Genomic DNA, 54918 nt, shown 5'->3' with positions numbered 1-54918 from the left:
GCAGAGGTAGGCGACGAGGTGCCAGCTTTCCGGCACGTCGAGCAGCGTCCCGATCCGGGCCGGCTCCAGGATCGAGACCCAGCCGGTGCCGAGGCCGCGGGCGCGCGCCGCGAGCCAGAAGGTCTGCACGGCGCCGACCACGGAGTAGCGCAGCATCTCCGGCATGGTCGCCCGGCCGAGGCCGTGGCCGGCCTCCGTCGCGTCGTCGCAGAAGACGGCGAGGTGCACCGGGGCCTCGCGCAGGCCCGCGAGCTTCAGGGCGCGGTAGCGCGCCTGGGTCTCGTCGTCGTAGCGCAGGGCCGCGTCGGCGTTGCAGCGCTCGAAGCTCGCGACCACGCCGGCGCGGCGGGCGGGGTCGGCGACGCGCACGAAGCGCCACGGCTGGCTGTTGCCGACCGACGGGCTGCGATGGGCCGCCGCCAGGCTCTCGCGCAGCAGGGCCTCGTCCACCGGGTCGGCGCGGAAGCGGCGCACGTCGCGGCGCCACGCGAACAGGTCGTCGAGCGCCTGCCGGAAGTCGTCGTCGAAGCGGGGCGGGCGGGCGTCGGTCATGGTCGGCCCGCCTCATAGCGGGTTTCGGCAGGGTTTGCGCGTTCCTGCTCAGCGCGCCGGGCGCGAACAAAAAAGGCCGCCCTTGCGGGCGGCCTGAAGTCCTTGGGTCTCGAAACCTCTGGGATGTCGCGTCGTGCGGTCCGGTGACGCCCGCGGGCTGGGGAGCTCGGGATGCGGACGACCGTCGGGGCACGACCCGACGAGGGTTCGGCCTTCGTTGTCGAGTCGCAACACGGCCCGGGAAAGGCGTGATCGGGGCGAAACCGCGGCATTTGTTTCTTGGGCGTGGCCTGTCCGCAACGAACGAATCGGTGAACGCGGCCTTGTCCGGGACCCTTGCGGGCCGGCCGCCCGAGGCCCATCCTCAACGATCGGTAGCAGGACCCACGGCGGAGGGACGATGAGCGAGCGCGCAAGCGGCGAGATCCGGACAGACGAGTCGACGGCCCGCGTGGTGCCCTTCCCCAGCCCGTCCACCGCCCCGCAGATCGCGTTCGACCGGCACGAGCTGCGCACGATCTTCAACCTCTACGGCCGCCGGGTCGCGGAGGGCGAATGGCGCGACTACGCTCTCGATTTCTGCCGGGACAAGGCGGTGTTCTCGATCTACCGCCGCACCTCCGAGATGCCGCTCTACCGGATCGAGAAGGACCCCAAGCTCGCCCGCCGCCAGGGCGCCTACGCCGTGGTCGCCGCCACCGGCGTGGTGCTCAAGCGCGGCGCCGACCTCGCCCGCGTGCTCGCGGTGCTGGAGAAGCCCCTGCGCGCGGTGTGAGCCCCAGCCCGATCCCTTTCCTTTTCGGGAGAGGAAGCCACCGCGCGCATGAAAAAGGCCCCGGCATTCCCGCCGGGGCCTTTTTCGTTCGTCCGGTTCGGAATTCGCTTAGCGGCGGTCGCCGAGGAGCGAGAGCAGGAACTGGAACATGTTGATGAAGTCGAGGTACAGCGTCAGCGCACCGTTCACCGACATCTTGGCGGCCGCCTCGCCGTCGAAGCCGCTGGAGAGATACATCTCCTTCAGCTTCTGGGTGTCGTAGGCGGTCAGCCCCGCGAAGATCAGCACGCCGAGCACCGAGACGGCGAACTGCAGCGCCGACGAGGCCAGGAAGATGTTGACGATCGAGGCGATCATGATGCCGATCAGGCCCATGATCAGGAACGAGCCCATGCCCGAGAGGCTGCGCTTCGTGGTGTAGCCGTAGAGGCTCAACGCGCCGAAGGTCGCCGAGGTGATGAAGAAGACCCGCACCACGCTGGCGCCGGTGAACACCAGCAGCAGCGTCGACATCGAGGCGCCCATCACCGCCGCGAAGGCGAAGAACATCGTCCGCGCCGACGAGGCCGACATCCGGTCCATCCGCATCGAGAAGACGAGGATGAAGGCGAGCGGCGCGAACATCAGGACCCACTTGAGCGGGCTGTTGTAGAGCGTCTGGCCGAACGGCGTCAGGGCGAGACGCCCGGTCGCGGTCGCGGTGGTGGCGGCCATGTTGAGGCCGAGCGCGACGAGGCCCGAGATGCCCAGGCCCACGACCATGTTGTTGTAGACGCCGAGCATGAAGGTCCGCAGGCCCTGATCGAACGCGACCTGGGTGCCGGCCTGCGACGGCGCCTGGGCGCCGTAGCGGAAGGGAGAGTTGTCGAATGCCATGGGAGTGACCTCGGAAGGCTCGCTCGTGCGTGGTGTTTGAGACGAGGCCCACGCAGGGGACCTCTGGCGCCGTCGAGCGCCTCGGGTTGGAATATGTTGCTTTCGGCCGCCCCGCACAAGAGCCCGGTAGAGCTTGGAAAAGCGCTTTTGGTGAATCCGCGGCTGTTAATTTTGTTCACGAAGTCTGGGATTAAAGTTCGGTCATACTTCGTCGCGCATCAGGATTGCCGCATCTTACGATTGTCGCAAGTACGGCGCCGGCTTCTGGCTGAGGATGCGCCAGGTGCCGGCGAGCCCCAGCACCACGGCGAGCACCACGGCGGCTGCCGCCGCCACCAGCGCCCCCGACAGGTCGAGGACGAAGTCGAGGCGCATCACCTTGGTGACGATCACCCAGCCGGCCAGCGTCCCGGCCAGCAGCCCGAACAACGCGGTGACGAGGCCGAGCGCGCCGTATTCGAGGCCGTAGGCGGTGAGCAGCCGTCCGCGGGTGGCGCCGAGCACCTTCAGCACCACGGCGTCGTAGAGCCGCGCCCGGTGCCCCGCGGCGATGGCGCCGGCCAGCACGAACAGGCTCGCCAGCACCGCCACCGCGCTCGCCCCGCGGATCGCCAGCACCAGCCGGCCGACGAGGTCGCCGACGGCGTCGAGGGCGTCCTTCACCCGCACGCTGGTGACGGAGGGGAACGTCTTGGCGACGTCGCGCAGGATGCGGTTCTCGATCGGTCCGTTCGTGCCGCCGGGCAGGGTCAGCGTCGCGAGGTCCGAGTGCGGCGCCCCGCGGAACGTGCCGGGGGAGAACACCATGACGAAGTTGATGCCGAGGTTGCGCCACTCGACCTTGCGCAGGTTGGCGATGGTGGCGGTGAGGTTCCGCCCGAGCACGTTGACGGTGACGCGGCTGCCGACCTTCAGGCCGAGGTTCCTGGCCAGCTCCGCCTCGAACGAGACCAGCGGGGTCTTGGCCTCCTCGGCCGTCCACCACTTGCCGGCGACGATGTTCGAGCCCTCGGGCACGTCCTCGGCGTAGGTGATGCCCCGGTCGCCGTCGAGCACCCAGGCGGCGTCCTCCGGCGGGCGGATCTTCTCGGCCGGCACGTCGTCCAGCGCCACGATGCGCCCGCGCATCATCGGCACCCGCTCGATCTTGGCGGCGGGCGCCTGGCGCGCGAGGAAGTCGCGGAAGGCGTTCGAGTCGGCCGCCGGGATGTCGAGGAAGAACAGGTTCGGCGCGCGTGCGGGCAGGGTCGCCGAGATCGTGCGGCGCACGTTCACGTCGATCAGGCTCAAGGTCACGAGGAGCGTCACGCCCAAGCCCAGCGACAGGACGATGGCCGGCGTCAGGGCGCCCGGGCGGTGGAGGTTGGCCAGCGCCATCCGCGGCGCGGTGCGCTTGGGATGCGGCAGCCGGCGGGCGAGCGCCATCACGCCGACCGCGACGAGGCGCAGCAGGCCGAAGGCGATGCCGGCGGCGGCGATGAAGATCAGGGCCACGCGCCGGTCGAAGGCGGTGCCGACGGCGAGACCGACCAGGGCGGCGAGCGCCAGCGCCAGGATCAGTCGGTAGCGCGGGCGGATGCGGGAGGCGGCCGGGTCGACGGTGTCGCGAAACAGCCCCGAGACCGGGACGTCGTGGGCGCGCCCGAGCGGCGTGATCGCGAAGGCCAGGGCGGTCAGGAGCCCATAGGCCGCCGCCTGAAGCAGTTCCAGCGGCGCCAGCGTCGGGTTCAGCGGCAGCGGCAGGCTGTCCCGGAACAGCGCGTCGAGGACGAACGGCAAGGCGGCGCCGACGACGAGGCCGATCGCCGTGCCGAGGCCGGCGATCAGCATCACCTGCGTCAGGTACAAGGCGACGACCTTCGAGCCCGGCGCGCCGACGCTCTTCAGGGTGGCGATCGAGGGGCGCTTGCGCTCGACGAAGGCGTTGACGGCGTTGGCGACGCCGACCCCGCCGACGATCAGCGCGGTGAGGCCGACCAGCGTCAGGAACTGGGTGAAGCGCTCGATGCTCTTGGAGAAGCGCGGGTCGGCGTTGGTGCGCGCCCGCATCTCCCAGCCGGCCTGTGGCGCCGCGGCGGCGATTCGCGCGGCGGCGGCGTCGAGGCCCGCGTCGTCGGCGCCCGGCAGGATCAGCCGGTAGCTCCAGCGGTTGAGGCTGCCCGGCTGGACGAGGCCGGTCCGCCGCAACGCGTCTTGCGTCACGATGAGCCGCGGCCCGAAGCCGATCCCCCCGGCGATCTTGTCCGGCTCGGAGACGATGGTCGCGCGGATGGCGAAGGGCCGGCCCGCGACGGTGAGCCTGTCGCCGACCTTGAGGTCGAGGCGGGTCAGGAGGGCGGGGTCGGCGAGCGCTCCGTCGATCCCGTCCCGCTCGGCGAGCAGGCCGGCGAGCGGCGCCTGCGGCTCGGTGACGAGCTCTCCAGCCGACGGGTAGCCGGAATCGACCGCCTTCAGCTCGACGAGCGCCGCGCCCTCCCCCGCCACCGCCATGGCGCGGAGCGAGGCGACCACGTCCACCCGCCCCTGCGCGTCGAGGGCCGCCCGCTCGGGTTCCGTCGCCTCGCGGTTGATCAGGCTGTAGCTCAGGTCGCCGCCGAGGATGCGCTTGCCCTCGCGCCCGAGGCCGTCCGACAGCGAGCGCGAGATCGAGGCGACGCCTGCGATCGCCGCGACGCCGAGCGCGATGCAGGCGAGGAACACCGCGAACCCGCCCAAGCCCCCGCGGAGCTCGCGGAGCGCGAGCCGTAGGGTGAGGGGAAGGCGCGAGGAGGGCGTCCGGTCCTGTCGGGAAAGGGTGCCGTGCATCAGGCCGCCACCGGCTCCTCGATCCGTCCCGAGCGCAGGCGCACGGTGCGGTCGCAGAGGCGGGCGAGCCCCGGATCGTGGGTGACGAGCACGAGCGTCGCGCCGCGGTCGCGCTTGAGCGCGAACAGCAACTCGACGATCTGGCGCCCGGTCGCCTCGTCGAGGTTGCCGGTGGGCTCGTCGGCCACCAGGATCGCCGGGTCGGGGGCGACGGCGCGGGCGATGGCGACGCGCTGCTGCTCGCCGCCCGAGAGCTGGGCCGGGTAGTGGTGCAGCCGGTGGCCGAGGCCGACGGCCTCGAGCTCCCGCTTGGCGCGGGCCTGCGCCTCGGGCTTGTCGGCCAGCTCCAGCGGCAGGGCGACGTTCTCCAGCGCCGTCATCGTCGGGACGAGGTGGAAGGCCTGGAACACGATGCCGATGCGCCGGCCGCGGAAGCGCGCGAGCGCGTCCTCGTCGAGGCGCCCGAGGTCGGTGTCCTCGATTCGGATCGCGCCGGAATCGGGCCGCTCCAGCCCCGCCATCACCATCAGCAGGGTCGACTTGCCCGAGCCCGACGGCCCGACGAGGCCGACCGCCTCGCCGCGGGCGACGTCGAGGGAGATCCCGCGCAGCACGTGGACGCGGGCGGCGCCCCGGCCGAGGCTGAGGTCGATGCCGGAAAGGGCGATGGCCGGCGTTCCGGATGCGGGCATTTCCGGCGAAGGCTTTTCGAGAGAAGGCTTGTCGTCGGTCACGGCTGAGCCGATCTGTGCGGGATGGCGAACATGCGGGACGGAGATCACGGTTGGCGGACGAACGTTCGGTGCGCTTCGGCACGACCCGTGCCGACCGAGGCTCGTGGAGCCGATATGGCGACCGCGACGGAACTACGCCATGACGGCCGGCGCAGGCCGATCCTGATGGCCCTCTTTGCCGCAGCGGGGCTGGTCCTGTCGATGGCCGGCGTCGCGCCCGCGAAAGCCGACCCGCCGCCCGGGCCGAAGCCGATCCGCCTGGTGGCGTTGGGCGACAGCCTCACCGCGGGCTACCGCCTGCCGGCGAGTTCCGCCTTCCCGGCGGTGCTGGAGCGGGCGCTCGCAGCGAAAGGCCGGACGGTGACGGTCGCCAACGCCGGCGTCTCGGGCGAGACCGCCACCAACGGCCTCGACCGGGTCGACTGGTCGGTCCCCGACGGCACCGACGGGGTGATCCTGGAACTCGGCGCCAACGACATGCTGCGCGGCACCGACCCGGCCGTGACGCGGAAGGCGCTGGAGGCGATCGTCGCGCGGCTGAAGGATCGCGGCATCCCGGTGCTGCTCGCCGGCATGCGCGCCTCGACCAACCTCGGACCCGACTACGTCGCGCGCTTCGACGCGATCTACCCCGACCTGGCCCAGAAATACGACCTCGTGCTGTACCCGTTCTTCATGGCCGGCATGGTCGGCGACCGGGCCTACACCCTCGACGACGGGCTCCACCCGAACGCCAAGGGCGTCGACGTGATCGTGGCCGGCATCCTGCCCTCGGTCGAGGCCTTCCTCGGGCGCCTCCCAGCCAAGGCGCCCTGAGATGCCGCGCCTATTCACGGCGCTCGCCCTCCCGCCGGAGATCGCCGCCGGGCTGGCGCCGTTCCGCGGCGGCCTGCCCGGCGCCCGCTGGATCGAGCCGGCGGATTACCACGTCACCCTGCGCTTCCTCGGCGACGTGCCGGTCGCCCTGGCCGAGGACGCGGTGGAGGCGCTCTCCGAGATGCGGGCGCGCCCGGCGATCGCGGTGGTGCTGGACGGCCTCTCGGTGTTCGGCGGCGACAAGCCGCGCGCGCTGCTGGCCAGCGTCGCGGCCAACCCCGACCTGATGGACCTCCAGGCCGAGCAGGAGCGCCTGATCCGAAGGGCCGGCGCCGAGCCGGAGCGGCGCAAGTTCGTGCCGCACGTGACGCTGGCGCGCCTGCGCCGCGAGGCCACGCCCGAGGCGGTGGCGATGGCCCTGTCGCAGGCGCCGATCTTCACGCCCCTGCGCTTTTCCGCGACGGAGGTGGTGCTGTACTCGGCGCGCGACTCGACCGGCGGCGGGCCGTACGTCGCGGAAGCCGCGTTTCCGTTCGCCTGAAGGGGCCTACAACCGCCGCAGCGCCACGCTCTCGATGCGGTGGCTCGCGCCCTTGGCCAGGATCAGGCTGGCGCGCTGGCGGGTCGGCAGGATGTTGTCGCGCAGATTCGGCAGGTTGATCGTCGACCACAGCCGGTCGGCGATGGCGAGCGCCTCGGCCTCCGGCACCTCGGCGTATTTGCGGAAGTACGAGCGGGGGTCGCGGAACGCGGTCTGGCGCAGGCGCATGAAGCGCATCACGTACCAGCGGTGCAGGTCGTCCTCGTGCCCGTCGAGGTAGATCGAGAAGTCGAAGAAGTCGGAGACGAACGGGATCGCGGTGCCGTCGCGCGGCAGGCGCGCGGGCTGCAACACGTTCAGGCCCTCGACGATCAGGATGTCGGGGCTCTCCACCACCCGCTCCTCGCCGGCCACCCGGTCGTAGACGAGGTGGGAGTAGAGCGGCGCGGTCACGCGCTTCCGGCCCGATTTCACGTCGTGCAGGAACTGCAGCAGGGCGGCGGTGTCGTAGCTTTCCGGGAAGCCCTTCCGGTCCATGATGCCCTGCGCGGCGAGCTCGGCGTTCGGCAGAAGGAACCCGTCGGTTGTGACGAGGTCGACCTTCGGGGTGTTCGGCCAGCGCGCGAGCAGCGCGGTGAGCACGCGGGCCGTGGTCGACTTGCCCACCGCCACGGAGCCGGCGAGCCCGATAATGTAGGGCGCCTTGGTCTCGCGCTCGGCCATCAGGAAGCGCTGGGTCGCCTTGAACAGCCCCTGGCTCGCCGCGACGTAGAGCGAGAGCAGCCGCGACAGCGGCAGGTAGATCGCGACCACCTCCTCCAGCGAGATCGGGTCGTTCAGCGATTGCAGGCGCTCCACGTCCTCCTGCGTCAGGGTGAGCGGCGTGTCGGCGCGCAGCTGCGCCCAGGATTCGCGGCTGAACAGGCGATAGGGCGAGATCCGCTCGGGCCCGTCGCCCGTGACCGGGTTCTGCCCCGTCACCGGATTCTGGCCGGGGGCGAGCGCGGCCGCCTTCATGCCGGCGGCCTCGACGCCTTCTCGGCGATGCCGCTCTGTGCGGTGCGGCGTTCCAGCTCCGCCATCACCGCCGACAACTCGACGCCCCCGGCGCGCAGCAGCACGACGAGGTGGTAGAGCACGTCCGCCGCCTCGTTGGTCAGGCCGGCCTTGTCCCCCTGCACCGCGGCGATGGCGGCCTCCACCGCCTCCTCGCCGAGCTTCTTGGCGGCCTTGGCCGGGCCGCCGGCGAGCAGCTTGGCCGTGTAGGACTGGTCGGGCGCGGTGCCGGCGCGGCTCGCCACGAGGCGTGCGAGGTCGTCGAGGGTGTAGGCGGACATACAAGACCCGTGCGGCAGGGTTCGAAGGCGACGATGCCGTCGCCGGAACCTGCGTCAACGGCGGGCGCCGGGCAAGCCGGGAGCCGACGCAGGAGCGCGTCGCCACCCGCATTTCCGCGACGGCCGGCCGGAATTGTCGGAAAAATGGTTCCGGATCGTGCCATGCCCAGGCCCTGCTATGGGAATGGGTTCACCGCATGGGACCGGGTCAGGCGTCCAGCCGCATGGCGAGGCCGGCCGCCGCCATGTGCGCCTTGGCCTCGGCGACGCTGTGCTGCCCGAAATGGAAGATCGAGGCCGCCAGCACCGCGCTGGCATGGCCCTCGGCGACGCCGGCCACGAGGTCGTCGAGCCCGCCGACGCCGCCCGAGGCGATCACCGGCACGGTCACCGCGTCGGCGATGGCGCGGATCAGCGCGAGGTCGTAGCCCGAGCGCGTCCCGTCCCGGTCCATCGAGGTGACGAGCAGCTCGCCCGCCCCCTTGGCCGCCACCGTGCGGGCGAAGGCGATCGCGTCGAGGCCGGTGGGGGTGCGGCCGCCATGGGTGAAGATCTGCCACGCGTCCGGCTCGCCCGGCGCCGAGGTGCGCTTGGCGTCGATCGCCACCACGACGCATTGCGCGCCGAACTTCTCCGCGGCCCGCGCCACGAGGTCGGGGTCGTTCACGGCCGCCGTGTTGATCGCGACCTTGTCGGCGCCGGCGAGCAGCAGCGCGCGCACGTCCGCCACCGCCCGCACGCCGCCGCCGACGGTGAGCGGCATGAAGCAGGCCTCCGCCGTGCGGCTCACCACGTCGAGCAGGGTGCCGCGCGCCTCGTGGCTCGCGGTGATGTCGAGGAAGCAGAGCTCGTCGGCGCCGGCCGCGTCGTAGGCCTTGGCCGCCTCCACCGGATCGCCCGCGTCGCGCAGCTCGAGGAACTTCACGCCCTTGACGACGCGGCCGTCCTTGACGTCGAGGCAGGGGATGATGCGGGTCTTGAGCACGGGGGCGGCCCTTCAGGCGGTCGTGTCGTCGGGGTCGATCGCGAAGGGGCGCGTCAGCATCTCGTCGCGGGTGTAGGGGCAGGTCTCGGGGAAGGTCGCGAGGGGCAGCCGGGTCTCCCGCGCCGCCTTCAACCGGGCCGTGTCGTAGGCGCGTTCGAGCGCCTCGTCCAACCGGCTCTTGAGGCCGGGGTTGTCCTTCAGCACGAAGGATGCCTCCTTGCGCTGCTCCTTGATCGACAGCGTCCAGGACCGCGTTCGGCGCGCCGGCTGATGATCGAACTTCATCATGTGCAGGAGGAGGACGCGCCACGCGCTGACGAGGCTGTTGAACTCGCTCTTGCCCAAGCTCTCGATCTCCTCGGCGAGGTTTTCCAGATCGAGGGCGGTCAGGTCGCCGGCCCGGAGGCGCGCGCTCTGCTCCTGCGTCCAGGTGTAGAAGTCGTCCGCGTAGGCCGTTCCGGCCTCCGCCGGTCGCGCCGCCTTCGCCAAAGCCGTCATCGCAGCCTCCCGGCAAATCCTTGACCGGGCGAGACTATCACGAGGCGGCGTTGCCGCGCGCGGCCTTGATCGCGAACAGCGCCGCCCGCGGGTCGATGCGGCCGTCGTAGAGGGCGCGGCCGGTGATGGCGCCGGCCAGCATCGCGCAATCGGGCTCGAGCAGGCGGTGCACGTCCTCGATCGAGGCGAGGCCGCCCGACGCGATCACCGGGATGCTCACGGCTTCGGCGAGCGCCACCGTCATCTCGATGTTGAGGCCCTTCAGGATGCCGTCGCGGGCGATGTCGGTGTAGATGATCGCCGAGACGCCGGCATCCTCGAACCGGCGGCCGAGGTCTTCCGCCGTCATGCTGGAGGTCTCGGCCCAGCCCGCCACCGCGACGCGCCCGTCCTTGGCGTCGATGCCCACCGCGATCTTGCCCGGATGGCGCCGCGCCGCCTCGTGGACGAAGGCCGGGTCGCGCACGGCCGCCGTGCCGATGATCACCCGGGCGACGCCCTTCTCGAGCCAGCCCTCCAGCGTCCGCATCTCGCGGATGCCGCCGCCGAGCTGCACCGGGATGTCGATCTCGGCCAGGATCGCGTCGACCGCGGCCGCGTTCATCGGCGCGCCGGCGAAGGCGCCGTCGAGGTCGACCACGTGCAGCCAGGAGAAGCCCTGGTCGGCGAAGGCCCGGGCCTGCGCGGCCGGGTCGTCGTTGAACACCACGGCCTGCGCCATGTCGCCCTGCACGAGCCGGACGCAATGTCCTTCCTTGAGATCGATGGCCGGATACAGGATCACGCGGACGCTCGTTTCTTCTGGTCGGTCGATGGAGGACGCGGCATCTACGGACGCCAGCGCAGAAAGTTCGCGAGCAGGGCCAGCCCGAGATGCTGGCTCTTCTCCGGGTGGAATTGCGTGCCGGCGAGGTTGTCGCGCGCCACCATCGCGGTGACGGGACCGCCGTATTCCGCCTCGGCGACGACCTCGTCCGGGCGATCGGCCTTGAGGGCGAAGCTGTGCACGAAGTAGGCGTGCAGCCCGTCCGGCCCGGTGCGGATGCCGTCGAGCAGGGGATGGTCGCGTGCCGGCGCCAGGGTGTTCCAGCCCATGTGCGGGATCTTCAAGGCGGGATCCGACGGCCGGATCGGCCCGACGTCGCCCGAGATCCAGCCGAGGCCGTCCGTGGTCTCGTATTCGAGGCCGCGGGTGGCCATGAGCTGCATGCCGACGCAGATGCCGAGGAACGGGCGCCCCGATCCGATCGCCGCCTCGCCCATCGCCTCCACGAGGCCGGGGACGGCGTCGAGCCCGCGGCGGCAGTCGGCGTAGGCGCCGACGCCGGGGAGTACGATCCGGTCGGCGCGCGCGACCGCATCCGGATCGCCGGTGACGACGATGCGGGTCTCAGGCAGGCCGGCCTCGCGGGCCGCCCGCTCGAAGGCCTTGGCCGCCGAGTGCAGGTTGCCCGACCCGTAATCGATGATCGCGACGGTCTCGGCGCTCACGGTCTCTGTCCCTTGAAGACGCTCACCGGCCGCCCTGCGCCGGGAACAGGCCGATCACCGGCTCGGCCGCGCGGGCGCCGGCGAACCCGGTCGAGGTTCGCACACTCGGCGTGCGGGCGGGGTCGAGCCAGCGCGTCATCGCCTTGGCCTCGGCCTCGTCGGCGTTGAAGGCCACCACCGCGTCGCGCGCAGGCTGGCCGTTGCGGGCGAGCGTCCAGCGCCGGAGCGAGGACGCCTCGAGCCCGATCAGGACCAGGACCAGCAGCGTGATGACGGTGCCGGCCGCCGGCGACAGGCCGAGGCCGTAGCCGACGAGTGCCGTGGCGCCGAGCCCGGCGAGGACGAGCAGGGCGGCGAGCCAGAGGCGGTGATACAGGAACCACAGGACCGAGAAGGCGAAGGCCGTGCCCGAGAACCCGTCCGGCACCAGCTGCGCCCGGTCGAGGTCGTGCGCCTCGCCGGGGCGGGCCTCGTGCGGCAGATGGAGCGTGTAGCTGCGCATCCTCATGGCGACCCTCTTCCTCCCCCGTCACGCCTTCGAACTGGCGCAACCTTCGCGAACGCGCCGGTAACCCTAGAGCGAACCCTGGCCCAGAGCGAACCCCGACCTAAAGCGAACCTTTGGTCGAGGGCACCCGCCCCTCCTCCCGAGGATCGACCGCGACGGCCTTCCGCAAGGCGCGGGCCAGCCCCTTGAAGCAGCTCTCGGCGATGTGGTGGGCGTTGTCGCCGTAGAGCGTCTCGACGTGGAGCGTGATGCCGGCGTTCATGGCGAAGGCCTGGAACCACTCGCGCACCAGTTCGGTGTCGAAGGCGCCGATCTTCTCGACGCGGAACGCGGTGCGGAACACCAGGAACGGCCGGCCCGAGATGTCGATCGCGACGCGGCTCAGCGTCTCGTCCATCGGCATGTGGATGTCGGCGTAGCGCGCGATGCCGCGCTTGTCGCCGAGCGCTTTCGCGAAGGCCTGGCCCAGCGCGATGCCGCAATCCTCCACCGTGTGGTGCTGGTCGACGTGCAGGTCGCCGGTCACCCGGGCCTCGACGTCGAACAGCCCGTGCCGGGCGAAGAGCTCCAGCATGTGGTCGAGGAAGCCGACGCCGGTGGCGATCCCGATCTTGCCGGTGCCGTCGAGGTCGATCGAGACCGAGACGTCGGTCTCCGCCGTCTTCCGGCTGATGCTGGCGCTGCGCATGGGCTTCGTGATTTTTCGTTGGCCGGGCCGACGCGGCCAGCTTTGGTGCCTTCTAGTGCGGAAGCCGTCGCCGGGGAAAGGGGCTGCTCAACCGTTGAGCACGCGCCCCGCCACCGCGTCGAGCTTGGCCAGCAGCTCCGGGTCGCGGTGGGATGGCGCCGTCATGATCGCGCCGTCGAGCGCCCGGTGCGAACCCGCTGGGCAATCCTCGCGGGTCGCCGGCAGGTCGCGGGCGAGCCGCGCCACGAGGCGGGCGGCCTTGTCGGCGTTGGCCCGCGCCACCGCGACGACGGCGGCCACGTCGACCGCGTCGTGACCCGGATGCCAGCAGTCGAAATCGGTGACCATCGCGATGGTGGCGTAGGTGATCTCGGCCTCGCGGGCGAGCTTGGCCTCGGGCATGTTGGTCATGCCGATCACGTCGAACCCTTGCGCCTTGTAGCTCTTCGATTCGGCGAGCGAGGAGAATTGCGGCCCCTCCATGCAGACGTAGGTGCCGCCGCGATGGACGGCGATTCCCTCGGCCTCGGCTGCGTTCGCGATCCGCTTCTGCAGGTTCGGGCCGACCGGGTGGGCGAGCGAGACGTGGGCGACGCAGCCGTTGCCGAAGAACGAGGACGGGCGCCCCACCGTCCGGTCGACGAACTGATCGACGAGCACGAACAGGCCCGGATGCAGCTCGTTGCGGAACGAGCCGCAGGCCGACAGCGAGACGAGGTCGGTGACGCCGGCCCGCTTCATCGCGTCGATGTTGGCGCGGTAGTCGATGCCGGTGGGCGAGAGACGGTGCCCGCGCCCGTGCCGGGCCAGGAACACCACTTTGGTGTCGCCGACGCGCCCGATCCGCAGGGCGTCGGACGGCTCGCCCCAGGGCGAGGCGACCCGCTCCTCGCGCACGCCCTCGAGCCCCGGCAGGTCGTAGACCCCGGACCCGCCCATCACACCGAGCACCGCTGCCGTCATGTCGTTCGTCCGTTGAGACTGGTGGGGTAAGGGATCCGCGACGGAGCTCTCTCTCCCAAGGAGAGAGGGTTGGGGTGAGGGGCGTGATCTCTCCGGAAAGCTCACGCCCCTCATCCTGTCCTTCTCCCCCTGGGAGAAGGGACCCGCGGAGATGTCGGCGAGGTCGAGATCTCCGCGACCCGCTATCACGATCCGCGTGCGGCGCAAAAACGCGAACGGGCCCCGCGAGGGGCCCGTTCGGTCGTCCGTGGATCGATCGCGCGATCAGCCCGCCTTGTGCAGCTCGGGCTGGAGGCCGTGGACCTCGCCGCCGACATCGGCCCAGACGCGCTTCTTGACGTAGTAGAGCAGGCCCGAGAGCAGGATCAGGAACAGGATCACCCGCAGGCCGAGCGCCTTGCGCGCCATCATGTGCGGCTCGGCGGCCCAGGCCATGAAGGCCGCCACGTCGCGGGTGTACTGGTCGACCGTCTCCGGCACGACCGGCTGGCCGGCCTCGTTCTTGGCGTAGGTGACCTGCCCGTCGCTGATCGGGTTCGGCATCGCGATCAGGTGGCCGGGATAGTACTTGTTGTAGTGCACCCCGTCCGGCACCTCGGTGCCCTTCGGGGGCTCCTCATAGCCGTTCAGCACCGCGTGGATGTAGTCCACGCCCTGCTCGGAATAGCCCACGAAGGGGAGCGCATCGGTGATGAACCACGGGAAGCCGCGCTCGAAGGTGCGGGCCTTGGCGAGCACCGAGAAGTCCGGCGGCGCCTTGCCGCCGTTGGCCGCGGCCGCCGCCTGGTCGTTCGGGAAGGGCGGCGGGAACTTGTCGGCCGGCCGACCGGGCCGCTCGAACATCTCGCCCGCGTCGTTGGGGCCGTCCTTGACCTGGTAGGTCGCGGCCAGGGCCTTGACCTGGCTCTCCGAGAAGTCGGGGCCGCCCTCCTCCGCGAGGTTGCGGAAGTCTACGAGCTTCATCGAGTGACAGGCGGAGCAGACCTCCTTGTAGACCTGGAACCCGCGTTGGAGTTGGGCCTGGTCGAACCGGCCGAAGACGCCGGCGTAGCTCCACTTCAGGCGGGGCGGCTGGTTGCCGCCGTGGGCGTCCTCGGCGGAGGCCGCCGAGGAGCCCAGCGGGGCGCCGAGGGAGAGCGCCAGCAGGGAGGTGGCGAGAAGGCTCGAGAGTTTCATCGTCGGTTCCGGTCCTGCCCTCAGCCCTTGGTGGTCGGCGCCGCGGCGGCGCCCGCCGGCATCCCCGACCCGCTCACCTGCTTGCCCGGCCCGGTGACGCTCTCCAGGATCGATCCGGGCAGCGCCTTCGGGGTCTCGATCAGGCCGACGATCGGCATGACGAGAAGGAAGTGGGCGAAGTAGTAGAAGGTGCAGATCTGCGAGGCGATGACGTAGCCGCCCTCCGGCGGCTTGGCGCCGAGCCAGCCGAGGATGACCGTGACCGCGAGGAACAGCCAGAAGAACTGGCGATAGATCGGGCGGTAGTTGCACGAGCGCACCCGCGACGTGTCGAGCCAGGGCGCGAGCGCCAGGATCAGCACCGCTGAGAACATCAGGATGACGCCGCCGAGCTTCGAGGGCACCGCGCGCAGGATCGCGTAGAACGGCAGGAAGTACCATTCAGGCACGATGTGGGCCGGGGTCACGGCGGGGTTGGCCGGGACGTAGTTGTCGGCGTGGCCGAGGTAGTTCGGCTGGTAGAAGATGAACCACGCGAACAGGATCATGAACACCACCACGGCGAACACGTCCTTGATCGTGGCGTAGGGGGTGAAGGGCACCGCGTCCTTCGAGGACTTGATCGGGATGCCGGTCGGGTTGTTCTGGCCGGTGACGTGCAGCGCCCAGACGTGGAGCACCACGACGCCGACGATCATCCACGGCAGCAGGTAGTGCAGCGAGAAGAAGCGGTTGATCGTCGGGTTGCCGACCGAATAGCCGCCCCAGAGCAGGCTCTGGATGGTGTCGCCGACCACGGGGATCGCGGCGAGGATGTTGGTGATGACGGTGGCGCCCCAGAAGCTCATCTGGCCCCACGGCAGGGTGTAGCCGAGGAAGGCGGTGGCCATCATCAGGAGATAGATGATCACGCCGAGGATGTAGAGCACCTCGCGCGGGGCCTTGTACGACCCGTAATACAGCGCCCGGAAGATGTGCACGTAGACGGCGACGAAGAACATCGAAGCGCCGTTGGCGTGGGCGTAGCGCAGCAGCCAGCCATAGTTCACATCGCGCATGATGTGCTCGACGGAGTTGAACGCCTGGGTCGCCGAGGGCTCGTAATGCATGGCGAGCCAGACGCCGGTGACGATCTGGATGCCGAGGAACGCCATCAGGATGGCGCCGAAGGTCCAGAAGTAGTTCAGGTTGCGCGGCACCGGGAAGGCGACGAACGAGGAATGCACCAGCCCGACGATGGGCAGGCGCGCCTCGAACCACTTCGCGACGCGGCTCTTGGGGACGTAGGCGTTGGCGTGAGCGCTCATGGGATGTCCCTCGTGTCTCAGGCCGCGGCCTTGGCTTCCTCGCCGATGCGGATCTTCGCGTCGGTCTGGAAGGAGTAGGGCGGGATCGGAAGGTTGATCGGGGCGGGGCCGCGGCGGACACGGCCGACGGCGTCGAACTGCGAGCCGTGGCAGGGGCAGGCCCAGCCCTCGAAGTTGCCCTGGTGGCCGATCGGCACGCAGCCGAGGTGGGTGCAGTTGCCGTAGACCACGAGCCACTGGTCGTGGCCCTTCTTGACCCGCGCGCCGAAGGGGGCCGGATCGGAAAGCTGGCTCTCTGGAATCGCCTTCATGTCCGTCACCTCTTTCTCGGTGAGCTTGCGGACGAAGATCAGCTTGCCGCGCCAGAACACGTTGACGATCTGGCCGTCGGTGATCGGGGTCAGGTCCACGTCGATCGGCGCGCCGGCGGCGATGGTCGCGGCGTCCGGTGCCATCGAGGCGACGAAGGGCCATGCGACGGCGCCGACGCCGACCGCGAGGCCTGCGCCCGTGGCTAGGAACATGAAGTCGCGGCGGGTTCCGTCCGGGGCGGCTGTGCCGGTGGACGCGGCGGCGGAGGTGTTCGCCAAGGTCGTCAATCTCCCAGTGTGCCGTCGCCCGGTGTCGTGGCGTCGGGCGGGTCGGTGGGGCGCTCCCGAGCGGATGGAATTCCGGGCACACCCGACGCGTCGGGCCGCCCGCGCAGGGTGGACCAGAGCATCATCGTTCTAATCTGTGCAATGCGACCGCACGTCGCCCGAAGTCAAGCCAAGCTGTGCGGTAGGGCGACACGGAGCGGCGTTCCTCGCAACACGGATCGGCGTCCCTATCGTGTCGTCCTACCACGCCGGCGGTAGGGCGGTCAGCCGGCGCCAGCGCGCGGTGAGCAGAACCGCCACCACGAACAGGCCGGCGCAGAAGCCGAGCCAGATCCCGTAGCCCTGCAGCCCCGCGCCCCAGGCCAGCGCCGCGCCGGCGGGCACGCCGACGCCCCAATACCCGCCGACGGCGATCCACATCGGCACCTTCGTGTCCTGCAGGCCGCGCAGCATGCCGAGGGCGACCGACTGCACCCCGTCGGCTACGGCGAACATGGCCGCGAAGCCGAGGAAGCCCACCGCGTAAAGCATCACCGACGCGTTGGCGGGCGCGTCGACGTCGAGGAACAGCCCGATCAGCAGGCGCGGCGCGCCGAGCTGGAGGCTGGCGCAGACCAGCATGAAGCCGAAGCCGAGGCCCAGCGCGACGCAGCCGGCGAGCCGCACTCCGGCGCGGTCGTGCGCACCGTGCCGCAGGCCGATGCGCACGGTGGCGCCCTGCGCGACCCCGTTCGGCACCATGAAGCAGAGCGCCGCGATCTGGATCGCCACCGCGTGCGCGGCGAGCTGCGCCGCGCCGAACAGGCCCATGCCGAGCACCGCCGCCTCGAACAGCCCGGCCTCGGCCAGGCCTGTTCCCGCCATCGGCAGGCCGAGGCGGAACAGGGCGGAGAGCCGCGCCGCATCGAAGCGCCAGACCCTATGGAGCAGCCGGTACTGTCGCAGGCCGCGGTCGCGCAGGATCACCGCGACGAGCACGAGGAGCGTGAAGGACGCCGCGCAGGTGGTGGCGATGCCGACCCCGACCAAGCCCATGCCGAGGCGCCCGGGCCCCTCGAAGGCGAGCCAGATCCCGAGGCCGACGTTGACCGGTAACGCCAACAGGCTGGCGGCCAGCGGCCAGTTCGGGCGTTCCAGCGCCGCGAAGGCGCCGCGCATGACCATGAACAGCAGAGCCGGCCACATCGCCCATTGCAGCGCCCGCATGTAGCGGCCGGCGGCCTCGGCCAGCGCCGGCGGCTCGCCGATCGCTTCGAGCAACGCCTGCGTGTGCCACAGGCCGAGCATCAGCGGGATCGCGACGAGGGTCGCGGCCCAGAAGCCGGCGCGCACGATGCGGCGCACGGCGTCCGAATCGGTGCGGTCGCGCCCGAGCGCCTCCGCGATCAGAGGCGCCACCGCCGAGGTCAGGCCGATGCCGCAGATGAACAGGATGAAGTACAGGCTGGTGGCGAGCGTCGCCGCAGCGAGCTCGGAGGCTCCGAGTCGCCCGAGCATCACCGTGTCGGCGGTGATCAGCCCGTGTTGGGCAAGATTGGTAAAGACGAGGGGGGCGGCGAGCGCGAGCGTCGCGCGCAACTCCGTGATCCAGGGCCGGCGAAACGGGGGCCGTCCCTCAACGGCGGACGCCGCGAGGCCGAATGCCGGCATGTCTTGGTCTCTCGATTTGGACGTTGCTCAGAGCCGACCTTCCCTCCCCCCTTTGCGGGGGAGGGTGGCCCGCGAAGCGGGTCAGGAGAGAGGAGCGCCGTATCCGGAGAGGTTGTTCCCCTCTCCCGACCCTCGCTGACGCGAGGCCCACCCTCCCTCCGCAGCGGGGGAGGAAAGCGCGCGTGATCGACGAGACCTACCCCGGCAACGCGTCGGAAATCTGACGGGCCTCGGGTTTGGGCGCCCGGTCGGGCAGGAAGCCGCCCGATTGCCGCTCCCACAGGCGGGCGTAGAGACCGCCCTGGCCGATCAGCTCGGCATGCGTCCCTTCCTCCACGATGCGGCCCTCGTCGATGACCACGAGGCGGTCGAGCGCCGCGATGGTCGAGAGCCGGTGGGCGATGGCGAGGACGGTCTTGCCCTGCATCAGGGTGTCGAGGCTCTCCTGGATCGCCGCCTCGACCTCGGAGTCCAGCGCCGACGTCGCCTCGTCGAGGATCAGCACCGGGGCGTCCTTGAGGATCACCCGGGCGATGGCGATGCGCTGGCGCTGGCCGCCCGAAAGCTTCACCCCGCGCTCGCCGACCTGGGCGTCGTAGCCGCGCCGGCCTTTGTGATCGACGAGGTCGTGGATGAAGGCGTCGGCATGCGCCAGCTCGGCGGCGCGGGCGACCGCGTCCATGGTCGCGTCGGGGCGGCCGTAGGCGATGTTGTCGCGGATCGAGCGGTGCAGCAACGAGGTGTCCTGGCTGACCATGGCGATGGCGCCGCGCAGCGAATCCTGCGTGACGCGGGCGATGTCCTGGCCGTCGACGGTGATGCGGCCGCTCTCGACGTCGTGCAGGCGCAGCAAGAGCGAGGTAATCGTGGTCTTGCCCGCGCCGCTGACGCCGACGAGGCCGACCTTCTCGCCGGCCCGGATGTGGAGCGACAGGTTCTCGATCACGTTGGCGTCGCCACGCCCGTAATGGAAGCCGACGTTCTCGAAGCGGATGTCGCCGCCCGCGACCTTCAGCACGGCGGCGTCGGGCGCATCGACGAGCCCGTGCGGACGGCTGATCGTTTGCATGCTCTCCTGGATCACGCCGACGTTCTCGAACACGCCGCGCACGGTTTGCATGACCCAGCCCGACATCGCGAGCAGGCGCAGCACCAGGGCGAGGCCGGCGGCGGCCTCCCCCGTCGTCATGCCGCCGCGCTGCCACAGCACGAGGCACAGGCTGCCGGTGGCCAGCAGCAGGGCGCTGTTGAGGATGCCGAGCAGAGTCGTCGTCAGCGTCACCAGCCGGAACTGGTGCAGGTAGGTCCGGGTGTTGCTGTCGATCGCCTCGCGCACGGCGGCGCGCTCCTCGCGGTCGCGGGCGAAGAGCTTGACGGTGAGGATGTTGGTGTAGCTGTCGACCACGCGGCCGACCAGCGCCGAGCGGGTCTCGGCGGTGCGGTGCGACCGTTCGCGGGCGCGGGGCACGAACCACGCCGTCAGCGCGGCGTAGGCCGCGATCCAGACGACGACCGGTAGAGCCAGCCACACCGAGATCGACGAGAACAGCCCGACCGCGGTGATCGCGTAGATCGCCACGTAGAGCAGGGTGTCGATGAACACGACCGCGATCTCGCGCACCGCCGGGCCGACCTGCACGATGCGGTTGGCAAGGCGGCCGGCGAAGTCGCCCTGGAAGTACGAGAGCGAGTGGCCGAGGGTATAAAGGTGGGTGCGCCAGCGGACCTGGTTGGTGGTCTGCGGCACGATGAGCTGGTTCGAGGCGACCTCGTGCAGCCAGATCGTGATTGGCCGCACGACCACGAGGAACAAGGCGGCGAGCGCCAGCCCGAGCCCGTGCTCCTGCAGCAGGGTCGTGCGGTCGGCGCCGTTCATCAGGTCGATGAACCAGCGCATCAGCAGGTAGAGCGAGGCCTCGACCGTGCCCGCCACCACGGCGATGACGAACAGGGCGGCGAGGGCGGCCCGCATCGGCCGCAGGTAGAACGCGGCGAAGCCCAGCACGGTGCTGGGCGGCATCCGCTCCGCGTCGAAGGGCGCGAACGGGTCGATGCGGCGCTCGAGCCAGTCGAGGAACATGGTTTTGCAGGTGCTTTGCGTCGGGGCGGCGTGATCCTCATGTAAGCCCGCCGCGGTCCCGGCCAAGCGGGAGGCGATGCCGCAGCGCGTCGGGGCTGCCATGCGTGGGCGCCGGTCGGCCAGCCTCGCCGAGGCGGATTGGTCGGCGGGGCCGGAGCGGATATCCCCTTCGGCCATGCTCCGCCTCGCGCTCTACCAGCCCGACATCCCACAGAACACCGGCACGCTGCTGCGCATGGCGGCCTGCCTCGGGCTCGCCGTCGAGATCATCGAGCCGGCGGGCTTCGACGTGTCCGACCGGCACCTGCGCCGCTCGGGGCTGGACTACCTCGACCACGTCGCGATCACCCGGCACCGCTCCTGGGCGGCGTTCTCGGCGTGGCGCGTGCAGGAGGGCATCCGCCTGGTGCTCGCCACCACCGCGGGCGCCCTGCCCTACACGGACTTCGCCTTCCGCGACGGCGACTGCGTCCTGATGGGGCGCGAATCGGCCGGCGTCCCCGGGGCGGTCCACGCGGCGGCCGACGCGCGGGTGGTGGTGCCGATCCGAGAGGGCATGCGCTCGCTCAACGTCGCCGTCGCCGCGGCGATGATCTGCGGCGAGGCGATCCGGCAAGGAGCCGGGCAAGGGACCGCGCAAGGGGTCGTCCTAAGGGCTGGTCTCACGCCCTGAACCGCACGCGATGCCCGCCGCACCTCCAGAGGGCGAACGGTCTCCTGCGGCCCGCGCAGGCAGGTGAAGCAGGCGAGAGACGCGGGGCGGCGGAGGATATTTCTGCCGTGACGGCGTGAACCGATCCAGAAAACCAAGGTTTCAGGGGGCAAGACGAGCGAGATTCGCGTCGAGAGGCGCGGGATCATCTTTGCTTGTCGTTCGCTCACCTTTCCACGAAGGAAATAACATATGTTCTATGTCGACAAGCGGCTCCAGTATCCTGTCAAGGTCGAGAGCCCGGACCCGGTCTACGCGCGCATGCTGCAGCAGGCCATCGGCGGCATCGAGGGCGAGATCCGCGTCTGCATGCAGTACTTCTTCCAGGCGTGGGGCTCCCGCGGGCCGACGACGAAGTATCGGGACATGCTCCTCAACACGGCGACCGAGGAGATGGGCCATATCGAGATGCTGGCGACCGCCGTCGCGATGAACCTCGAGAACGCGCCGACCAAGCTTCAGGAGGCGGGCGTCGCCGACAAGGTGGTCGGCGCCGTCATGGGCGGTGAGAACCCACGCCACGTGGTCGAGGGCATGCTGCACCGGCACCTGCTCTCGACCGGCATGGCCGCCTTCCCGGCAAACTGCGAGGGCGTGCCCTTCGACATGAGCCACGTCTACGCGAGCGGGAACCTCGCCGCCGACATGTACTGCAACGTCGCCGCCGAGACGACGGGGCGGGTGCTCGCGGTCCGGCTGTCGAACGCGACCAACGATCCCGGCATGAAGGACATGTGGAGCTTCCTCATCGCACGCGACACGATGCACCAGCAGCAATGGCTCGCGGTGATCGAGGAGCTGGGGGGCTACGAGGGCTCGCTGCCGATCCCGAACAGCTTCCCGCAGAGCGAGGAGCACCAGAAGTACAATTACAGCTTCTTCGCCACCGGCGTCGAAGGCTCCCCGGCCCCCGAGGGGCGCTGGACCAGCGGCCCGTCGCTCGACGGCAAGGGCGTCTACAACGTCGTCCAGAACGCGCCGATGGGCCAGGAGCCGGTGCTCGGCCCGGCACGCCCCGACAGCGGCGCCCAGAGCCAGCAGATCGGCTGATCGCGAACCCCACCGCATCCGGTGGTCGCGGCGCGCGGTCGGCTTCAGGCCGTCGCGCGCGCCGCGAAGACCTCCTTGGCGGCGAACAGGCCGTTGAGGGCGGCCGGGAAGCCGGCATAGACCGCCATCTGCATGATGGTCTCGACGATCTCGTCGCGAGACAGGCCGACGTTCAGCCCCGCCGCGATGTGCACCTTCAGTTGCGGGGCGGCGTTGCCCAGCGTGGTCAGCGCCGCGATCGTGGCGATCTCGCGCGACCGCAGGTCGAGGCCGGGGCGGCTGTATATGTCGCCGAACGGGAACTCGATCAGGTAGCGGGCGAAGTCCGGCGCGATGTCGGCGAGCGCCGCCACCACGTGCTCCCCGCCCTTCCCGTCGATCTCAGCGAGCGCGCGGGCGCCGCGCGCGTAGCGGCTTTCCGTCGTCGGGTTCTGCTGGTCCGTCGTCATCGTTCATCCCTTCGGTGGTGTCGGCATAGCCGGCGATCTTCGTGTCCAGGACCGTCAGGGCCTCCCGCAACGCGGCGACGTGCGCGCGGACCTGCACGCGATGCCGTTCGAGCAGCAGCCTGCGGTCCGGGGCCGTCGCCGGTCCGGCCTGCCGCAGGGCCGCGTATTCGAGCATCGTCCGGATCGGCATGCCGGTGGTCTTGAGGCGGTCGAGGAAGCCGATCCAGGTCAGGATCGACGCGTCGTAGTCCCGATGCCCGGAGGCATCGCGGCCAACGAACGGCAGCAGCCCGATCCGCTCGTAGTAGCGGATGGTGTGGGCCGTCAGCCGAGAGCGTCGCGCGAGTTCGCCGATCCGCATGCACCCCGTGCTCCTGGGACCCTTTGGCCCTCGGCACGATGTTCTGGAGGCTACGACTTCGAGCGTGCTCGAAGTCAAGCGAGGGGTGCGGCCCGGTTTCGCCGTCGGTGAATTGACGGCGGGTGAGCGGAATGGGACATCCGCCTCCATGACGATGCCGGACACACCCGCCCTCCCCCGTCTGCCCGAGGCCGACATCACGGCGCTCAAGGCCGAGGCGACCGCGTGGTTCACGACGCTGCGCGACCGCATCGTCGCCGCGCTCGAAACGCTGGAGGCCGACGCGAGCGGCCCCTTCCACCCGGACGCGCCGGACGCTGCGCAGACCTTCAAGAAGACCCCCTGGGAGCGCACCGACCATACCGGCCTCCCGGGCGGCGGCGGCACCATGGCGATGCTGCACGGCCGGGTGTTCGAGAAGGCAGGCGTCCACGTCTCGGCGGTCCACGGCGAGTTCGCGCCGGAATTCCGCGCGCAGATGCCGGGGGCCGCCGAGGACCCGCGCTTCTTCGCCACCGGCATCTCGCTGATCGCGCATCCGTGGAACCCGAACGTGCCGACGGTGCACATGAACACCCGCTTCGTGGTGACCACGAAGACGTGGTTCGGCGGCGGCGCCGACCTCACCCCCGTGCTGGAGCGCCGGCGCACGCAGGACGACCCCGACACGCAGCACTTCCACTCCTGCCTCAAGGCGGCGTGCGATGCCCACGCGCCGGCGGCGGATTACGACAGGTACAAGCGGTGGTGCGAGGAGTACTTCTACCTGCCGCACCGCAAGGAGCCGCGCGGCGTCGGCGGGATCTTCTACGACTACCACTGGACCGGCGACCCGCAGGCCGACCTCGCCTACACCCGCGACGTCGGCGGCGCCTTCCTCGCGGCCTATCCCGAGATCGTCCGGCGCAACGTCGCGACGCCGTGGACCGAGGAGGACCGGCTGGAGCAGCAGGTGCGGCGCGGGCGCTACGTCGAGTTCAACCTGCTGCACGACCGCGGCACGATCTTCGGCCTGAAGACCGGCGGCAACGTCGCCTCGATCCTGTCCTCGCTGCCGCCCACCGTGCGCTGGCCGTGAGCGACGACCGCGCCGAGGACGCGCACAAGCACAAGCCCTTGCACAAGCCCTTGCACGAGGACCTATCCAACCACTTGCCCAACCACTCGCACACGCCCAAGCACTTCGCCCCGCAGCAGGACGCGGCGCTGAAGGCCATCGCGGCCTGGCGCAAGGACAAGGGCGCCGCCCAGGTCTTCCGGCTGTTCGGCTACGCCGGCACCGGCAAGACCACGCTCGCCCGCCGCATCGCCGACGACGTCGAGGGCTCCGTCGTGTTCGGCGCCTTCACCGGCAAGGCGGCCTCGGTGATGCGGCAGAAGGGCTGCGCGGACGCCGCGACGATCCACTCGCTGATCTACCGCACCAAGGAGACGGAAGAGGGCGGCCCCGCCTTCTCCCTGAACCGCGCCGGGCCGGCGGCCAAGGCCGACCTCATCGTGATCGACGAGTGCTCGATGGTCGATTCCGACCTCGGCCACGACCTGCTGTCGTTCGACAAGCCGGTGCTGGTGCTCGGCGACCCGGCCCAGCTCCCCCCGGTGCGCGGCGGCGGCTTCTTCACCGAGGCCGAGCCCGACGTGATGCTCACCGAGGTCCACCGCCAGGCCAAGGACGACCCGATCGTCCGCATGGCGATGACGGTGCGCGAGGGCGGCCGCCTCGAGCTCGGCGACTACGGCGCCAGCCGCGTGGTCTCGCGCCGCTCGATCGACCCGACCCAGGTGCTCGATTGCGACCAGGTGCTGGTGGGCATGAACAAGACCCGCCGGCTCTACAACGGGCGGCTGCGGGAGCTCGCCGGCCACGTCGACCCGATGCCGGCGGTGGGCGAGAAGCTGGTCTGCCTGCGCAACGACCGCACCAAGGGCCTGCTCAACGGCTCGACCTGGACCGTGCAGGCCCTGCGCGCCCCGCCCCGCCCCGACACGATCCGCCTCGACGTGGTGCCCGAGGACGACGGGGGCACGCGCAAGCGCGCCGTCGACATCAAGGTTTTACGCGCAGTCATCTCGGGGTCCGAGGAGGAGATCCCGGCCTTCCTCCGCCGCGAGACCGACGAGTTCACCTACGGCTACGCGCTCACCGTGCACAAGGCGCAGGGCTCGCAGTGGGACAAGGTGGTGCTGTTCGACGAATCGTTCGCCTTCCGCGAGCACCGGGCACGGTGGCTCTACACCGGCCTGACCCGCGCGGCGCAGGCGATCACGGTGGTGGTGTAGGGGCAGGCCCTTCCCTCGCCCACAGAGCGACAGGATTCCTACATCGCCGGTCTTGGCGGTTCGATGCGCGCGCATCCCCTCGCCCCGCTTGCGGGGAGAGGGCTTTGCCGACCTCGTCGTCGGCAAAGCGAGGCGGTAGCCGACGGTGAGGGGGCCGAGCCGGAGGAGGCTTTTCCGTTCGCGCCCCCTCACCGTCGCTTCGGCTTCGCCTCCGCTCCCCGGCTGCACGACGGGGTGCAGCCGGGCCTCTCCCCGCGGGCGGGGAGAGGGGAACCCGCGGGGCATCCGAGGCCGTCACGAGATGTGCGATACCAGACCTTGATGAGCCCGACTCATCGAGGTCTGGCCCCCGCGACTGCGGGGCGGCGGCAATCCGCCGGACCTCATGGGTTCTTACCCATGAGACTTGGTATGATACGGGAGCCTGCTTCGGGGGGAGGGAAGAGCGCTCAGAGCTTCGTCCCAAAAATCTCCGCCACCTGCGGGATGTCCTTGTCGCCGCGGCCGCACAGGTTCATCACCATGAGGTGGTCGGCGGGCTTGTTCGGGGCCATCTCCAGCACCTTGGCCAGCGCGTGGGCCGGCTCCAGCGCCGGGATGATGCCTTCCTGCATCGAGCACAGCTTGAACGCGCCGAGCGCCTCCTGGTCGGTGGCCGAGAGGTAGGTGACGCGGCCGGACTCGTGCAGCCACGCGTGCTCGGGGCCGATGCCGGGATAGTCGAGGCCGGCCGAGATCGAATGCGCGTCGGCGATCTGCCCGTCGTCGTCCATCAGGAGGTAGGTGCGGTTGCCGTGCAGCACGCCCGGCCGCCCGCCCGAGAGCGAGGCCGCGTGCAGGCCGGAGGACACGCCGTGCCCGGCGGCCTCGACGCCGAAGATCTCGACCTCGCGGTCGTCGAGGAACGGGTGGAACAGCCCCATCGCGTTCGAGCCGCCGCCGATGCAGGCCACGAGCGAGTCGGGCAGCCGCCCCTCGGCCTCCAGCATCTGCTCCTTGGTCTCGCGGCCGATGATCGACTGGAAGTCGCGCACCATCGCCGGATAGGGATGCGGGCCGGCGACCGTGCCGATGCAGTAGAACGTGTCGGCGACGTTGGTGACCCAGTCGCGCAGGGCCTCGTTCATCGCGTCCTTGAGGGTCTTGGTGCCGGACTCGACCGGGATCACCTCGGCGCCGAGCATCTTCATCCGGAAGACGTTGGGCGCCTGGCGCGCCACGTCGACGGCGCCCATGTAGACGACGCAGGTCAGGCCGAACCGGGCGCAGAGGGTCGCGGTGGCGACGCCGTGCTGGCCGGCGCCGGTCTCGGCGATGATCCGCTTCTTGCCCATCCGGCGGGCGAGCAGGATCTGCCCCAGCACGTTGTTCACCTTGTGCGAGCCGGTGTGGTTCAGCTCGTCGCGCTTGAAGTAGATTTTGGCGCCGCCGCAATGCTCGGTCAGCCGCTCGGCGAAGTAGAGCGGGCTCGGCCGGCCGACATAGTGCTTGAGGTAGCCGTCCATCTCGGCCTGGAACGTCGGGTCGGCCTTCGCCGCGGCGTAGGCCTCCTCCAGGGAGAGGATCAGCGGCATCAGCGTCTCGGCGACGAAGCGGCCGCCGAAGATGCCGAACCGGCCGCGCTCGTCGGGGCCGGTGCGGAACGAGTTCGGAGGGGGAGACAGGGTCACGGGTCGCGTCCTTGTTCGCGAGGGTGGGGTCGCGACGCGGTGATCGCGATGGGCCGTCCGGGTGCGAGGCGCACCGGGCGGGCCGTGTGGGCTCGGGTTTGCGGTCAGATCGCCCCGCGGGTCAACACGCGCCGGCGCATGGCGGACGGGGCCGACCGTCGCGGCGGGAAACGAAAAGGCCGGGCGTCGCCGCCCGGCCTTCGTCGTCCGAACCCGTTCGGGCCGGGCTATTGCGGCTTGTCGGCCGGGACGCCCTGCACGCTGCCGTTGGCCTTCAGGTCCTGGGCCTTCTGTTCGGCCGCAGGGTCGGCCTTGGCCGGCGCGTCGGTGGTCGCGGGCGCCGGCGGAGCGGTCGGCGCGGGCGCCGTGTCGGAGGAGGGCGACGGCCCGCTGCTCTCGGGCGCCGACTTCTGCTCGACTGCGTTGCGGTTCTCGGACCCGGCGCCGGCGGGCGCGCCCGGCGGCTTCTCGGTGACGGGCTTGTCGGTCTTCACGTCGGCGGGCTTGGCCGGGCTGTCCTTGCCCTCGGAGGCCTTGCCGGCGGCCGGCTTCTCCGAGGTCGGCTTGTCGGCCGGCTTCTCGGCAGGCTTGGCGGCGTCCGCGGGCTTGGCCGCGTCGGCCGGCTTGGCCGCGTCCGCAGGCTTGGCCTCCGCCGCCTTCTCGGCCACCGGGAGCGGCTTCGGGCTGTCCGATAGGGTGTGGAGGTAGGCGATGACGTTGGCGCGTTCCTGCGGCGAGGAGATGCCGGCGAACGCCATCTTCGTGCCCTTCACGTAGGCCTTCGGGCTGGTGAGGAATTCGTCGAGGTCGGCGTAGGTCCAGGCGCCGCCCTTCTCCTTCATCCCGGCCGAGTACTCGAAGCCCTCGTGGGCGCCCTTCTTGCGCTCGACCACCTCCCACAGGTCCGGGCCGACCTTGTTCGGGCCGCCCTTCTCGAAGCTGTGGCAGGCCTGGCAGGCCTTGGTGCCGCCCTGGCCCTTCTCGACGTTGGCCGAGGCCAGGCGCACCGCGATCGGCTCGACCTTGGCGGCCTCGGGCGCGGCGGCGCTCTCTTCCTTGGCCTCCGGCAGGTCGTAGCCGGCCTTGCCCGCGGGCTTGGGGTGGTAGATCAGCTCGGCGACGAAGCCCGATCCGGCCACGAACAGCAGGGCGCCGAGGACCGCACCGGCCACCTTGTTCAGCTCGAACGAGTCCATGCTCTCTTCAACTCCTGTCGCGCTGCGCGGCGGGCCGGCCCACGCCCGGCGTGCCGGCGCCGGACTTTGGAAGATTTCGAGGGTGCTTAGCCGCTCCAAGCCGACCTTGACAATGGCGGATCGGGTGACGACGGCCACACGATTGGTCGCACGCCGCCCGCCACCCAACGCGCCCGGGCGCCCTCGGGTGCCCGAACCGGGCCTGTGGCGTGCCCCCGCGGGGCGTTTGGCGTACACCCAGCGGGGCGTACGACCGCGCGCCGGCGCCTTCGATGACAAGGCGGCGGGCGCCTGTTAAGCACCCGTCCGCGGCCGGATCGCTGGCCCCAAATCGCCGCCTCAAGGTCGCTCGCCCGAGATCGCCGACGGATGTCCGATCCCCTCGTCCTGATTCCCGCCCGCCTCGCGGCGACGCGCCTGCCGAACAAGCCCCTGGCGCTGATCGCCGGCGAGGCGATGATCGTCCACGTCTGGCGCCGCGCCGTCGAGGCCGGCATCGGCCCGGTGGTGGTCGCCACCGACACCGCGGAGATCGCCGCCGCGGTCGAGGCGGTGGGCGGCGTCGCGGTGATGACGCGGGCCGACCACCCGTCGGGCTCCGACCGGCTCGCCGAGGCCCTGGAGATCGTCGACCCGCAGGGGAACCACGACGTCGTCGTCAACGTGCAGGGCGACCTGCCGACGATCGACCCGCGCGCCATCGGCGCGGCGGTGGCGCTGCTCGCCGACCGGGCGGTCGACATCGCGACGCTGTGCGCGCCGATCACCGATCCGGCCGAGGCCGACGACCCGAACGTGGTCAAGCTCGTCGGCCACATGGTCGGGCCGGAGCGCCTGCGCGCGCTGTACTTCACCCGCGCCCGCGCCCCCTGGGGCGACGGGCCGCTGTTCCACCATATCGGCCTCTACGCCTATCGCCGCCGGGCGCTGACGCGCTTCATGGCGCTGCCGCCGGGCGAGCTCGAGACCCGCGAGAAGCTGGAGCAGCTCCGCGCCCTGGAGGCCGGGATGCGCATCGACGCCGCGATCGTCGACGACCTGCCGCTCGGCGTCGACACCCCCGCCGACCTGGAGCGCGCCCGCGCCCTGCTCGCCGCCCGCCGCCTCAACTGACGATCCGATGACCGATCCGATGACCGATCCGATGACCATCAGCTACCAGGGCGAGCCCGGCGCCAACTCGCACATCATCTGCGCGGAGGCCTACCCGGACTGGACGCCGCTCCCCTGCCCCACCTTCGAGGACGCCTTCGCGGCGGTCACCGAAGGCCGGGCGCAGGCCGCGATGATCCCGATCGAGAACTCGATCGCGGGCCGGGTCGCCGACATCCACCACCTGATCCCGACCTCGGCGCTCCACATCGTCGCCGAGCACTTCCTGCCGATCCACTTCCAGCTGATGGTCCTGCCGGGCACGAAGCTGGAAGACCTCAAGTCCGTCCACACCCACGTCCACGCGCTCGGCCAGTGCCGCCGCATCATCCGGCGGCTCGGCCTCAAGGCGGTGGTGGCCGGCGACACCGCGGGCGCCGCCCGCGAGGTGATGGAGGCCGGCGATTCGTCCCGCGCGGCCTTGGCGCCGGCTCTGGCGGCGGAGGTCTACGGCCTCGACATCCTCGCCCGCGACGTCGAGGACGAGGCCCACAACACCACCCGGTTCGTGGTGTTCCGGCCCGACGCCCTGCCTGCGGCCCCGGACGACCGGCCGATGGTGACGAGCTTCGTCTTCCGGGTGCGCAACATCCCGGCGGCGCTCTACAAGGCGCTCGGGGGCTTCGCCACCAACGGCGTCAACATGTCGAAGCTCGAGAGCTACATGGTCGACGGCGAGTTCACCGCGACGCAGTTCTACGCCGAGGTCGACGGCCACCCCGAGGAGCCGGGCCTCGCCCGGGCGCTCGCCGAGCTGGCGTACTTCTCGCGCGAGCTGCGGATCGTCGGGACCTATCCGGCCCACCCGTTCCGCGACGCGGCGCGGCCGGCGGCGGAATAGCTCACTCCCGCCCGATCACCCGGTCGACCACCACGTCGGACCAGAAGCCCGGCCGGAAGCCGCGCTTCAGCGCCTCCGGGTCGTAGACGGTCTCGACCCAGGTGAGGAAGTCGAGGCCCCGCGCCTCCCCCTCGATGCGATAGCGCGCGAAGAACGCGTCGAGGATGCCGGTCTTGGCGAAGCGGAAATGGCCGTAGCGGGCCGAGAGCTGGCGCGCGGCCTCCGCCACCGGGCGGTTCTCGTGCAGGATCAGGTAGAGGGCGGCGCCGAGGCCCGCCCGGTCCGCGCCCGACTTGCAGTGCATCACCGCCGGGTATTCGAGGCCGGCGAAGAAGTCGCGCGCCGCCAGGATCGTCTCGCGCGAGGGCGCCTCGCGGGAGCGCAGCACGAACTCGACGAGCTTGAGCCCCTGGCGCTCGCAGGCCTCGCGCTCCAGCGGCCAGGAGCCGTGCTCGCGCCCGCCGCGGAGCGAGACCACCGTGCGCACCCCCTCGGCGCGGAAGCGCGCGAGCTGGTGCGGCCCGGGCTGGGCCGCGCGCCACATCTTGCCCGTGCCGACGGGATGGCGGTTGAGGTAGGCCATCCGGAAGATGCCGTGGTCGACGAACAGCATGTTCGCCCAGGCGCCGAGGCGTGCCGGCGCGCCGCTGATCGGCCGCGCGAAGCGCTCGATGCGGGCCATGCGGCGGGCGTAGCGGGTCTCGGGGCTGAGGAAGCGGTTGAACACGGGCTCTCGGGGCTGCGTCGCGGGGCAGGCCCTATCACCGCACCCGGTGGGCGGCAATTCGGCATCGCCCTTGCCTGTCGTCGGCTGCCTTCTGTTCGCCCCGATCGCGGGAGAACCTGACGGCCCGACGCGGGTTGCCCCTCGCGAACCGCACGACCGAACGGAAGGGTCCGGCCATGAGCACCCGCACCACGAGCATCCGCCGGGCCCGCAACGCGGATGTCGGCGCGCTGTCGGCGGTGTTCGATGCGGCGTGGCGCGAGGCCTATCGCGGGATCATCCCGGGCGTCGCCCTGGAGCGGCTGATCGCCCAGCGCGACGGCGCGTGGTGGCGCGCCGCGCTGAGGCGTGGGCGGCCGATCGCGGTGGTGGAGACCGCCGACACGGTGGTCGGCTATGCCGGCTACGGCCGGGCCCGCAGCCGGTCGCTCGGCGTCGAGGGCGAGGTCGACGAGCTCTACCTCCGGCCGGAATACCAGGGCGTCGGCCTCGGGCGGCGCCTGTTCCTGGCGGTGCGCAACGACCTGGCCGACCACGGCCTGACCCGGGTCGGCGCCTGGACGCTGGAGGACAACGCCCGCGCCGCCGAGTTCTACGCGGCCTTGGGCGGTCGGCCCGGCCCGCGGGCGCTCGACCGCCTCGCCGGCGTGCCGCTGCCCAAGGTCGGCTACCTGTTCGGCTGACGCTTCTCCGCGTTCGTCGCGGGCGGCGGCGCGGCCCGGATTTGCTTCGGCGCCGAGGCGCTTTAAGAGACCGGCCCAACGGGGCGAGGCCCCGATCCACGGGACGCCAGCGCCATGATCATCGACAACATCTCGATCGGCAAGAATCCGCCGCACGACGTCAACGTCATCATCGAGGTGCCGCTCGGCGGCGAGCCGATCAAGTACGAGATGGACAAGGAGGCCGGCGCGCTCGTCGTGGACCGCTTCCTCTACACCCCGATGTTCTACCCGGGGAATTACGGCTTCATCCCGCACACCCTGTCCGGCGACGGCGACCCCTGCGACGTGCTCATCGCCAACACCCGCGCCGTGCTGCCGGGCGCGATCATGAGCGCGCGCGTGGTCGGCGTGATGGTGATGGAGGACGAGGGCGGCGAGGACGAGAAGATCATCGCCGTGCCCTCGCGCCACCTGACCAAGCGCTACGACCGGATTGAGAACTACACCGACCTGCCCGAGATCACGATCGAGCAGATCCAGCACTTCTTCGAGCACTACAAGGATCTCGAGCCCGGCAAGTGGGTCAAGTTCGTGCGCTGGGGCGACAAGACCGAGGCCCACCGCCTGATCCAGGAAGGAATCGACCGCGCCACCAAGGCCAAGGGCTGAACCAAGGCCAAGGGCTGAGGGATTTCCGCACGGCCTGATTCGAAGGCCGCGCGCCTCCTCCCTCCCCCGCAGACGGGCTCCCGTAGTCACACATGTCGTCACGGTCTCGGATGCCCGCGGGTTCCCCTCTCCCCGCGGGCGGGGAGAGGCCCGGCTGCACCCCGTCGTGCAGCCGGGGAGCGAGAGGCGAAGCCGAAGCGGCGGTGAGGGGGAGCCGACGGAGGAGCCTCCTCCGGGGCGCACCCCCTCACCGTCGGCTGCCGCCTCGCTTTGCCGACGACGAGGTCGGCAAAGCCCTCTCCCCGCATGCGGGGAGAGGGGATGCGCGTAGAGTGAATCGCCAGAAGCCGGGATGTCTGAATTTCGTCGGCAGAGTGTCGGGGAAACCGAGCGCGTTACCGCGACGACCTGAGGCGCCTCACAGCGCCTCGCCGCGCAGCAGCCGCGGTTGGGTGCCGCGCGAGGCGGCGGCCTCGCCGACGAAGAAGCGCTTGAGGCCGGGCAGCCGGTCGACGAGGCCGAGGCCCAGGTCGCGCGCGATGCGGACCGGCAGGGCGTCGTTCGAGAACAGGCGGTTGAGGCCGTCGGTGGCCGCCGCCATCGCCAGCGTGTCGAACCGGCGCGCCCGCTCGTAGGCGACGAGCACGTCGGCCGCGCCCGGATCGAGCCCGAGGCGCAGGGCGCCGGTGACCGCTTCCGCCAGCGCCGCCGCGTCGGCGAGGCCGAGGTTCAGCCCCTGGCCCGCGATCGGATGGATGACGTGGGCGGCGTCCCCCAGCAGCGCCAGGCGCTCGCCGCGGAAACGCCGGGCGATGCCGAAGGCGAGCGGGTGGGCGCTCGGCCCCTGCTCCAGCGCCAGCTGCCCGAGCTGAGGCGTGAACCGCCGCTCGATCTCGGCCAGCACCGCGTCGGGCTCGCCCCCGAGCAGGGCGTCGACGTCGGCGGCCCGCTCGGTCCAGACGATCGAGGAGCGGTGGCCCTGCGGCCCGTCGGCCAGCGGCAGGATCGCGAACGGGCCGCTCGGGAGGAAGTGCTCGGTCGCCCGGCCGCCGTGCGGGCGGGCGTGCCGCAACGTCGCGACGATGCCCACCTGCGGGTACGACCAGCCGACCCAGCCGATCCCGGCCGCCTCGCGCAGGCGCGAGCGCGCTCCGTCGGCGGCCACGAGCAGGGCCGCTCGCAGGGCGCGCCCGTCGGCGAGCGTGGCGCGGATGGTGTCGCCGTCGGGCACCGCGCGGGCGATCCCGACCGGCTCCAGCGCGACGCCGGCCGCCTCGCAGGCCGCGCGAAGGGCTTCCACAAGCGCCTCCGCCTCGACCATGTGGGCGAAGGGGCCGTCGGCGTCCCGCGGCGTCTGCGCGAAGGTGAGGAAGACCGGGCGCACCGGGTCGGCGAGCCGGCTGTCGCTGATCGCCATCTCGGTGATCGGTGCGGCCGCCGCCCCGAGCCCGTCCCAGATCCCGAGCCGCTCCAGCATGCGCCGGCCGCCCGCCGCGATGGCGAAGGCCCGGCCCCGCTGCCGCACGGCCGCCTGCGCGAGCCCCGGATCGCAGACCGTGACCGCGAGCGCATCCCCGTGCGCCTGGCGCAGGGCCAGGGCCAGCGACAGGCCCGGGATGCCCGCGCCCGCGAGCAGCAGGTGGCGGCTGCCCGGGCGGGTCGTCGAACCCCTCATCGCCTCGTCCTCATCGTTCGCGCATCCCGGCTCGCGGTGTCCCGGCAGTGACACCGCTTCCGCCCGCAGGCAACGCCCGGCGCGGGCGGGCGGTCCCGGGGTGGCGCCGTCGCAGGCCGAGCGGATGGCGGGCGCGATGGCGAGGCGGGCCGTGCGGATGCTATGGCGGAGGCGTCCTCGCCGAGAAAGCCCGCCGCACCGCCATGCCGTCCGACCAAGTCATGCCGACCGACCAAGTCACGCCGTCCGATCCAGCTTCGCCGACCAACCCCGACATCGTCGCCGAACTCCTCGCCATCCTCGACCTCGAGCGGCTGGAGACCGACCTGTTCCGCGGCGTCAGCCCGCAGAACGGCTGGAAGCGGGTGTTCGGCGGGCAGGTGGTGGGGCAGGCGCTGGTCGCCGCGACCCGCACGGTGCCGAGCGCCCGGGCGCCGCACTCGCTGCACGCCTACTTCCTCCTCGGCGGCGATCCCAGCGTGCCGATCGTCTACGAGGTCGAGCGCATCCGCGACGGGCAGAGCTTCACCACGCGCCGGGTCAAGGCGATCCAGCACGGCCGCGCGATCTTCGCGATGACCGCCTCGTACCAGGTGACGGAATCCGGCCACGCCCACCAGGCGGCGATGCCCGAGGCGCCGCCGCCGGAATCGCTGCCCGACACCAAGTCCCTGCTCGCCAAGGGCGTGCCCGGCATCCCCGCGGCGGTGGCCGGCTATTTCGGCCGTCCCCGCCCGATCGAGCTGAAGCCGGTCGACCTGCGGCGCTACCTCGAAGGCGGGCCGCAGGCGCCCCTGTGCAATGTCTGGCTGCGCGCGGCCTCGACGCTCCCCGACGACCCGGCGATCCACCAGGCGGTGCTCGCCTACGCCTCGGACATGACCCTGCTCGACGCCACGCTGATCGCCCACGGCCGCTCGGTGTTCGATGCCGACATCCAGTCGGCGAGCCTCGACCACGCCCTGTGGTTCCACCGCCCGTTCCGGGCCGACGACTGGCTGCTCTACGCGCAGGACAGCCCCAACGCGGCGGGCGCCCGGGGTTTCGCCCGCGGCCAGATCTTCTCGCGCGACGGGACGCTGGTGGCGTCGGTGGCGCAGGAGGGCCTGATCCGCCCGCGGTCGGCCTAGTTTCGCGCCAAACCCTTCGGCGGCGGCCTTGGTGGCCGTTCGATTGAGCTTCGATCGAGCAAGATGCCTGCTCAATAGGCATCTACTGCTCAGCTTGCGCCCGTCGCCGCGCCAGTGCGCGACCAATGCGTGTGCATTCGGGACGGATGCGAAAAGGTTCCCGAAAACGTTGGCCCTGGCATAGTCCTTGAATGACGGCCCGGCGATCGCGGGGTCATTCCGGCCCTGCGCGACCATTCCCGGACCGGGGCCCCCTGCCGAGCGTCGGCTGCGGCGGACGGTTCCCAAGCCACAGCAGGGGGCGCCACCCATGAAAATCGTGATGGCCATCATCAAGCCGTTCAAGCTGGAGGAGGTGCGCGACGCGCTGACCGGCATCGGCGTGCACGGCCTGACGGTGACCGAGGTCAAGGGCTACGGCCGCCAGAAGGGCCACACCGAGATCTACCGCGGCGCGGAATACGCCGTGAGCTTCCTGCCCAAGCTGAAGATCGAGGTCGCGGTCGCCGCCGACCTGACCAGCACGGTGATCGACGCCATCGCAGGCGCCGCCCGCACCGGCCAGATCGGCGACGGCAAGATCTTCGTCATGCCGCTGGAGAAGGCCGTCCGGATCCGCACCGGCGAGACCGACGCCGACGCGCTCTGAGCGGCCGGCGACAGACGCCGTCCCTCCCTCCATTCTGCCTCGCATCCATCCTGACAGCACCGCGACCCGGGAGTCTCGTGTCCATGAAACTTCGTAACGCCCTCGCGCTCGGACTGGGAGGGGCCGCGCTCGCCCTCGTCCTCGTCGAGCCGTCCCTCGCGCAGACGCCGGTGCCCGAGGCGGCCTCCGCGCCCGCGCCCGCCGCCCTGGTGCCCAACAAGGGCGACACCTCCTGGATGCTGATCTCCTCGGCCCTCGTGCTGATGATGAGCGTGCCGGGCCTGGCCCTGTTCTACGGCGGCCTCGTGCGCACCAAGAACATGCTCTCGGTCCTGACGCAGGTCTTCGCGATCGTCTCGATCGTCTGCCTGCTGTGGGTGTTCTACGGCTACAGCCTCGCCTTCACCAACGGCGGCGGCATCAACGACTTCGTCGGCGGCTTCTCGAAGGCGTTCCTGAAGGGCGTCGACCCGAACTCGACCGTCGCGACCTTCTCCAACGGCGTCGTCATCCCGGAATACGTCTACATCTGCTTCCAGATGACGTTCGCGATGATCACCCCGGCCCTCATCGTCGGCGCCTTCGCCGAGCGGATGAAGTTCTCCGCGCTCGTGGTGTTCACCATCCTCTGGGTGACGCTGATCTACTTCCCGATGGCGCACATGGTCTGGTACTGGGGCGGCCCGGACGCGGTCGGCAACGCCGCCAAGGCCCTGGCTGCCGCCACCGACGACGCCTCGAAGGCGACCGCGCAGGCGGCCCTCGACGCCGTCAACGCCGACGCGGGCTTCCTGTTCAAGAAGGGCGCCCTCGACTTCGCCGGCGGCACCGTCGTGCACATCAACGCGGGCATCGCCGGCTTCGTCGGCTGCCTGATGCTCGGCAAGCGCATCGGCTACGGCCGTGACCTGCTCGCCCCGCACTCGCTGACCATGACCATGATCGGCGCCTCGCTGCTCTGGGTCGGCTGGTTCGGCTTCAACGCCGGCTCCAACCTCGAGTCGAACGGCACCACGGGCCTCGCCATGATCAACACCTTCGTCGCCACGGCGGCGGCGGCGGTGTCCTGGCTGTTCGTGGAGTGGGCGATGAAGGGCAAGCCGTCGCTGCTCGGCATGGTCTCCGGCGCCATCGCCGGCCTCGTGGCCGTCACCCCGGCGTCCGGTTTCGCCGGCCCGATGGGCTCGATCGTCCTCGGCCTCGTCGCCGGCGGCGTCTGCTTCGTGATGTGCTCCACCGTGAAGAACGCGATCGGCTACGACGACTCGCTCGACGTGTTCGGCGTGCACTGCATCGGCGGCATCCTCGGCGCCCTGGCGACGGGCATCCTGGTCGACCCGAAGCTCGGCGGCGTCGGCATCCCCGACTACGCGACCAAGCCCGGCGAGATGGTGCTCGGCACCTACGACATGATGAGCCAGTTCATCATCCAGGCGGAGGCCGTCGGCCTCACCCTGCTGTGGTCGGGCGTCGGCTCGGCGATCCTGTACAAGCTCGTGGACCTGACCATCGGCCTGCGCGTGACCCAGGACGAGGAGCGCGAAGGCCTCGACATCGCCGACCACGGCGAGCGCGCCTACAACTACTGAGCCGTCGACGTCGCCGAGACGTCCAAGGAAGCCCCGGTGCCCCGCACCGGGGCTTCTTTCGTTCCAGCGAGCCGCCGGCGAGCATGCCCATCAGCCCTCCGACGGGTCCGCCGACGGGTCCGCTCGGCGAGACCGGTGCGGAAGCCTGATCCCGAGGCAGGCGATCGCGCCGCGGACCAGTCCTCCGGCGTCGAGCGATTCGCCGATGCAGTCGATCCCGGCTCGTTCCGCCGCTGCTTGGTAACGATGCGTTAACGAAGCGGCACGGAATTCCGGAAGATCAACTCCTGACGGTGCGTTCGGCTGTGGTGCGACGGCAACACATCTTGGCGATAGAACTGTCCAGCTCTGGATTGCCTCTTTGCTAGGCAATTGCCCGCAAGATGTTTTTGCGGAGGTTGGGAACTTTCGGCACCTTGGCCGCAGCAAAAAACAAACGGGGCTCGGACTATGACCTTGAAGCTGTTCCTCCAGGGCGCCACGGCGTCGATCGCCACGCTGCTCTGCGTCGGACAGGTGTCGGCCGCCGACCTGTCGGCTCGGCCCGCCCCGCCGCCCGTGCCGGAAGCCTGCAAGGTCGCGATCACCTTCCCGGCCTATGGCGGCGTGATCAAGCAGAACCCGAACCCGAGCTGCTTCACCATCGGCGGCCTCGGCGAGATCTACGTCGGCGGCGCGGTGACCGGCTACGCCTACACCCAGACCAACCCGTTCAACACGCTCGTCACGCCCCCCGGCGTGCCCAACGACCGCGCCGGCCGCGTCGACTTCTCGAACCTGCAGGGCTTCATCCAGAAGGCCGACGGCCCGTTCCAGTTCTACGTGGCGGTCGGCGCCTACACGATCCCCGGCCTCGGCGCGCCGATCTACAGCGCCTTCGACCAGACCGACCTGCTCTTCACCCCGGTCTCGATCGCGTTCGGCAAGTACCAGATCAACGACGAGTGGTCGCTGCAGGGCGGCCGCATGCCGACCAACATCGGCTCGGAGCTGCCGTTCACCTTCCAGAACCTGAACATCTCCCGCGGCCTGCTGTTCAACCAGGAGAACGTGATCAACCAGGGCGTGCAGGTGAACTACGCCAGCGGCCCGTGGGCGGCCTCGCTGGCTGCGACCGACGGCTTCTTCTCGGGCGAGCTCAACTGGATCACCGGCCTGATCACCTACAAGATCGACGACGCCAACACGATCGGCATCAACGGCGGCACGCACTTCAGCAGCTTCAACTCCGGCCTGCAGAGCCTGCGCTTCCAGTACGCCACCCCCCTGGCGCTGCAGAACAGCAGCATCGTCAGCCTGAACTACACCTACGCGGCCGGCCCCTGGATCGTGACGCCCTACATCCAGTACACCAACGTCGAGCGCAACGCCGCCTTCGGGCTCAACGGCGCCGAGACCTTCGGCGGCGCGATCCTGGCGAGCTACGCCTTCACCGACAACTTCGCGCTCGCCGGCCGCTTCGAGTACATCGCCCAGACCGGCAGCCGCTTCAGCGTGATCCCCGCGACCTCCGTGCTGTACGGCCCGGGCAGCGAGGCGCTGTCCTTCACCGTCACGCCGACCTTCACCTTCGGCCAGTACTTCCTCCGCGGTGAATACTCGCGGGTCGAGCTCTACGACATCAGCCGCGGCAACCTCGCCCTCGGCACGCTCGGCACCGGCTTCGGCCGCACCGGCAACCGCACCTCGCAGGACCGCTACATGGTCGAGACCGGCATCACCTTCTGAGGCCGGCACCGCGCGGGACCGCTCATCCGGTCCCGCACTTACGACCGAACGAAGAAGGGGCGGCGCCGATGCGCCGCCCCTTCTTCGTCTGCGCCTCGTCCGGCCTGCCGGGCGAGGCGGTCCGCGCTCAGGCGGCCTGCGCCAGCGCCGCCTTCTGCTGGGCGAAGGCCCAGTCGAGCCACGGCGTCAGGGCCTCCAGGTCGCTCCGCTCCACCGTGCCGCCGCACCAGATGCGCAGGCCGGGCGGCGCGTCGCGGTAGGCGCCGATGTCGAGGGCCACGCCCTCGCGCTCCAGGGTCTCGACGATGCCCTTGGCGACCCGCTCCACCACGGCGTCGCCCAGCGCGAGCACGTCCGCGTCGGCGATGACGAGGCACACGCCGGTGTTGGAGTAGGTCGCCGGGTCGACCGCGAGGTTGGCGATCCAGGGCGTGCGCGCCACCCAATCGTGGATCACCTTCGCGTTCCCGTCGGCCCGCGCGTGCAGGGCGTCGAGCCCGCCGAGCGATTGCGCCCAGGCCAGCGTGTCGAGGTAGTCCTCGACCGCGAGCATGGAGGGCGTGTTGATGGTGTCGCCGGAGAAGATCCCCTCGATCAGCTTAGCCCCCTTGGTGAGGCGGAATACCTTCGGCAGCGGCCAGGCCGGGACGTGGCTCTCCAGGCGGGCGACGGCGCGGGGCGAGAGCACCAGCATGCCGTGCGCCGCCTCGCCGCCCATAACCTTCTGCCAGGAGAAGGTCACGACATCGAGCTTGTCCCAGTCGAGCGCCTGCGCGAAGGCGGCCGAGGTCGCGTCGCAGATCGTGATGCCCTCGCGGTCGGCGGCGATCCAGTCGCCGTCCGGCACCTTCACCCCGGCGGCGGTGCCGTTCCAGGTGAAGACCACGTCGTTGGCTTTCGTGTCGATCGCCGACAGGTCGGGCAGCACGCCGTAGGGCGTCTGGTGGATGCGGGGGCTGATCTTGAGCTGCTTCAGGGTGTCGGTGACCCATTCGGAGCCGAACGCCTCCCAGGCCGCCACCTCCACGGTCTTCGGCCCGAGCATCGACCACATCGCCATCTCGACGGCGCCGGTGTCGGAGGCCGGGACGATGCCGATTCGGTAGTCGGCCGGCACCCGCAGCACCGCCCGCGTCAGGTCGATCGCCTGCTTCAGTTTGGCCTTGCCCGCGGGCGAGCGGTGCGAGCGGCCGAGCGGCGCGTCGGCCAAGGCCGCCGGCGTCCAGCCGGGGCGCTTGGCGCAGGGGCCGGACGAGAAATGGGGTAAGCGCGGGCGTGTGTCGGGTCGGCGCAACATCAGATCCATCCTTACAGATGGGCGCACCTCGTCGGGGAGGCGTGTCCCGCCGCCGGGATGCGCCGATCCGAGCATCGGCGCAATCATGGATGGCTTGGAAAAATCTTCACCAGGCGTCCCGGTTCGGCGCCCCCGACGCCGGTCCGGCATCAGATCGGCTCGGATACCGGAATGAAGAGGCCACGAATACAACGCGGATTTCGCACCGCGATCTGCGTATGGCTCATTTGCTTGAATCCCGACCCGGGATAGAGTTCGCCGCGCTCGGTAAAAATTCCCCTCACCGTATCGTAGGGTTCGAGGTCCGAGTCTTCGTCGCACGATCGATCGATCATGCTGTGAAGGTGGTTGATGACGGCGCAGTCCAAAAACCGAAGCAGCTGATCGGAATGTTGGTCGTTCTTAATGTTTTTGTTTTTTGGCAGAGGAAGGCCTGAAATCTCCTGCGTCGCCACGAAGGAATCGTAGGCAGCGCGAAGGATGTCCAAGTCGTTGCGATTGGTCAGATCCAGGCAATGTCTCATACCGAACCTCGCTGAGCCCGACTCATCGAGGTTCGGCCCCCCCCCCGCGACTGCGGGGCGGCGGTCGTCCGCCGGACCTCATGGGTTCTGACCCATGAGACTTGGTATCAGATCTATGACGGCCCCGATCACAAGCGGCTTTGCAGTCTCGGTGGTTTCGAATTTCGCCTCGGCCCATTCCAGGGCGCGTTGCGGATCCGCTTCCCAGAAGTAGGCGCCCGGCCCGAGCCAGTCATAGTCCCTGTCGCTCTGGATCAGCGAGGTTTCGCCGCGAATCGCCTTGAGGCCTACCGTCTCGTCACAGCCGTGATAGCCGAGGACAAACGATGTCGCGAGCCGGCTCAAGCGACGCGTGCCGCCTTCTTCCGACGGCCACCGAACGCGATGTGCAACTTGCCCTCCCGCGTATAAATTCCCTCGTTGATCGGGGTTTCACGCGCAACGGCTTTGCTCGCCGTATTCGCAGCGGTGCGCTCGGCGATCAGCTTCTTGATCGCAGCACGACGCTTTTCGTCGGTCATGGCTTTTCGTCGGTCATGATCTCGACTCTCAACCAAGGGCGACCGCAAGTCCGGCTTCGATCGAAGGGCCGGCGAGCCTGAGGTCCTATTGAGATCTCCGTCGGACTCGCAACCGACGATGCGAAAGATCGGCACGCGATCTCGGTTCTTCGACCATTCGGACGTGACGGACGCACTACCCGCGCGGCTTCTCCATCAGATCCGGCCGGCGCTCGGCGGTGATCCGCTCGGATTCCGCGCGGCGCCAGGCGCGGATCGCGCCGTGGTCGCCGCCGGTGAGGACGTCGGGGATCGTGCGGCCCTCCCAGTCGCGGGGCCGGGTGTAGTGCGGGTATTCGAGGCGTCCGCCCTCAAAACTTTCCTCGTCGCCCGAGGCCGCCTTGCCCATCACGCCGGGCAGCAGGCGCACGCAGGCGTCGACGAGGGTGATCGCCGCGATCTCGCCGCCCGAGAGCACGTAGTCGCCGATCGAGACCTCCTCGAGGCCGCGCCCCGCGATCACCCGCTCGTCCACCCCCTCGAACCGGCCGCAGACGATCACCGCGCCCTCCCCCGCGCTCAAGGCCCGCACCCGCGCCTGCGTCAGCGGTCTTCCGCGCGGGGACATGAGCAGGCGGGGCCGCGCGTCGTCCGGGCCCGTCGCCGCGTCGATGGCCGCGGCGAGCACGTCGCAGCGCAACACCATGCCGGCGCCGCCGCCGGCCGGGTTGTCGTCGACGCTGCGGTGGCGGCCGAGCCCGTGCTCGCGGATGTCGCGGGCCTCGCAGACCCAGTCGCCGCGGGCGAGCGCGCTCCCCGACAGCGAGGCGCCGAGCGGCCCGGGAAACATCTCGGGATAGAGCGTCAGGATCGTCGCCCGCCAGGGGCGCGCGTTCGGCGTCGGGGTCGTCATGGTCGAGGTGGTCATGGTCGGGGCGGTCATGGCCGCTTGATGGCGCCGCGACGCCTGCGCGGTCAACGCCGCGGCCGACACCACGGCACTTGGTGCCGCCCTCGCGCGTTCGGACTGCGATGATCAGATCCGCTTGCGCCGCCCTCCTCGCCCTGACCTTCGCGGCGCAGGCCGCCGAACCCCTCGGGCCCCCCGGCGCGCCGGCCGCGGCCTTCCCGAAACCCGACCGGCCGGTGGCCGAGATCGTGGCGGCGCAATGGGCGCTGGAAAAGGACCGCGAGAAGGCCGACGAGTTCGGGCAGGTCGCCCGCCTGATGGGCTTCAAGCCCGGCGAGACGGTGGCCGACGTCGGCGCCGGCAGCGGCTACTACGTCACGCGGCTGAGCCCGCTGGTCGGGCCGCAGGGCCGCGTGCTCGCCGAGGACGTGACGCCGCGCTACCTCGCCGACCTCGAGGCCCGCCTGCGCAAGGCGGACCTGACCAACGTCACGGTGGTGCGCGGCGAGCCGCACGACCCGCGCCTCGCAGCCGACTCCGTCGACGCCGCGATCCTGGTGCACATGTACCACGAGATCACCCAGCCCTACGGCCTGCTCCACAACCTCGCCGCCGCGATGAAGCCCGGCGGCCGGGTCGGGATCGTGGACGCCGACGACATCCCGTCGCGCCACGGTACGCCGCCGAAACTCCTGCGCTGCGAGCTGTCGGCCGCGGGATATCGCGAGACGAGTTTTTCGGTGCTCGACGGCGGCGTCGGCTACCTCGCGGTGTTCACGGCGCCCGCGGCGGGCGAGCGGCCCGACCCGAAGGCGATCGTCCCGTGCAAGGACGAGGCGACGCGAGGGAAGGCCCGATAAGGGGGGCGGGTCCGTCCGTCGAGACGGCGGCTTCGCGACCCCTCGCAGAGCCTCGCAAGTCCGCTTCCGGGCGTCTCGAGGATGCGAGCCGACGGCCGTTCCGGGTTGAAAGCCGTTCCACGAAGCGGCTGCACACGACGCTTCTGGGCGTGTGAGACCCCGTTTCATAAGGGGTGCGCGAGCCGTCTGACGAGGATCATAGCGGCCGCCAAGACAAAGAAGGCGAGCGCCGAGGACGGGGTCGCCTCGTAGTCGCGGGCAAGCCTGCGGCATCGGGCGATCCAGCCGAAAGTCCGCTCAATGACCCAGCGGCGGGGCTGGACGGCAAAGCCCTTCTGTCCCTTGTCCGGTCGGACGATCTCGACGGTGATGGCGGTGGCGTCGCCGACGCGCTCGCCCTGATAGGCTTGATCGGCAAAGCAGTGAGCCAGGAATGGCCACAGGCGGCGCGAGGCCTGCAGCAGAGCGACCCCGCCGTGGCTGTCGTGCCGGTCGGCCGTCGAGACGGTGGCCAGGAGCAGACGGCCATCCATATCGGTGAGCGCATGGCGCTTGCGGCCGACCACGCGCCGGGCCGGGTCGTAGCCGCGCTCCCCCTTGACGCCGACGCCGCCCGAGCGCGCGGCCTGCGCATCGAGGATGGCGCCGGTCGGGCTGGCCTCGCGCCCGGCGCGCGCACGGTCGGCCATGGTGAGGGCGTGGGCAAGGCGCTCGAACACACCCGCCTTCGACAGGCGCAAGAACCAGCGGTGAATGGTGGACCAGGGCGGGAAGTCCAACGGCAGATGCCGCCACGCGCAGCCGGTGCGCAGGACGTACTGGATGCCGTCCAGGATTGCCCGCAACGGCCAGCGCCAGGGACGACCCGCGCGCGACGGCTCAGGTAGGAGCGGGGCGATCAGCGCCCACTCCGTGTCGGTCACGCTGCTTGCGTAGGGCAGGCTCTCGCGCGCAAGCTCGGCACGGGCGGCGGGTGTCCACATCGGCGTTCCAGGGTGAGCGTCAGACACTCTCCCAACGCTGACGATGCTCGCCGCTCACCCCAAGTAGCGATCCGCGGCTGCCCCTTATGAAACGGGGTCTGAGACCCGATCCGGTTGATCCCTTCGGGATGGCGGATTCGGGCTTCGCTCGGGCGCCGCGCGGGCTGGCCCGATCCGGCCTGTCGATCGGCGCTACGAACCGATGTCGCCGATGCCGGCGAGGCGCGCTTCGATCCAGGTCTGCGCCGCGTCGAGGCTGGCGAAGATCGGCGCTCGATAATCATCGACGCGGCCGAAGCCCGCCTCCAGGAACCACTTGCCCGCGTCCTCCCCATGCTGCTCCGACAACTGCACGAGGATCGCAGCCAGGAACCCGTCGGCGAAAACCAGCCGGCTTTCCTGGTCGTCGCTTCCCGTGGCGACCTGCACAGGCTGTAACTGAAGGGTCATGCCGCAACACGCTCCCCCAGATGCAGGTAGTTGGCCTTGAACTCGGCCAACGCCTTGAGGCACGGGAGGTCGAGGATGGTCAGTCGGCGATAGCGGAGTTCGATCAACCCCCGCCGCCGGAGTTCCTGCAGCGTCCGGTTGAGGTGCACGTTCGACAGGCCGGTGGTGTCGGCCAAGACCTCCTGCGTGAGCGGCAGGTCGAAGCTGTTGTTCTCGACCAGTCCCACCACCTGGAGTCGGACCCGAAGCTCACACAGCAGATGCGCGAGCCTCTCCAAGGCCGAGCGGCTGCCGACGTTGACCAGCCACTCGCGCAGCGTCGCCTCGTCCACCAGCGTACTCACCCGGAACGCACGCGCGATCTGAGGATGATGCTCCATCACCTCGGTAACCGTCTCCGGTGCGATGCGGACCACGCGGCAGGCGGACAGGGTAGTGATCGCGTGGTCCATTTTGTCGAGCAACGCCACGTCGAGGTCGCAGAAGTCGCCCGGCACGAGGTAGGCGGTGATCTGGCGGGCGCCGGTCGCCCGCACCTTGTGGCGGCAGGCGATGCCCTCCAGGATCAGGAACACGCCCTCCGGCGCGTCGCCCTCGCGGACGAGGTCGGTCTGCGACGGGACGATCCGGGACGGAGCGCTGATCCGCTCCAGCACCGCCATGTCGGCCTCCGACAGGGGCGCGAAGCCCTTGAGCTTGCGCACGAGCGGATTGTTCCAGCCGGTCGCAGCCTTGGACAGCCGAAGCGGTGTCGGTGCCTCGGCGCCGACAGGTGCGGCGCTGGAGAGGGCGAGTTCGTCCAACAGGGTCACCACGTCCCAAGGCAGGGCGGGCTTGATCAGCCACGGCGCGTTGCGAAAGCTGGTGGCCGCCACCTCGTCGCGGTGGATGCCGGTGTGGACGAGGAAGGGGATCTCCCGCTGGCGCAGCTCGCGCGACAGGGGGATGCAGGGTCCGTCCCGCAGCTGCACGTCGAGGACGGCCAAGGTCGGCTGCTCGCGCTCGAGGATCTGCACGGCGTCCGCCGTCGTCGCACAGGGGCCGAGCACGCGGTAGGCCGCCGTCTCCAGCGCTTCGCTGAGATCCATGGCGACGACCGCATCCGGTTCCGCGAGCAGTACGGACGGCTGCTGACTCATCGGATCCATGCATAGCTCCCATCACCGCGCCGCAGAGCCAATTGCCGATCGCATGGTTCCAGCACCTAAGTTATAAACGGTGCTCCATCGTATTTGATAGATATCTCTTGCTCTTGGTGTGGTAGCCAACACACCGTCCAGCTGCGTTTCACATAAGTTAAAGCTTAGTCCTGACATTTGACTAGATCGAAGATGCTCGGATACTTCGTCCGTCGTCTGCCGGTGGTTCCGGGCGTAGGCGCTTAGGAGACCACCGTGCTCTTGCCCTTCCCCCGCAAGAGAGCGCCGTGTCCCAGCCTCAGCAAGCCACCGTCCGCAACCGCCTGCTGAAGGCCCTGCCTGCCGACGATTTCGTGCTGCTCCAGCCGCACCTGCAGCGCGTCACCGCCGAGCTACGCCAGACGGTGATCGCGCCCGACGAGCCGATCCGGTCGTTGTTCTTCCCGGAGAACGGCTTTTCCTCGATCGTCAGCGGAAGCTTCGGCAAAGTCGAGGTCGGGTTGATCGGCCGCGAGGGCCTCGTCGGCGCCACGCCCGTACTGCTCGGCGGGGATCGGACGCCGTTCCACCACTTCATCCAGTCCGCGGGCGAGATGCTGGCGATCGGCATCGCGGATCTGGAAGCGGCCGTCGACGCGAGCCCATCGTTGCGCAAGCTGCTGCTGCGCTACGTCCAGACCCTGATCCTCCAGACGGCGCAGACCGCCTTCGTCAACGCAGCCTACAACATCGACGTGCGCCTCCGCCCGCTGGCTGCTGATGTGCCACGACCGCTTGGACGGCGACGACCTCGCGCTCACCCACGAGTTCCTCGCCACGATGCTGGGGGCGCAGCGCAGCACCACCACCCTGGCCATCCAAGCCCTGGAGGGGCACGGCCTGATCCGTGCGCGGCGAGGTCGCATCACGATCCTGGATCGCCCGGCGATGGAGGCGGTTGTGGAGGAAGGCTACGGCCTGCCCGAGCGTGAGTATGCGCGGCTGATCGAGAGTACCTGATGCCCCGGTTCTTCTTCAACGTTCGACACCGCGACGGCGTCTCGGGATTGGCGATCGATGAAGAGGGTGATGAGCTTGCCGACGTGGCGGCTGCCCGGGAGCACGCCCTGTCGGTCGCCCGGAAGATGATCGCGCAGGACCGCCTGACGATGATCCGCGACTGGATGGTGTGTTCGTTCGAGGTCACCGACGAGGCCGGCGACCGGGTGCTCACGGTGCCGTTCGGCGACACCGTTCCGCAGGAGGACGGTTTGGAGTGAACCCGTCGGATCGTACCCTGCGACGCCCGTGAAGCCGCCGCCCGGTCCATGGGACGTCGGCCGGGGTCGCAGGCGGAACGTCCGAGACGGCCTCCGCTCGATCGAAGCGGAGGCCGTCTCAGGCCAGCCCGGGCGGCGCCTGAGCGAAGCCCGGATCCGCCATCCCGCGGGGATCGACCGGATTTGGTCTGACTCGCGACGACAGGCCGAAGGCCGCTTCCCGCACGGCGCGGAGCCCGCTCCCGAAGACGAGCGCGAGAGCATCGTCCAGGGCCTCCGGATCACGGAGGACGCCCTATCTCGTCGTGGGGTCGAATCTCTTCGCACGAGCCGGCATCCGCCCGGCTTGAACACGCCGTGGGTCTCCCCCGACATTCCTCACGAGCGCCAGCGCAGCTCCCGCGTCTCCAGCGGGTTTTCGAATCGGCGGCCGGCGCGGGCGGCTTCCAGCGCCTCGCGCTTCAGGCGGAAATACCATTGCGAGGGCAGGTCGCCCTGGCCGAACAGCACCATGGTGGGTTTCCGGTCGAGGCCGGCCTGGGCGTGCTGGAGCACCTGCTGGTCTTGGGTCAGGAACTGGCGCATCAGCGGGCGGGCGACGGGCTTCAGCAGGTTGAGGCCGGGGATGTTCCAGTAGAGCGCGTTGGTCAGCATCGTGCGGTTCGCCGTCAGCGGCGTCGCGAAGGTGTAGTTCGCGAGGCGCTTGGGCCCCGCCGTGATCCGCTCCAGGCGCACGCCGGGGAGGCGGAACTCGATCTCGACGTCGGGCACCCCGCCGAGCAGGCGGTAGACCGGCGAGCTCGTCGTCGTGGCGTGGCTCGACATGACGAAGCCGTGCGGCACCGGCCGGAAGGTCTTCTTCTTCTCGCGCAGTTCTTTCGACGGCCGGAACCACCAGGAATCGTGGACGAAGGCGACGTGGCCGGGATCGACGAGGCTCAGCGTCGTCAGGTCGAACGAGGCCTCGACCACGAGCTCGACCACGAGGGAGCCGACGGGGTCGAAGTCGAGGGCCGGCAGGGAAGCGGTCTCGCCCGGCGCCCCGAGGTTCGGGTTGACCCAGACGAAGCCGGCGCTCTCGACCACGGGGAAGCGCTGCACCACGATCTTCGAGAAGTCGGCCGCGTCGTGCTCGGAGAGCGTCGGCACGTCGCGGCAGCGGCCTTCGGTGGAGAAGCGCCAGCCGTGGAACGGGCAGACCAGCTCGGCGCCGTCGAAGCCGCCCTTGGACAGCGCCATGCCGCGGTGGGGGCAGCGGTCGCGGAGCGCGAAGGGCGCGCCCGACGCGTCGCGCCCGATCACGATCTGCTCGCCGTTCAGCTCGACCGCGCGCAGCGCCTTGCCCGTCAGCCCCGAGGCCTGGCCGACGCAGTACCACGCGTCCGGCAGCGGCCGGCGCATCGCGTCGGGGTCGAGGGCCTCGTCGGCGGCCGGGTCGCGCGCGGGACCGGTCGAGTGGGCCGCGACGGGTGAGACGGACATGGGGTCTCGCAACGGTTCGGGGGCGTCCTCTTACGCCGCGTCGCCGGATGGGGAAAGCGAGGCCGCCCCGCCCGCGGCCGCCTGCGCGGGTTGGCCGCCGGGGCCGGCCGCTCTCAGGACCGCGCGATGTCCGCCTGCCAGGTCCGGTCCGCCTGCAAGGTTTGGTCAGGCTTCGGGATCGCGAGGCGCCCGAGCCGTCGGCGCGCGGGCGCGTCGTAGACGCGGACGAGGACGAGGCAGGCCGCGAGCAGCACGACCAGAAAGGCGAGCCCGGCATAGGGGGCGGCGATCCGGTCGGCGACGCCCGGCATGCGCCGGCCGACGGCCTCGACCCAGGCGACGCAGGGCGCGTGCAGGATGTAGAGCGGATAGGAGGCCGCGCCCGCCTTGAGGCAGAGGGCGGCCAGCCGCGGGCCGGGCGTGATCCCGGCGGCGGCGTAGACCAACGCCGGGAAGACGCAGGCCACCACCAGCACGTCGTAGACGGGCTTGACCAGGGCCGGGACCGGCACGACCAGCACCAGCGTCAGCGCCGCGAGGCAGGCGACCGCGCCGGCGTTGCCCGACGCGAGGCGGCGCGGGGCGCCGCTCTCGCGCGCGATCCAGTGGCGATAGAGCAGGACGCCGACCGGGAAGGCGAACATCACCCGGATCAGCCCGGCGTGGACCTCGTTCCAGGTGTAGCCGACGTCGAGGTCGCCTGACTGGAGGGCGACGGCGCACAGGCCCGCGAAGGCCAGCGCCACGAAGGCGGCGAGCCGCCGGGCCGACAGGGCCGACAGCCCGTAGAAGAACGCCATGTTGGCGATCAGCTCGAAGAAGATCGACCACGACGGGAAGTTCAGCTTGAAGATCGCTGCCTGCATGTTCGAGACCTCAGGGGGCGTCGGCAGCATCAGCGCGGAGCACAGGGTCGACAGCGCCAGCGCCGAGGGCGAGAAGCCCGGCCCCTGACCGACCGCGAAGGAGAGCAGAGCCACCGCGACGGTGAGCGCGAGCCCGAGCGCGTAGAGCGGGTAGAGCCGGATCACCCGGATGCGCAGGAACGCGCGCGCCGGCAGGCCGTCGCGGACCCGCGCCGCGTAGGCGTGCGCCAGGACGAAGCCGCTGAGCACGAAGAACAGGTCGACGGCCAGATGCGTCTCGACCGCGCCGGGCTGGAGGCCGAACAGGTTCGGCGCGTGGCGGACCACCACCAGGATCGCGGCGACGCCGCGCAGCCCGTCGAGCAGCGCGAAGGTGTGGCCGGGCGCGGCCCGGGCCGGGATCGCGGGCGCCGTCATGCGCCGGCTCCCACCCGCACGCCCGGCGCGGCGGGCCTGCGCGGACCGCCCTGCAGCCAGCGCAGCACCGGCCGCTCGACGCGGCGGTGGAAGACCTCGGTCGCCGCGACCGAGACGGCGACGAGGAGCAGCGCCAGCGGCCAGAGAAGCCCGGCGCCGAGCGGCAGCCGCGGCAGGATCGCCTTGGCGGCGAGGAAGACGAAGGGGTGCAGCAGGTAGAGCGCGTAGGACGCGTCGCCGATCCGCGCGATCGCCCGGAACGGAGGCGCATCGAAGCGCAGGTCGCCCAGGACCACGCCGGCGACGACCAGCACCGCGCCGCCGCCCCAGACCAGGGTGCGCGCCCAGCCGTAATTGCCGGGCGCGTCCGACCCGGCGAACCCGGACAGGTCGATCGTCGCCCACACGGCGAGGCCGAGGCCGCAGAGCAGGACGCCGCCCGCGCGCCCGAGCCGGACGCCGCGGCGGAACAGCAGCGCCAGGCCGACGCCGGCGGCGAATTCGAGGACGATCGGGCGCAGCCAGAACCGGAGCTGGTCGAGGGCCGGCGGCCACAGCCAGGCCAGGGCCACGCCGCCGGCGAGGACGGCCACGGCGGCCAGCGCCGCCCGCTCGCGTGCGGTCGCGGTCATGCTCGGCGTCGTCCGCGCGGCGAGCGCCATCGCCCCGGCGAAGACGAGGTAGAACAGCATCTCGTAGTTGAGCGTCCAGCCGAGATCGAGGATCGGGAACGGGTAGTCCGGCCCGAAGCCGCGGGTGTCGAACGGGACGAACAGGTACGAGGTCGCCACGTCCGCCAGGCTCGGCGCGGCGGCATGGCCGGCGGCGGCGAAGGCCAGCAGCACGGCGAGCCGCAGGGCGAGGGCGAACCAGTACAACGGCACGATCCGCAGCAGGCGGCGCCTCAGGAAGGTCGCAGCCCCGCCGGGCGCGCCGAACAGCGGCTCCGAGGCGTAGACGATCACGAACCCGGAGATGACGAAGAACAGGTCGACGCCGGCCCCGAGCGGCAGGGCGGTCAGGCGCGGCATGGCGAGGCCGCGCGCCTCCGCCTGGAGCGACACCAGCAGCTCGGCGTGGAGCAGGACGACCATCACGGCCGCCGCCGCCCGCAGGAACTGCAGGCCGTCGAGGCGCAGGTTCTGCACGCCGTCGCGGCGGTGAAGCCGCGCTGGCGCCGGCCGGTCGAGGGTGCCGGCGCGTCCCGTGCTCATCGCGTCGTCCTCGCCGGCGCGTCGGCCGAAATCTCCGGGATCGCGGCGGAGTCTCCCTCGCCGCCCGCGGCGCGGCGGATGAGGTCGGCCAGGCGCGCCTGCATCCGGGCGGCGCCGTAGCGGGCGCGGGCGGTCGCCTGCGCCCGGGCGACCTGGTCTCCGATCTCGGGCGGAGCCGACAGGACGCGGGCGATGGCGTCGGCGAGCGCGGCGGCGTCGCCGGGCGGCACCAGGGTTCCCGCCGCGCCCCGGTCGAGGATCTCGGCCGCGGCGCCCGCGTCGGTGGCGATCACCGGCGTGCCGACCAGCATCGCCTCGACCAGGGTGCGCCCGAACGGCTCGGGGGCGGTGGAGGGGTGGACCACCACGTCCACCGCCCGCATCAGGCGCGGCACGTCCCCGCGCTGGCCGAGGAAGTAGACGCGGTCGGCGAGACCGCGCTCGGCCGCCAGCGCATGCAGGCCGGCCGCGTAGGCGTCCTCGCCGAACAGGGCGGTGCCGGCGACGAGGCAGGCGGTGCCGGGCGAACGGGCCAGGGCTTCGAGCACCACGTGCTGCCCCTTCCACGGGGCGAGCCGGCTGAACACGCCGACCAGCGGCCCGTCCGGCAGCCCGAGGCTCCGGCGCAGGTCGGCCGGGTCGCCGGGGTCGCCGTCGAGGTCGAGGTCGAGGCCGTTGGGCACCACCTCGACGAGGTCCCGGCGCCCGCCCGATGCGACGAAGGCGTCCGCCGCGGCGGTGGAGGGCACCACGACGCGGGTCGCGCGGGCGTTGGCGAGGCGGACCTGGAGCCCGCGCTGCGCCGCCCCGAAATGCGCGGGATCGAGGATGTCGTGCAGGTGCCAGACCAGGGGGCGGCGCACCAGCGCGGCGGCGAGCGCCGAAAGGACGAAGGCCTTCTGCGAGTTGGCGTAGACCACGTCGTGGGACTTGGCGCATCGCGCCAGCGCGAGGACCGTCGCCAGGAGCCTGCCGGCGAGCGGGATCGACCGCCAGAGCGAGCCGTCGCGGCGGAGCGCCGACAGCCCGGCCCCGTGGCGCGCATGCACGAGCGTCAGCCCCCGCTCCTGCAAGGCCTGCCCGAGCGGCCCGTCCTCGAACAGGAAGGCGGTGGCGCCGCGCCAGGGGGCGACGGCGTCGCACAGGACCATCTCGGCGCCCGACATCGTGCCGGTGTGGCTGACGAACACGACCCGCGGGCGGCGCATCACGCGGCTCCGAGGTAGCGGCGCGCCGGCTCGTGCCCGGTGTCGTAGAACGGGTGGTCGTCGGGACGCACCATCGTGATCGCGAGCCCGAACACGTCGCCGCCGGCCTCGCGCAGGCCCGCGACGGTGGCGCTGATCGCCGAGACCTGCGAGCGGCCCCAGCGGGTGCAGCACAGGACGCCGTCGACCTGCCGCGCCAGGATCTGGGCGTCCATCAGGATCGCGGCCGGCGGGCTGTCGATCAGCACGAGGTCGTACTTGCGCGCCCAGACCAGCAGCTCGGTCATGCGCGCGCCCATCAGCAGCTCCGTCGAATCCGTGGTCGGCGTGCCGGCGGGGATGGCGTCGAGGTTTTGCGTCGCGGTCGCGATCACGGCCTCCCGCGGCAGGGCCTCGCCGCGCAGGATGCCGGCGAGGCCGGGGCCGGCGGGCAGGTCCAGGGCGGCCTCGAAGACCGGGCGGCGCAGGTCGCCCTCGATCACGAGCACCCGGCGTCCGCTCCCCGCGTTGAGCTGGGCCAGCGCGAGGGTGGTGAAGGACTTGCCCTCGCCCGGCGCCCCCGAGGTCAGCAGGATCGCGCGGCTGCGGCCGTCGGTCCCGGCCAGCATCAGCCGGGCGCCGAGGTTGCGCAGCACCTGCTGCATCAGCGGGTCGGCGCGCGCGTCGCGCAGGGCGGCGGCGAGCGGCAGGTCGGCTCCGGCGGCGCCGATCCGTCCGAGGCGCGCCGTCCCGCCGGCCGCGCGCAGGTGCGGCAGCTGGGCGAAGACCGGGGCGTGGGCGACCGCGGCGACCTGCGTCGAGGTCCGCACGCTGCGGTCGGCGCGGTCGCGGAGCAGCGCGGCGGCGGCGGCCAGCGCCGCGGCGAGCACGAAGCCGGCGCCGAGGTACAGCGGCGGCTTCGGGGTGACGGGGGCGGCCGGGACGTCCGCGAGGCTGACGAGGCGGGTGCTGCCGACGAGGATGCGGCGCTCGGTCTCGAGCTCGTTGGCGCGCTTGTACAGGTCGGCGTACTGGCCCCGCTTGATCTCGGCGTTGCGCACCATGCCGGCGGCGACCGACTCGTTCTCCATCGCGGCGGCGGCGTCGGTCCTGGCGCCCTCCATCTGCTGGCGCAGCGACTTGGCGAGCGCGCTCGACGCGTCGTAGGTCTTCTTCAGGCCGGCGCCGATGCTCGCGACCTCGCGTTCGACGCGCAGCTTCAGGCCGGCCAGCTCCGTGCGCATCGCCTGTAGCGTCGGATGGTTCGGCCCCAGCACCGTGCCGGTGTTGGCGATCTGCGCGGCCACCACGTTCATCTGCTGCTTGAGGTCGCCGATGGTGCGGCTCGCCAGCACCGCCGGGGCGTCGATCGAGCCGCGGGCCTGGTCGGCGTTGATCTCGGCCAGGCGCGCGGCGGCGTCGGCCTTGGCGGTCTCGGCCGCCGCGAGCTGCTGGGTGATGGTGCTCAGCCGCTCGGAGGTGATCGGCGCGTTGGCGCCCGACATCAGGCCCTTGCTGCGGCGGAACGCCTGGATCTTGGCCTCGTCGGCGCGCAACGACGCGTCGAGCTGGCGGACCTCCTTCCACAGCCACTCGGTGGCCGCCTCGCGGCTGTTGGCGAGGACGCCGCGCTGGTCGTCGAGGAAGGTCGTGATCAGCGCGTTGGTCAGCGCCTGGGCGGTCTCGGCGTTCGGCGACCGGTAGGCGATGTTGATGACGCGCGAGCGGCCCGCGCCGGTGACGACGAAGCGCCGCTGCAGGGTGTCGACCACCAGGTCGGCGTTGCCGCGCAGCCTGTCGCAGCCGTCGTCCCTTTGCGGCATCAGGCCCGCGAGGAGGCCCCCGCGCGCACTCTGCCGGCACTCGGCCACGACCTTCTCGACCACGTCGCCCGAGGCGACGAGGCGCATGATCCGCGGCGAGCGGATCACCAGCATCTGGCTCTCGATGTCGGCCGGGTCGCCGAGCTTCTGGATCCAGGCGACCGAGGCGTTGGGGTTGTTGCTGCCGGGCTCCGGCTCGGCCACGATCACCGAGCCGACCGCGAGGTACTGCGTCGGCGCCGCCATCAGCAGCAGGATCGCGACGGCCATCACGGAGGCGAAGACCGCCGCGAACAGGCCGCGCCGCCGCAGGATCGCCGCGACCAGGCCGGCGGCCTGGTTGGTCGCTTGGCCTGCACCTTGGCCTGCACCTTGGCCGTTCTCGGCCGCCCGCGCAGGGGCCGGGCCGGCCGTCTGGATCGGGCTGAGGTAGGACGTCGTCATCGTCGACCACCGGGTCTGGTGCCGGTCCGCGGGCAGGGGCGCGGAAGCCGTGCGAGGTGAGCGAAAGGTCCGGCCGCGTCGCGCGGGCCGGGGGTGGCGGATGCCGTCGGGCCGGGGCCTCGGGCCCGGGCCAGAACCTCAGGCGAGCGCCTTGAGGCGGTGGCCGGAGCGCTCCCGGCCGGCGCCGAGGTCGTGGTGGAGGGCCATCTGCGCGTCGACGAAGCCGGCGAACTCGGCGCGGAACACCTCCGGGGCGAACTGCGCCGCCTGGGCGCGGCAGGCGGCGCGCGAGAACGTGCCCTCCTGCTCGATGAACTCGCGGACGCAGGCCGCGATCGCCGCGGGTTCGGGCTCGGCGAAGAACATGCCCGAGCGGTTGGGCGCCAGCGTCGCCACCGTCTCGCGCGCGCCGCCGCGGCCGAGCGCGAGGACGGGGGTGCCCTCGGCCTGCGCCTCGACCGGGATGATCCCGAAATCCTCCTCCGCCGCGAACACGAAGGCGCGCGCCGTGATCATGAGCCGGCGGAGCTCCTTGTCGGCGAGGTAGCCGGCGAAGGTCACGTTCGGCCCGGCCGCCTCGCGCAGGCGCGCCTCCTCGGGGCCGGTCCCCGCGACGACGAGCTTGAGGTCGGGCATCAG

At 71.0% G+C, this 54918-nt stretch carries 55 protein-coding genes and 1 pseudogene (2 of these 56 running past the window's edge); 18 read left to right on the top strand and 38 right to left on the bottom strand.

The genetic code is table 11. The features are described from left to right. Nucleotides 1-552, bottom strand: partial view of a 5,6-dimethylbenzimidazole synthase gene (gene bluB, locus FV226_RS03955; protein WP_147761885.1) — the 5' portion only. Its footprint begins 96 nt before the window's first position; only the first 552 of its 648 coding nucleotides appear in the window; its start codon is at nt 550-552; its stop codon lies off the left edge, out of view. A gap of 400 nt (nt 553-952) precedes the next feature. Here bluB and FV226_RS03950 point away from each other — a divergent pair, with 400 nt between their 5' ends. Then, nucleotides 953-1327, top strand: a complete 375-nt coding sequence (locus FV226_RS03950; RefSeq protein WP_147761884.1) for a DUF2794 domain-containing protein — start codon at nt 953-955, stop codon at nt 1325-1327. A gap of 108 nt (nt 1328-1435) precedes the next feature. Here the strand turns inward: FV226_RS03950 and FV226_RS03945 are convergent, their stop codons facing one another. The 3 genes from FV226_RS03945 to FV226_RS03935 all read right to left on the bottom strand — a co-directional run bounded on the left by FV226_RS03945 (nt 1436) and on the right by FV226_RS03935 (nt 5700). Beyond that, entirely contained in the window at nt 1436-2203 is a 768-nt protein-coding gene (locus FV226_RS03945; RefSeq protein ID WP_147750570.1) for a Bax inhibitor-1/YccA family protein, read from the bottom strand. Nucleotides 2204-2437: 234 nt separating this feature from the next. Further along, on the bottom strand, nt 2438-5008 hold the full coding sequence (locus tag FV226_RS03940; protein ID WP_147761883.1) for an FtsX-like permease family protein: 2571 nt from the start codon (nt 5006-5008) through the stop codon (nt 2438-2440). Further along, nucleotides 5008-5700, bottom strand: a complete 693-nt coding sequence (locus tag FV226_RS03935) for an ABC transporter ATP-binding protein (RefSeq protein WP_147750582.1) — start codon at nt 5698-5700, stop codon at nt 5008-5010. Before FV226_RS03935 ends, FV226_RS03940 begins: the two co-directional genes overlap by 1 nt. 207 nt (nt 5701-5907) lie before the next feature. Here FV226_RS03935 and FV226_RS03930 point away from each other — a divergent pair, with 207 nt between their 5' ends. Then, complete coding sequence (locus FV226_RS03930; RefSeq protein WP_147750568.1) at nt 5908-6558, top strand: arylesterase; 651 nt, start codon at nt 5908-5910, stop codon at nt 6556-6558. Between the two features lies 1 nt (nt 6559). Then, the gene (gene thpR / locus FV226_RS03925; RefSeq protein ID WP_147761882.1) at nt 6560-7099 is read left to right on the top strand and encodes an RNA 2',3'-cyclic phosphodiesterase; all 540 of its coding nucleotides are present in this window, start codon (nt 6560-6562) and stop codon (nt 7097-7099) included. A 6-nt stretch (nt 7100-7105) separates the two neighbouring features. On the opposite strand, the gene coaA is transcribed toward thpR, so the two are convergent. From coaA to FV226_RS03850, 14 genes are all read right to left on the bottom strand, one after another. Next, nucleotides 7106-8116 carry a type I pantothenate kinase gene (coaA, locus tag FV226_RS03920; RefSeq protein WP_147750566.1) on the bottom strand — a complete coding sequence of 337 codons (1011 nt, stop codon included), beginning with the start codon at nt 8114-8116 and terminating at the stop codon, nt 7106-7108. Next, on the bottom strand, nt 8113-8436 hold the full coding sequence (locus tag FV226_RS03915; protein WP_147750565.1) for a phosphoribosyl-ATP diphosphatase: 324 nt from the start codon (nt 8434-8436) through the stop codon (nt 8113-8115). The genes coaA and FV226_RS03915 overlap by 4 nt, the downstream gene beginning before the upstream one ends. Before the next feature lie 208 nt (nt 8437-8644). Continuing rightward, a complete protein-coding gene (gene hisF, locus FV226_RS03910; protein ID WP_147761881.1) occupies nt 8645-9421 on the bottom strand; it encodes an imidazole glycerol phosphate synthase subunit HisF in 777 nt (258 codons plus the stop codon). A 12-nt stretch (nt 9422-9433) separates the two neighbouring features. After that, nucleotides 9434-9919, bottom strand: a complete 486-nt coding sequence (locus FV226_RS03905) for a DUF29 domain-containing protein (protein WP_147761880.1) — start codon at nt 9917-9919, stop codon at nt 9434-9436. A gap of 37 nt (nt 9920-9956) precedes the next feature. Next, a complete protein-coding gene (hisA, locus tag FV226_RS03900; protein WP_147750562.1) occupies nt 9957-10703 on the bottom strand; it encodes a 1-(5-phosphoribosyl)-5-[(5-phosphoribosylamino)methylideneamino]imidazole-4-carboxamide isomerase in 747 nt (248 codons plus the stop codon). A gap of 44 nt (nt 10704-10747) precedes the next feature. Then, nucleotides 10748-11410 carry an imidazole glycerol phosphate synthase subunit HisH gene (gene hisH / locus FV226_RS03895; protein WP_147761879.1) on the bottom strand — a complete coding sequence of 221 codons (663 nt, stop codon included), beginning with the start codon at nt 11408-11410 and terminating at the stop codon, nt 10748-10750. 22 nt (nt 11411-11432) lie between these two features. After that, a complete protein-coding gene (locus FV226_RS03890; protein WP_147761899.1) occupies nt 11433-11912 on the bottom strand; it encodes a DUF2628 domain-containing protein in 480 nt (159 codons plus the stop codon). 106 nt (nt 11913-12018) lie between these two features. Then, the gene (hisB, locus tag FV226_RS03885; RefSeq protein WP_147750560.1) at nt 12019-12606 is read right to left on the bottom strand and encodes an imidazoleglycerol-phosphate dehydratase HisB; all 588 of its coding nucleotides are present in this window, start codon (nt 12604-12606) and stop codon (nt 12019-12021) included. Between the two features lie 87 nt (nt 12607-12693). Next, on the bottom strand, nt 12694-13569 hold the full coding sequence (locus FV226_RS03880) for an S-methyl-5'-thioadenosine phosphorylase (protein WP_147761878.1): 876 nt from the start codon (nt 13567-13569) through the stop codon (nt 12694-12696). 264 nt (nt 13570-13833) lie between these two features. Then, nucleotides 13834-14745, bottom strand: coding sequence for a cytochrome c1 (locus tag FV226_RS03875; RefSeq protein WP_147761877.1), 912 nt, complete (start codon nt 14743-14745; stop codon nt 13834-13836). A gap of 20 nt (nt 14746-14765) precedes the next feature. Continuing rightward, nucleotides 14766-16052 (bottom strand): cytochrome b N-terminal domain-containing protein, encoded by a 1287-nt coding sequence (locus FV226_RS03870; protein WP_147750557.1) that lies wholly within the window; start codon nt 16050-16052, stop codon nt 14766-14768. 17 nt (nt 16053-16069) lie between these two features. Then, entirely contained in the window at nt 16070-16642 is a 573-nt protein-coding gene (petA, locus tag FV226_RS03865) for a ubiquinol-cytochrome c reductase iron-sulfur subunit (RefSeq protein WP_147761876.1), read from the bottom strand. Between the two features lie 249 nt (nt 16643-16891). After that, nucleotides 16892-18301 (bottom strand): MATE family efflux transporter, encoded by a 1410-nt coding sequence (locus tag FV226_RS03860; protein ID WP_147761875.1) that lies wholly within the window; start codon nt 18299-18301, stop codon nt 16892-16894. Nucleotides 18302-18497: 196 nt separating this feature from the next. Beyond that, nucleotides 18498-20381 carry an ABC transporter ATP-binding protein gene (locus FV226_RS03850; RefSeq protein WP_147761898.1) on the bottom strand — a complete coding sequence of 628 codons (1884 nt, stop codon included), beginning with the start codon at nt 20379-20381 and terminating at the stop codon, nt 18498-18500. A 175-nt stretch (nt 20382-20556) separates the two neighbouring features. Between FV226_RS03850 and FV226_RS03845 the strand changes: the two genes are divergently transcribed. Both FV226_RS03845 and FV226_RS03840 read left to right on the top strand, forming a co-directional pair. Continuing rightward, nucleotides 20557-21054 carry a tRNA (cytidine(34)-2'-O)-methyltransferase gene (locus tag FV226_RS03845; protein ID WP_147750579.1) on the top strand — a complete coding sequence of 166 codons (498 nt, stop codon included), beginning with the start codon at nt 20557-20559 and terminating at the stop codon, nt 21052-21054. Nucleotides 21055-21285: 231 nt separating this feature from the next. Further along, nucleotides 21286-22143, top strand: a complete 858-nt coding sequence (locus tag FV226_RS03840; RefSeq protein ID WP_147750554.1) for a manganese catalase family protein — start codon at nt 21286-21288, stop codon at nt 22141-22143. Nucleotides 22144-22187: 44 nt separating this feature from the next. Here FV226_RS03840 and FV226_RS03835 read toward each other — a convergent pair whose 3' ends face one another. Both FV226_RS03835 and FV226_RS03830 read right to left on the bottom strand, forming a co-directional pair. Further along, on the bottom strand, nt 22188-22592 hold the full coding sequence (locus FV226_RS03835) for a carboxymuconolactone decarboxylase family protein (RefSeq protein ID WP_147750553.1): 405 nt from the start codon (nt 22590-22592) through the stop codon (nt 22188-22190). After that, nucleotides 22525-22953 (bottom strand): MerR family transcriptional regulator, encoded by a 429-nt coding sequence (locus tag FV226_RS03830; protein ID WP_147761873.1) that lies wholly within the window; start codon nt 22951-22953, stop codon nt 22525-22527. Before FV226_RS03830 ends, FV226_RS03835 begins: the two co-directional genes overlap by 68 nt. Before the next feature lie 148 nt (nt 22954-23101). On the opposite strand from FV226_RS03830, the gene hemF reads away from it, so the two are divergent. Together hemF and FV226_RS03820 are read left to right on the top strand one after the other, a co-directional pair. Further along, complete coding sequence (gene hemF / locus FV226_RS03825; protein WP_147750551.1) at nt 23102-24031, top strand: oxygen-dependent coproporphyrinogen oxidase; 930 nt, start codon at nt 23102-23104, stop codon at nt 24029-24031. A 74-nt stretch (nt 24032-24105) separates the two neighbouring features. Next, nucleotides 24106-25233 (top strand): ATP-dependent RecD-like DNA helicase, encoded by a 1128-nt coding sequence (locus FV226_RS03820; protein WP_147761897.1) that lies wholly within the window; start codon nt 24106-24108, stop codon nt 25231-25233. Between the two features lie 449 nt (nt 25234-25682). Here FV226_RS03820 and trpB read toward each other — a convergent pair whose 3' ends face one another. Further along, nucleotides 25683-26903 carry a tryptophan synthase subunit beta gene (gene trpB, locus FV226_RS03810; RefSeq protein ID WP_147750547.1) on the bottom strand — a complete coding sequence of 407 codons (1221 nt, stop codon included), beginning with the start codon at nt 26901-26903 and terminating at the stop codon, nt 25683-25685. Nucleotides 26904-27130: 227 nt separating this feature from the next. Beyond that, entirely contained in the window at nt 27131-28099 is a 969-nt protein-coding gene (locus FV226_RS03805; protein WP_147761871.1) for a cytochrome c family protein, read from the bottom strand. A gap of 369 nt (nt 28100-28468) precedes the next feature. Here FV226_RS03805 and FV226_RS03800 point away from each other — a divergent pair, with 369 nt between their 5' ends. Beyond that, entirely contained in the window at nt 28469-29212 is a 744-nt protein-coding gene (locus tag FV226_RS03800; RefSeq protein WP_147761870.1) for a 3-deoxy-manno-octulosonate cytidylyltransferase, read from the top strand. 19 nt (nt 29213-29231) lie between these two features. Further along, complete coding sequence (locus FV226_RS03795) at nt 29232-30092, top strand: prephenate dehydratase (protein WP_147761896.1); 861 nt, start codon at nt 29232-29234, stop codon at nt 30090-30092. Between the two features lies 1 nt (nt 30093). Here the strand turns inward: FV226_RS03795 and FV226_RS03790 are convergent, their stop codons facing one another. Next, on the bottom strand, nt 30094-30819 hold the full coding sequence (locus tag FV226_RS03790) for a tyrosine-protein phosphatase (RefSeq protein WP_147750543.1): 726 nt from the start codon (nt 30817-30819) through the stop codon (nt 30094-30096). 176 nt (nt 30820-30995) lie between these two features. On the opposite strand from FV226_RS03790, the gene FV226_RS03785 reads away from it, so the two are divergent. Together FV226_RS03785 and ppa are read left to right on the top strand one after the other, a co-directional pair. After that, entirely contained in the window at nt 30996-31502 is a 507-nt protein-coding gene (locus tag FV226_RS03785) for a GNAT family N-acetyltransferase (RefSeq protein WP_147750542.1), read from the top strand. Between the two features lie 114 nt (nt 31503-31616). After that, nucleotides 31617-32153 (top strand): inorganic diphosphatase, encoded by a 537-nt coding sequence (gene ppa / locus FV226_RS03780; protein ID WP_147750541.1) that lies wholly within the window; start codon nt 31617-31619, stop codon nt 32151-32153. Between the two features lie 418 nt (nt 32154-32571). On the opposite strand, the gene FV226_RS03775 is transcribed toward ppa, so the two are convergent. Continuing rightward, nucleotides 32572-33828 (bottom strand): FAD-dependent monooxygenase, encoded by a 1257-nt coding sequence (locus FV226_RS03775; protein ID WP_147761869.1) that lies wholly within the window; start codon nt 33826-33828, stop codon nt 32572-32574. Between the two features lie 221 nt (nt 33829-34049). Here FV226_RS03775 and tesB point away from each other — a divergent pair, with 221 nt between their 5' ends. The 4 genes from tesB (at nt 34050) to FV226_RS03755 (ending at nt 38924) form a co-directional block, all read left to right on the top strand. Continuing rightward, nucleotides 34050-34958, top strand: a complete 909-nt coding sequence (gene tesB, locus FV226_RS03770; protein WP_147761868.1) for an acyl-CoA thioesterase II — start codon at nt 34050-34052, stop codon at nt 34956-34958. A 310-nt stretch (nt 34959-35268) separates the two neighbouring features. Further along, nucleotides 35269-35607 carry a P-II family nitrogen regulator gene (locus FV226_RS03765; protein WP_147728184.1) on the top strand — a complete coding sequence of 113 codons (339 nt, stop codon included), beginning with the start codon at nt 35269-35271 and terminating at the stop codon, nt 35605-35607. Nucleotides 35608-35690: 83 nt separating this feature from the next. Then, a complete protein-coding gene (locus FV226_RS03760; protein ID WP_147750538.1) occupies nt 35691-37196 on the top strand; it encodes an ammonium transporter in 1506 nt (501 codons plus the stop codon). 450 nt (nt 37197-37646) lie between these two features. Further along, on the top strand, nt 37647-38924 hold the full coding sequence (locus FV226_RS03755; RefSeq protein ID WP_147750537.1) for an outer membrane beta-barrel protein: 1278 nt from the start codon (nt 37647-37649) through the stop codon (nt 38922-38924). A 127-nt stretch (nt 38925-39051) separates the two neighbouring features. On the opposite strand, the gene FV226_RS03750 is transcribed toward FV226_RS03755, so the two are convergent. From FV226_RS03750 to trmD, 5 genes are all read right to left on the bottom strand, one after another. Beyond that, nucleotides 39052-40221: a phosphoserine transaminase gene (locus FV226_RS03750; protein WP_147761867.1), complete on the bottom strand. Its 1170-nt coding sequence runs from the start codon at nt 40219-40221 to the stop codon at nt 39052-39054. Nucleotides 40222-40370: 149 nt separating this feature from the next. Next, nucleotides 40371-40676, bottom strand: a complete 306-nt coding sequence (locus FV226_RS03745) for a hypothetical protein (protein WP_246691483.1) — start codon at nt 40674-40676, stop codon at nt 40371-40373. A gap of 147 nt (nt 40677-40823) precedes the next feature. After that, on the bottom strand, nt 40824-41090 hold the full coding sequence (locus FV226_RS03740) for a hypothetical protein (RefSeq protein WP_147761865.1): 267 nt from the start codon (nt 41088-41090) through the stop codon (nt 40824-40826). Next, nucleotides 41087-41266: a hypothetical protein gene (locus tag FV226_RS03735; RefSeq protein WP_147761864.1), complete on the bottom strand. Its 180-nt coding sequence runs from the start codon at nt 41264-41266 to the stop codon at nt 41087-41089. Before FV226_RS03735 ends, FV226_RS03740 begins: the two co-directional genes overlap by 4 nt. Before the next feature lie 175 nt (nt 41267-41441). Next, nucleotides 41442-42158 (bottom strand): tRNA (guanosine(37)-N1)-methyltransferase TrmD, encoded by a 717-nt coding sequence (gene trmD / locus FV226_RS03730; protein ID WP_147761895.1) that lies wholly within the window; start codon nt 42156-42158, stop codon nt 41442-41444. 119 nt (nt 42159-42277) lie between these two features. On the opposite strand from trmD, the gene FV226_RS03725 reads away from it, so the two are divergent. Further along, nucleotides 42278-43015 (top strand): methyltransferase domain-containing protein, encoded by a 738-nt coding sequence (locus tag FV226_RS03725; protein ID WP_147750535.1) that lies wholly within the window; start codon nt 42278-42280, stop codon nt 43013-43015. A gap of 164 nt (nt 43016-43179) precedes the next feature. On the opposite strand, the gene FV226_RS03720 is transcribed toward FV226_RS03725, so the two are convergent. From FV226_RS03720 to FV226_RS03710, 3 genes are all read right to left on the bottom strand, one after another. Next, nucleotides 43180-43998 (bottom strand): IS5 family transposase, encoded by an 819-nt coding sequence (locus FV226_RS03720; RefSeq protein ID WP_147761863.1) that lies wholly within the window; start codon nt 43996-43998, stop codon nt 43180-43182. 192 nt (nt 43999-44190) lie between these two features. Beyond that, nucleotides 44191-44448, bottom strand: a complete 258-nt coding sequence (locus FV226_RS03715; RefSeq protein WP_147750534.1) for a hypothetical protein — start codon at nt 44446-44448, stop codon at nt 44191-44193. Beyond that, nucleotides 44445-45596, bottom strand: coding sequence for a helix-turn-helix domain-containing protein (locus FV226_RS03710; protein WP_147761862.1), 1152 nt, complete (start codon nt 45594-45596; stop codon nt 44445-44447). The genes FV226_RS03715 and FV226_RS03710 overlap by 4 nt, the downstream gene beginning before the upstream one ends. A gap of 278 nt (nt 45597-45874) precedes the next feature. On the opposite strand from FV226_RS03710, the pseudogene FV226_RS03705 reads away from it, so the two are divergent. Together FV226_RS03705 and FV226_RS03700 are read left to right on the top strand one after the other, a co-directional pair. Further along, nucleotides 45875-46586 (top strand): annotated as a pseudogene (locus FV226_RS03705) (Crp/Fnr family transcriptional regulator). After that, nucleotides 46586-46846: a hypothetical protein gene (locus FV226_RS03700; protein WP_147750531.1), complete on the top strand. Its 261-nt coding sequence runs from the start codon at nt 46586-46588 to the stop codon at nt 46844-46846. Before FV226_RS03705 ends, FV226_RS03700 begins: the two are co-directional and overlap by 1 nt. 378 nt (nt 46847-47224) lie before the next feature. On the opposite strand, the gene FV226_RS03695 is transcribed toward FV226_RS03700, so the two are convergent. The 6 genes from FV226_RS03695 to FV226_RS03670 form a co-directional block, all read right to left on the bottom strand. After that, nucleotides 47225-48328 (bottom strand): aromatic ring-hydroxylating dioxygenase subunit alpha, encoded by a 1104-nt coding sequence (locus FV226_RS03695; protein WP_147761861.1) that lies wholly within the window; start codon nt 48326-48328, stop codon nt 47225-47227. Between the two features lie 113 nt (nt 48329-48441). Then, entirely contained in the window at nt 48442-49611 is a 1170-nt protein-coding gene (locus FV226_RS03690; RefSeq protein ID WP_147761860.1) for an acyltransferase, read from the bottom strand. Then, nucleotides 49608-50825 (bottom strand): acyltransferase, encoded by a 1218-nt coding sequence (locus tag FV226_RS03685; RefSeq protein ID WP_147761859.1) that lies wholly within the window; start codon nt 50823-50825, stop codon nt 49608-49610. The genes FV226_RS03690 and FV226_RS03685 overlap by 4 nt, the downstream gene beginning before the upstream one ends. Further along, nucleotides 50822-52033 (bottom strand): glycosyltransferase, encoded by a 1212-nt coding sequence (locus tag FV226_RS03680; protein ID WP_147761858.1) that lies wholly within the window; start codon nt 52031-52033, stop codon nt 50822-50824. Before FV226_RS03680 ends, FV226_RS03685 begins: the two co-directional genes overlap by 4 nt. After that, nucleotides 52033-54279 (bottom strand): polysaccharide biosynthesis tyrosine autokinase, encoded by a 2247-nt coding sequence (locus tag FV226_RS03675; protein ID WP_147761857.1) that lies wholly within the window; start codon nt 54277-54279, stop codon nt 52033-52035. The genes FV226_RS03680 and FV226_RS03675 overlap by 1 nt, the downstream gene beginning before the upstream one ends. A 138-nt stretch (nt 54280-54417) precedes the next feature. After that, nucleotides 54418-54918, bottom strand: the end of a protein-coding gene (locus tag FV226_RS03670; protein WP_147761856.1) for a glycosyltransferase. It continues 669 nt past the right edge of the window; only the last 501 of its 1170 coding nucleotides appear in the window; its start codon lies off the right edge, out of view — the gene reads right to left on this strand; it ends in the stop codon at nt 54418-54420.

Origin of the sequence: Methylobacterium sp. WL12, from assembly GCF_008039475.1 — a bacterium.
Classification (GTDB): Bacteria; Pseudomonadota; Alphaproteobacteria; order Rhizobiales; family Beijerinckiaceae; genus Methylobacterium; species Methylobacterium cerastii.
The sequence above is the reverse complement of the archived record's forward strand: the minus strand, read 5'-3'. Positions and strand labels throughout refer to the sequence as shown.

Bases quoted from the DNA above. Each gene is read 5' to 3' on its own strand.
- FV226_RS03950 (WP_147761884.1), top strand. From the start codon at position 953: ATGAGCGAGCGCGCAAGCGGCGAGATCCGGACAGACGAGTCGACGGCC.
- FV226_RS03945 (WP_147750570.1), bottom strand. From the start codon at position 2,203: ATGGCATTCGACAACTCTCCCTTCCGCTACGGCGCCCAGGCGCCGTCG.
- FV226_RS03940 (WP_147761883.1), bottom strand. From the start codon at position 5,008: ATGCACGGCACCCTTTCCCGACAGGACCGGACGCCCTCCTCGCGCCTT.
- FV226_RS03935 (WP_147750582.1), bottom strand. From the start codon at position 5,700: ATGCCCGCATCCGGAACGCCGGCCATCGCCCTTTCCGGCATCGACCTC.
- FV226_RS03930 (WP_147750568.1), top strand. From the start codon at position 5,908: ATGGCCCTCTTTGCCGCAGCGGGGCTGGTCCTGTCGATGGCCGGCGTC.
- thpR (WP_147761882.1), top strand. From the start codon at position 6,560: ATGCCGCGCCTATTCACGGCGCTCGCCCTCCCGCCGGAGATCGCCGCC.
- coaA (WP_147750566.1), bottom strand. From the start codon at position 8,116: ATGAAGGCGGCCGCGCTCGCCCCCGGCCAGAATCCGGTGACGGGGCAG.
- FV226_RS03915 (WP_147750565.1), bottom strand. From the start codon at position 8,436: ATGTCCGCCTACACCCTCGACGACCTCGCACGCCTCGTGGCGAGCCGC.
- FV226_RS03905 (WP_147761880.1), bottom strand. From the start codon at position 9,919: ATGACGGCTTTGGCGAAGGCGGCGCGACCGGCGGAGGCCGGAACGGCC.
- FV226_RS03890 (WP_147761899.1), bottom strand. From the start codon at position 11,912: ATGCGCAGCTACACGCTCCATCTGCCGCACGAGGCCCGCCCCGGCGAG.
- hisB (WP_147750560.1), bottom strand. From the start codon at position 12,606: ATGCGCAGCGCCAGCATCAGCCGGAAGACGGCGGAGACCGACGTCTCG.
- FV226_RS03880 (WP_147761878.1), bottom strand. From the start codon at position 13,569: ATGACGGCAGCGGTGCTCGGTGTGATGGGCGGGTCCGGGGTCTACGAC.
- FV226_RS03875 (WP_147761877.1), bottom strand. From the start codon at position 14,745: ATGAAACTCTCGAGCCTTCTCGCCACCTCCCTGCTGGCGCTCTCCCTC.
- FV226_RS03870 (WP_147750557.1), bottom strand. From the start codon at position 16,052: ATGAGCGCTCACGCCAACGCCTACGTCCCCAAGAGCCGCGTCGCGAAG.
- FV226_RS03860 (WP_147761875.1), bottom strand. From the start codon at position 18,301: ATGCCGGCATTCGGCCTCGCGGCGTCCGCCGTTGAGGGACGGCCCCCG.
- FV226_RS03850 (WP_147761898.1), bottom strand. From the start codon at position 20,381: ATGTTCCTCGACTGGCTCGAGCGCCGCATCGACCCGTTCGCGCCCTTC.
- FV226_RS03845 (WP_147750579.1), top strand. From the start codon at position 20,557: ATGCTCCGCCTCGCGCTCTACCAGCCCGACATCCCACAGAACACCGGC.
- FV226_RS03840 (WP_147750554.1), top strand. From the start codon at position 21,286: ATGTTCTATGTCGACAAGCGGCTCCAGTATCCTGTCAAGGTCGAGAGC.
- FV226_RS03835 (WP_147750553.1), bottom strand. From the start codon at position 22,592: ATGACGACGGACCAGCAGAACCCGACGACGGAAAGCCGCTACGCGCGC.
- FV226_RS03830 (WP_147761873.1), bottom strand. From the start codon at position 22,953: ATGCGGATCGGCGAACTCGCGCGACGCTCTCGGCTGACGGCCCACACC.
- hemF (WP_147750551.1), top strand. From the start codon at position 23,102: ATGACGATGCCGGACACACCCGCCCTCCCCCGTCTGCCCGAGGCCGAC.
- FV226_RS03805 (WP_147761871.1), bottom strand. From the start codon at position 28,099: ATGGACTCGTTCGAGCTGAACAAGGTGGCCGGTGCGGTCCTCGGCGCC.
- FV226_RS03800 (WP_147761870.1), top strand. From the start codon at position 28,469: ATGTCCGATCCCCTCGTCCTGATTCCCGCCCGCCTCGCGGCGACGCGC.
- FV226_RS03795 (WP_147761896.1), top strand. From the start codon at position 29,232: ATGACCGATCCGATGACCATCAGCTACCAGGGCGAGCCCGGCGCCAAC.
- FV226_RS03785 (WP_147750542.1), top strand. From the start codon at position 30,996: ATGAGCACCCGCACCACGAGCATCCGCCGGGCCCGCAACGCGGATGTC.
- ppa (WP_147750541.1), top strand. From the start codon at position 31,617: ATGATCATCGACAACATCTCGATCGGCAAGAATCCGCCGCACGACGTC.
- FV226_RS03775 (WP_147761869.1), bottom strand. From the start codon at position 33,828: ATGAGGGGTTCGACGACCCGCCCGGGCAGCCGCCACCTGCTGCTCGCG.
- tesB (WP_147761868.1), top strand. From the start codon at position 34,050: ATGCCGACCGACCAAGTCACGCCGTCCGATCCAGCTTCGCCGACCAAC.
- FV226_RS03765 (WP_147728184.1), top strand. From the start codon at position 35,269: ATGAAAATCGTGATGGCCATCATCAAGCCGTTCAAGCTGGAGGAGGTG.
- FV226_RS03760 (WP_147750538.1), top strand. From the start codon at position 35,691: ATGAAACTTCGTAACGCCCTCGCGCTCGGACTGGGAGGGGCCGCGCTC.
- FV226_RS03755 (WP_147750537.1), top strand. From the start codon at position 37,647: ATGACCTTGAAGCTGTTCCTCCAGGGCGCCACGGCGTCGATCGCCACG.
- FV226_RS03750 (WP_147761867.1), bottom strand. From the start codon at position 40,221: ATGTTGCGCCGACCCGACACACGCCCGCGCTTACCCCATTTCTCGTCC.
- FV226_RS03735 (WP_147761864.1), bottom strand. From the start codon at position 41,266: ATGACCGACGAAAAGCGTCGTGCTGCGATCAAGAAGCTGATCGCCGAG.
- trmD (WP_147761895.1), bottom strand. From the start codon at position 42,158: ATGACGACCCCGACGCCGAACGCGCGCCCCTGGCGGGCGACGATCCTG.
- FV226_RS03725 (WP_147750535.1), top strand. From the start codon at position 42,278: ATGATCAGATCCGCTTGCGCCGCCCTCCTCGCCCTGACCTTCGCGGCG.
- FV226_RS03720 (WP_147761863.1), bottom strand. From the start codon at position 43,998: ATGTGGACACCCGCCGCCCGTGCCGAGCTTGCGCGCGAGAGCCTGCCC.
- FV226_RS03715 (WP_147750534.1), bottom strand. From the start codon at position 44,448: ATGACCCTTCAGTTACAGCCTGTGCAGGTCGCCACGGGAAGCGACGAC.
- FV226_RS03710 (WP_147761862.1), bottom strand. From the start codon at position 45,596: ATGGATCCGATGAGTCAGCAGCCGTCCGTACTGCTCGCGGAACCGGAT.
- FV226_RS03700 (WP_147750531.1), top strand. From the start codon at position 46,586: ATGCCCCGGTTCTTCTTCAACGTTCGACACCGCGACGGCGTCTCGGGA.
- FV226_RS03695 (WP_147761861.1), bottom strand. From the start codon at position 48,328: ATGTCCGTCTCACCCGTCGCGGCCCACTCGACCGGTCCCGCGCGCGAC.
- FV226_RS03690 (WP_147761860.1), bottom strand. From the start codon at position 49,611: ATGACGGCGCCCGCGATCCCGGCCCGGGCCGCGCCCGGCCACACCTTC.
- FV226_RS03685 (WP_147761859.1), bottom strand. From the start codon at position 50,825: ATGAGCACGGGACGCGCCGGCACCCTCGACCGGCCGGCGCCAGCGCGG.
- FV226_RS03680 (WP_147761858.1), bottom strand. From the start codon at position 52,033: ATGCGCCGCCCGCGGGTCGTGTTCGTCAGCCACACCGGCACGATGTCG.
- FV226_RS03675 (WP_147761857.1), bottom strand. From the start codon at position 54,279: ATGACGACGTCCTACCTCAGCCCGATCCAGACGGCCGGCCCGGCCCCT.